We start from the raw sequence: 57,671 nt of genomic DNA, 5'->3' as shown, positions 1-57,671 counted from the left end.
ACACTTCGTGTCTGTTTGCATTGCGCATGCCACGTCTTGCGCTTGTGTGACTATCAGAATCAATAGCTTTTAGATCCGTTAACACTGCCAACCTGGTCGTTGTTTCGCCTGGTCGTACTTGGAACCGTCTGTGGTCTGGAGGCTTGTTTCAGCCGTAAACCTTGGTTTTGCCAGATGGTGTTAGCGACTTGTACTGTGACTGTGTGCTGAATCAGCGTTAACGCACGAATTGACCCATGAAAATTGTTTTAGCCTCCAATAACCGCGGCAAGCTGGCCGAGTTGCAATCCATGTTCGCACCGCTGGGCGTGGAGTTGATTTGTCAAGGTGATTTGTTTGAAGGTGAAGCCCCGGAGCCGTTTGGGACTTTTGTTGAAAACGCCTTGAGTAAGGCGCGCTTTGCCGCAGAGAAAACGGGTTTGCCTGCCATTGCTGATGATGCAGGTCTGTGCGTGGACGCTTTTGGTGGACAGCCTGGTGTAGATACAGCGTACTACTGTACCCACCATGGTTACGAGAAAAGCGATGCCAACAATGTGACTTGTCTGCTGGAGAATCTGGCACCGCACGCCAATCGCAAGGCTGCCATGGTCAGCACTCTGGTCGGGGTGCGTCATCCCAAGGATCCTGAGCCTTTGATTGCCGTGGGTCGCGTGAACGTGGAGATTGCCAAGGAGCGCAGAGGCAGCAACGGTTTTGGCTTCGACCCGGTGCTCATCATTCCTGAAGTTGGCAAGACATTTGCCGAGATGGCCCCTGAATTCAAAAATGACCACAGCCACCGAGGCCGCAGCACACGCGCCATGATGGAGTTGTTGCGCACTTCCTGGATGGCTTGACCCTGGTATGAGCATTGCCATTGTTTCTGCGGGCAAGGAGCCACAAGTCGGACAGGCGCCTAAAGATGTGCAGCACTATATGCGTGCGGGCACCCTGGGGCTGCCAGCGCTTCCCCCGTTGTCGTTGTACATCCATCTGCCCTGGTGTTTGAAGAAGTGCCCGTATTGCGACTTCAATTCCCACGAACATCGGAGCAGTGCTGAAGGAGGCGTGCCGGAACAGCGTTACATCGATGCATTGATGGCTGATCTGGAGGCCAGCCTGCCCTTAATCTGGGGCCGTACGGTGCACAGTGTCTTTATTGGCGGCGGCACCCCCAGTCTGTTCAGCCCGCAAAGCATTGACCGCCTGATCTCGGGGCTGCGCGCGCGGCTGCGCATGGAGCCAGACTGCGAGATCACCATGGAGGCCAACCCTGGCACGTTCGAGAAAGACCGTTTCAAGGCTTTTCGTCAAGCAGGAATCACGCGCCTGTCGATTGGTGTGCAAAGTTTTGACGATCATTTCCTGAAGGCCCTGGGCCGGGTGCATGATGGTGCTCAGGCGCGCGCTGCGGTGCAAGAGGCGGCTGCGTCTTTCGAGACCTTCAACCTCGACATCATGTACGCTTTGCCGGGGCAAACCCAAGCGGATCTGGTGAAGGATTTGGAGACTGCTCTGAGTTTTCAGCCACCGCACATATCGATCTACCATCTGACGATTGAGCCCAATACCTACTTTGCCAAGTTTCCGCCCGTGGTGCCGGAAGAAGATGCGGCCTATGACATGCTGGACTGCATTACGGCCATGACGGGTGCAGCAGGCATGCAGCGCTATGAAATTTCTGCCTATGCGCGGGAAGGTCACCAGTGTTTTCACAATACCAACTACTGGCAATTTGGTGACTATCTGGGCATTGGCGCGGGCGCGCACGGCAAGCTCAGCTTTGCGCACCGGATTGTGCGCCAGGTGAAGCTGCGTGATCCACTGCGCTATATGGAAGCTGCTTTGGCAGGACGCGCCTTGGCCAGCGATGAAGATGTGCGCCGCAAGGACTTGCCGTTTGAGTACATGCTCAATGCATTGCGCTTGCGTGGTGGCTTTGCGATTCAGGACTATCTGGACCGTACAGGCTTGCCCATTAGCACCATTCGCTCGGCGTTGGATGAGGCACAGCGCAGAGGGCTGATTGAAAACAAGGCAGGCCTTGTAAAGCCTACCGAGCGAGGCTTTGACTTCCTGAGCGACTTGCAGGAACTATTCCTGGATGACGCTTAAAGTCGAGCATCCAGAGGGTTATAGCTGAACCAGCTGGCTCGTTAAAAAGCACCCATGCGGGTGCTTTTTTTATAGGCATGGCACGCTTTGTTATCAGCCTAGATGGCTGCAAGCAAAAGCGCTGGCATGTCAGCCACAGCGTGCAGCAATGATGCGGCCTGTGGCATCGACTTCCAGATTCAAGCGTTCGGCATTGAATTCGCGCGTTGTGGGCTGACCGGGCCGCAACACGCGCGCCATATAGGCACCAGCACGCTTGCGTGCTTCGTTGATGTTATGTTCTGTATTGGTCTTACCAACTGCCCATTGCGCGGCGGTGGCGTCACAGCGCTGCACAGGCCGTGGGGGCTGGTTGTGACCAGTGCTGGACTTGGGCGAACCTGCGGGAGGAGACATGGCACAGCCGGCCAGAACGACCGATGTTGCTACCAGGGTCAGTATTTGCAGGGAAGAGCGCATGCACATAACTCCATATTTGTAACCAACGCGTACCTTAACAGCACACCCGCAATTCGGCATGCCCGGTGTGTGTCGGATTGTTACGCTGTGCAGCGTGGGCTTATGAATTTGTGTGCAAAAACACCGAAGTCTCGATGCCCAGTTTCTGAGCCTTGGTGGCCGCTTGTTGGGCTTGCTGCGGGCTGTTGAATGGCCCGATGCGCAGACGTGTGAGTGTTCCCTGCTTGCTGGAGACGGTCTGGCGCAAGACCTGAAACTGAGCGGCTTGAAGTTTTTGGGTGGCACGCTCCACATTCGAAGCTTGTGCATACACACCTGCATTGAGGTAATACTTGCCAGGGATCAACGAAGTGGATGGCGTTTTTTTGCCACTCGTTGATTCAATCTTCGTTTTGGCGGCCGTTGTTTGTGCCGATGCACGCGGAGTTTGCACTTCTTGTGAAGCGGTGGATGCAGCTGCAAGAGCTGGCTTGTTGTGCTCTGAGAATGGTTCCGGAGTCACCCTCTGCTGGATGGGTGTTGTGGACAGGGGCGGGGCCGATGGGAGGACATCTGCATTGACGGGGTTCTGCATCCCGGTGGCTTCCGACAACTCTTCCTCGATGGAAGCGGATGGCTGTGTGGCTTGGGGCAGCCTGGCAGGCGCAGGAATCACCAATGAAGCAGGTGTGGATCCAGCGTTGTCGTGCTCGCTGTCAGAGGGGCGTTGCTGGTAGAGCCAAGCAGCAAGGATCACACCAAGCAAAGCCTGCATCAGCGCAATCACCTGGAGGCGCCTTTTGTCAGGGCTGTGCTGAGCAAGCAATGTTCGAGCATGGCTCAAGGATGTGGCGCGGCTGAGGGTGTCCAATGTTTGTTTGCGCACATGGTTGTAGTACCAACCATTGGCAAACAAACCGGGAATGGCGCAAAGCAGCAATCCGGACAGCAAACATGCTGCGGCTTCGACCTGAATGGGTACGCGCGCATGCAGTACGAATGCCCAGACAGCGATCGCAGTCAGCAGGAACGCTGCATAAATGAGTGCAGGACGCCACAATTTTCGCAGCACCAACCACGCCAGGGTGAAAAAGGCAGCGCCATGGTTCCAGCTGGGCATGGTACGGCCCAGAGCTTCAAATCGATGGAACTGCTCCTGGTAGTACGCAGCATGCATTGGGCCAACGCTCAGGCGATACAGCTCCGGCATGATGCCGATTTCCTCTGTGCTGGAAGCGGGCATATAGGTGTCAGAGCGCGGGTTGATCACTGGCATACAGGCCATTGTGGCATGTTGGGAACTTTGTCAATCAATGTCTGTAACACCTTGCGTGTCGTGTGATGGATCGGCTTTAGCGGGTTTACCCCATGTGGCGCTTTTAAACTTGAGGGTTGACGTGAGGCGCAGCCATTGCAAAGCGTGCTCACGGGGTATCACAACAGAGTCGAGCGTCATGCAACAAAAACAACATGAGTGGCAGTTTTTTCGTGCCGGTGGGGTGGATCAGGTTTCGATCCGCACTGGGGAAGATATCGCAAACATTGGTCAATTGGATCAGAAGCTGTGGGTGGCCTTAGCCTGTCCCACCCGTGGCATCGAGTTCGACAGCGCTACGCTGGACTTGATTGATAAAGATGCTGATGGGCGTATCCGTGCCCCTGAATTGATTGAAGCCTGCAAGTGGGCTGTCTCCTTGGTCAAAGACCCGGACACGTTGACGAAAGGCACAGAGGTGCTGGCGCTGGACAGCATCAACACAGATACCGAAGAGGGCCAGGCACTGCTGGATGAGGCGCAACGCATCCTGAAACTGCAGGGGCAGGAAGGCGCTCCAAGCGTGACCTTGACCGATGTACAGGCGCGTCTGGCATCACTCAATGCCATGCCGTTCAATGGTGATGGCATCTTGAACCCCGTAACGCTGGGCGAACACCCTGCATTGGCGGAGTTGGTGGCACGCATCATGGAAGCCTATGGTGCAGCCATCGGCAGTGATGGCGAGCCGGGGCTGGGACGCGCCGAGCTAGACCATTTCTTTACCGATGTCCAAGCCATTGCCGACTGGCATGCTGCCGCTCAAAGCAATACGTGTGCGCTGCCATCTCAAGCGCAGGCCATGGCTGCTGCCAAAGCGTTGAATGCCGTGCGGGCCAAGGTGGAAGACTTTTTTGCACGTACACGCTTGGTGGCTTTTGATGCCACTGCCTTGGAGCCATTGAGCCCAAGCAAAGAAGGCTACGCAGCTTTGGCTGTGCAGGAGTTGAGTCAGCAAGACGCTGCCATTGCAGCCCTGCCATTGGCAGCAGTCAGAGCAGGTGGTGACTTGCCTTTGCTGCATGGCATCAACCCAGCCTGGACCGATGCCATGCGTGCTTTGCGCCAGGATGCGGTGTTGCCATTGCTGGGCGATCAAGACAGCCTGAGCGTGGTGCAATGGACCATGCTCAAAGAGCAGTTGGCACCTTGCCAAGCCTGGCTGGAAGCCTACCCATTGACACCCTTGGGCGAGATGAGCAGTGAAGATGCGCAAGCCTTGCTGGCCAGTGGCATGCAGGCGCAACTGCAAGCTTTCATCCAGCACGATGAAGACGAAAAACAGCACAGCGAACACGCAATTGCGCTGGAAAAACTGATTCGGCTCCAGCGTGATCTGCTGGCGCTGCTGAACAATTTTGTCTCGTTCTCTCAGTTCTACAGCCGCGAAGGTGCGGCTTTCCAGGCAGGTACTTTGCTCCTGGATGGTCGTAGCTGTGACTTGACCGTGGACGTGGCGGATGCAGCAACCCACGCCACGCTGGCCGGCATGGCCAAGGTGTTTCTCGCTTACTGCGAATGTCGGCGCAACGGGGTCAAACGTCATATCGTGGCGGCGTTCACGGCTGGAGATGTGGACTTCCTCTTCGTTGGACGCAACGGTATCTTCTATGACCGCGAAGGCAATGACTGGGATGCCACCATCGTCAAGCTGATTGAAAACCCCACCAGCATTGGCCAGGCCTTTTTCTCTCCGTACAAGAAGTTCCTGCGCATGGTGGAGGAGCAGGTGGCCAAACGTGCGGCGGCCAAAGATGCCACAGTGACTGCGAACCTGGACAATCAGGCTGCCAAGCTGACCGAGGTGGGTACACCCGCCACAGCTGTAGCGCCTGCGCCTGCCAAAAAGACGGATGTAGGAACTGTGGCAGCCATTGGCGTGGCACTGGGTTCTTTGAGTGCCGTGGCCGTCGGCATCTTCGGTAAGTTCATCGATTTGGGCCCCTGGATTCCAGTGGCGCTGGTAGGCATCATTCTGGCCATTTCTGGCCCCAGCATGCTGATCGCCTGGCTCAAACTGCGCGAACGCAGTCTGGGCCCAATCCTGGATGCCAGCGGCTGGGCCATCAATGGCCGCATGAAGATCAATCTGCAATTGGGCAATTCACTGTCCCAAACCGCCAAAGTGCCAGCCAAGGCCAAGCGCATGTTGAAAGACCCCTATGAAGAAAAGCACGGCAAGCGCTGGCTGCTGGCAATCGTCTTGCTGGTGATCTTGGCTGCGCTGGCGTGGCGTCTGGGTTGGGTCAACAGCCTGCTGCCACAAGAGATGCATTACGGCTATGAAGCACCGGCAGCCTTGGAAGCACCAGATCCAGCCGAAGAACCTGTGACACCGGGGGCAGCGCCTCCTGCAGCGCAGTGAGGTAAGCAGGAAATCATGCATAAAAAGACCAGCCTTGTGCTGGTTTTTTTATGCATGGCCTGCGGGGTGAATTCCTAACAGATTGATGCGTAAAGGTATTTGCTGTCGCCTGCGGTACTTGAAGCATGCGGGTTTACAGCAGGAAGAAGGGCAAACCCTGAAAGCTCTGCCTCAGCAGTCTTCAACAATGGATTTCAGGTGAATGGATCGCAACCACTGTTCGCTTTTTCTTGATGTTGAGGAATGCAAATACCCGAAAGGAGTGTGCAATGACCGCAGACATGGAAGGTTTGGGGAGGATACGCCGCCGCAATTTTTTGGCATCGGCGGGTTTGCTGGGTTTGGTCGGGCCTCGTGTCTGGGCGAAGGAGCCGTATCCAGATCGGCCAATCACCATGGTGGTGCCATATACCGCTGGCGGCTCCACGGATTTGGTAGCACGACTGATCACCCAGAAGATGGGCGAGGGGTTGAAGCAGGCTTTTGTCGTGGACAACAAAGCAGGAGCCAACGGCATCATCGGCATGGAGGCTGCATTACGCGCCAAGGCCGACGGCTATACCCTTTTGATGAATACAGCTGGCGCGCAAACGCTTGCACCACTGATTTACAAAACGCGCGTGGATGGCATCAATGACTGGATGCCCATCAGCCTGATCAGCACCATTCCTTTTGCGCTGGTGGTCAAGAACGATCTGCCGGTGAAGAACTTTCAGGAGTTTGTCCAGCGTGCAAAACAAACCGATCAACCACTGACGGCTTCTTCCGGTAGCAGCATGATTGTGCTGATTACGGAAGCCTTGAAAAGCGCATTGGCTGCGCCACACATCATCAACGCCCAATACAAGGGAACCGCATTGCAGGCACAGGCAGTGATTAAAGGCGAGGTGGATTTCAGCGTGGATTCGATGGTGACACTGCCGCAAATCAAGGCAGGCAGGGTACGTGCATTGGCGGTGTTCGGGGATCACCGTGTCGCTTCATTGCCTGATGTGCCCACGCTCAAGGAACTGGGCATACCAGGTATGAATTTCAATTCGTGGTCAGCCATGCTGGCACCTAAAGGCACACCGCAGGAGATTGTGGATCTGCTGGAAGCAGAAGCCCGTCGCGTTGTCCAGTTGCCGGAGATGCAGGCTCGACTGACGAGCATGGACCATATGCCCATTGGCAGCACAGCCAAGGAGCTGGAAAAAATCATCCGCGATGACATTGAACGCTGGAAAGGCGTGGTCAAGGCGACCAATTTCAAAATTGATGGAAGCGGTTGACGCTCGGTTCCTGTGATAACGCCTTTGCTTAATGCTTGGCCGCCAGCGCCTTGGCAATCTTGTTGCGTGGCACGGTGGGTTTGGGCACTTTGAAGTCAAACCAGTTGCGTACATCTTCTTCCACGCCAACGCCATGCATGAAGTTGTAGATGGCTTTTTTCAGCGCCACCCCCAGCTTGTCATGGTCGACCCCGGTGGGGTCGATAAATGGAATGTCGTTGCGTGCAAATGTGGCCTTGGGCATCTCTGGCAGGGTCACGCCATACTCCGCAGGGTTCTGGCCCACGGGGGAGTGCACGGTGCAGGCGAAGCGATGGAAGAATCCGCTCTGGATGCAGCCGTTTTCAAACAACTGACGAACATATTCCAGCGCATCCACCGTGTCTTGCACGGTCTGCGTCGGGAAGCCGTACATCAGATAGGCATGCACCAGAATGCCGGCGTCAGTCAGGGCCTTGGTCACGCGGGCTACCTGCTCCACGGACACGCCTTTTTTCATCAGGTTCAGCAGGCGGTCGGAGGCCACTTCCAGGCCACCTGATACGGCGATGCAACCGCTTTCGGCCATGAGTTCGGCCAGCTCAGGTGAAAAGGTTTTTTCAAATCGGATGTTGCCCCACCAACTGATCTCGGTGCCGCGCTCGATCAACTCTTTGGACAGTGCTTTGAGCGCTTTGGGCGGTGCCGCTTCGTCCACAAAGTGAAAGCCGGTCTGCCCGGTCTCGGCCACGATGGCGTCAATTCGATTGGCCAGCTCTGTGGCACTGGCACCTTCGTAGCGGCCAATGTAGTCCAGGCTAACGTCACAAAAACTGCATTTCTTCCAGTAGCAACCGTGGGCAATGGTGAGCTTGTTCCAGCGTCCATCGCTCCACATGCGGTGCATGGGGTTGAGCATGTCCAGCAGCGAAAGGTAGTCGTGAATCGGCAGTCCATCCCAGGTGGGCGTGCCCACCTCTGCAAAAGCAATGTCGGACTCCATCATGTTGATGTACTGCACAGCGCCTTCATCGTTGCGTACAAAGGTGCGTACCAGGCGTGAGCGGCCTCGCTCGCCACGAAGGTGCTCCAGCAGTGCCAGCAAGGGACGCTCGCCCGCGTCTAGCGTGACGAAGTCAAAGTAGTCAAACACGCGCGGCTCGGCAAGATCGCGCAGCTCGGTGTTCACAAAGCCGCCACCCAGCACCAGCTTGATGTATGGGAACTCTGCCTTGATGGTCTGCGCAATGCGGAATGCGGCATACACAGAGCCAGGGAAAGGCGTGGACAGCAGTACCACTGTCGGGCGGTGGCGCCAGATGGCTTTGCGTGTCAGCTCGGCCAGTGCCTCATCCACCAGCGTGGGAGCTGCGGCCAATGCTTGTGCCAGCGGATCAAAGGTGGGCTGGTTGCCCGAGAGTGATTCCGCATAGCGCACAAACTCAAAGCGCGCATCGGCTGCATCGCGTATCACGTCGGCCAAGTCGTTGAGGTACAGCGTGGCGTAGTGTTTGGCGCGGTCTTGCTGCCCGAGTGCGCCAAAAGCCCAGCCCACAGGGTCGCCCGAGCCATCGTCCATATAGTGCTCCAGCGCATCAAAGCGAGGTCCCTCGGGCAGCCAGGTGCGGCTGACAATGCGGTGGCTCAACGTACTGTCTTTGCCTTGCAAAAAGGCGATCACACGGTTGACCGTCGCAAGATAGCGATCGCGCTGGCCCATGAAACTTTGTACTGCGGGGCTGAAGAGGCGGTCAGGGTCGGCATCAAACTGCGCCTGCACCAGCTCAATGATCTGCGCCAGACCTTCTCGAGACAGCAGCTTGAGCACCAGCGCCAACGCCAGATCTTCCTGCACCGCATCTATGCCGCGTGTGCGCAAAAAGCCCGTTAAGTAAGGCGCGGAAGGATAGGGCGTGTTGAGCTGTGTCATCGGAGGGATGAGCGACAGCACGCGTGGGGCAGGAGCAGTCATGGGCGAAGGGTTGGCGAGGGCGCAGCGTTGCAGCAAACCAAAACAAAAGCCCGGCTTGTGGAGCAGGGCAAGCCGCTATTGTCGCTGGCTTGGCCCAAAGCTGCAGAGCAAGGTTTTGCAGACAGAGCAAAAAACACGCTCTGTTCATGAAGTCCGGACGTCATGCTGTGCACGCAATATTGCCGTTGAGGGAGCTTGCTCAACCCCGGGCCAGTGCACCCCGCCTATTGCAAATGGCGCTATCAGAAGGAGTGGTTCGAGGCTTGCTGCAAATGGGGTTCCTGCCGTTCACGCTGTGGGCGCTGCGCCTTTGCGGCTGGGGCGCGACCATCGCGGTAACGCATGGCCCAGCGCTCAATCGTATAAAAAGACAGGGCGGAAAGCGCTGCTGATATTACAAGTGTTCCAGCCACGGCAACTGGCCAGGAATAATCCGCACGCAAATAGCGCACCACGGGGTAATGCCACAGGTAAATACCGTAGGACAGCTTGCCCAGTCGCAACAGTGTGGGTGCGGTGAGCATTTCATACACCAAGCCCTTGGGCGATTGCACCGCCAGCAACAGCACAATGGTTGCACACTCCACAACGGTGATTCCCCAAAGCAGGGCATGCATGTTGGACCACTCCAGCTCCATCAGCAGCGGCACGGCCAGTACCAACCACATGGTGTAGCTGCGCAGAGACTGCAGACGCTCTATCCATTGCGGTTTTTCTACCATCAGCGCCGCCAGCAGCGCACCAGCCAGCAGGCCCGAAGCGCGGGTGTCGAAACGGAAGAACACCTCATAGAACTCTTGCTCTTGAAACACCCACAATGCCCGCCACAGCGTGCTCAACACCCACAAACCCAGCAGCGGAGCCCATACCCTGCCGGGAGTGACTTTGCGCAGCAACCACACCAGCAGTGGTGGCCAGATCAGATAAAAGTGCTCTTCCACAGACAGCGACCACATGTGCAGCAGGGTGTCGGGGCTGTCAAAAAAGGCAATGCCGTAATCAGCCAGATACAGCAGGGATACCAGTGCATCGGAGTAGATATCGTCCAGTTCAGGCCAGATATGTGGCGCTACCAGGCAATAGGTGGCCAAAAACAGCGCCAGTGGCGGCATCAGTCGAAAGAAGCGCCGGCGGTAAAAACGCCAGTAGTCGAGCTGCCCATTGGTCTGGAACTCCTGTAGCAGCAGCGAAGTGATCAAAAAGCCGCTGAGAACAAAAAACAGGTCAACACCAAAAAATGCACCGTTGAATAGCGGCGCATGGGCATGAGACAAGATCACCAAAATGATGGCTACACCGCGCAAGCCATCAAGCGCAGGGTTGTAACGCAGTTTGAATACAGACGCTGCCAAAACTGAATACCTTTCCTTCGGTCCCCTGGGCGGGGCAATACCGGGTTTGCATTGTTATTTCCGTCGACCGGGCAAGATTTCTCCAAACAGTATGTGGATGCAGCTGTGACGCTGCTGTAACAAGGCGGAACGTACTGTAAAAAGGCGTAGACGCTTGAAACTACTAGCCCTGCGAGCCCGGAAAGCCAGTATTTAGTCACTCCTTCCTGGTCACCATTTCTTGAGCCTGCCTCCTGAAACCTCTTGCGGTAGCAACGCAGAAAGACGCAAAAAAAGCCACCCGAAGGTGGCTGTCAAGCGAAGGAAATGAGTGAAGGAAATGGGCGTGACGATGGAGGCTTAGTTGCCGCCTTGCAAGTTGCCTTCTTTCACGACTTTGCCCCATTGGTCATATTCCTTTTTGATGAAATCGGCCAGTTCCTGACGTGTGGTGGGCTGTGGCGTCAGACCATATTCGGTCAGCATTTTGTTGACGGATGGGTCTTTGAGTGCTTTGACAATCTCTGTATTCCAGCGATCCAAAATAGCAGTTGGCGTTTTGCCTGGAGCGACAAAGGCATACCAGTTGAGCGCCTCAAAGCCTGGGTAGCCTGCTTCGGCGACGGTCGGAATATTGGGCATATACGCTGGACGAGTCAGGCCAGTGGTGGCAATCGGAATCAGGCGGCCTGCTTCCACTTGCGGCATGGCGGTAGGTGGGGCCGCAAAGTAGCTGGTCACACGCTCACCCAGCAAGTCCTGCATGGCAGGGCCGCCGCCTTTATAAGGAACGTGCACGGTCTGAATCCCTGCGCGTTGATTGAGCAACTCACCGGCAAGGTGGGATGCAGAGCCCGCGCCTGTTGAAGCAAAGTCCAGCTTGTTGGGCTCTGCCTTGGCTTTGGCCACAAATTCTTTCAGGTTCTTGATGCCCGCGCCCTTGTGCACCACCAGCAGGTTGGGAAAGTTCACACCTCCCGACAGAGGCGCCAGACTTTTGAGAGGGTCGTAATTGAGCTTCATCAGGTGCGGCGCAATCGCCAGCGGCCCGATGGAGCCAAACAGAATCATGGAGCCATCCGCGGGGCCATTGGCCACCTGACCATGGGCGATGTTGCCACCCGCACCGCCTCGGTTTTCCACAATGACGGACTGACCAATGTTTTCCCCCAGCGTTTTGGCAATGGTGCGCGCAGCAGCATCAGCAGCGCCACCGGGAGCAAAACCAACCACCATGGTGATGGGCTTCTTCGGCGGAAATTCCTGAGCCAAGGCGTTGCCGCCCAAAGTCAGAGAGGTTACGGCCATGACGGCGGCTTGGATCAACGTACGCTTTTTCATCGAGGGTCTCCTGGTTATGTGATTTGCGCGCGCAAAGAGAAATGGGTCAATCGGCACCCAGGCCGATGGGGTTGGGTTCTCGCTTTTCGGTGTTGTGGCGCAGCAAGGCTGCCGTGCGGAACACGCCATGGGCAAACTTGCCGTAGGGCAAGGTGGCAAACAGGGCCATGACCGCGCCCAGGTGCAGGCACAGCAGCAAGGCCAGCGCCGCAGTACCGCGACCCCACCACAGCGCAAGGCCACTGGTAGCCACCAGGAACAGCAAGGCGATGAAGCCGAGGTCCATGGGCTTTTGCTTGGCATCGCCATGCATGGGGTGACGGCTGCGGTTGAGTTGCCACAGGCCCGCAGTGCCCAGCGCCAGCATCACGCCGCCCACAAGGCCCAAAATCTTGGGCAGGCTGGGCAGGTCATACGGTGCCTGCCAGCCGAATGCATAGTGGTACAGCGTGGCCACTGAAGTGGCGGCAAAACACAGCATGAAGCCGTAGAACGTGAGGTGGTGAAAGCGGCGGCGCTTCAAGGTATAGGCGTCGTCTTCGTTGTGGCAGCCATCGCCGTGGCCACCATCCAGATACTTCAGACGCAGCACGTCGCTGGTGGCCTCCGTGGCCGCGGCACTGCTCACGTCCGCACCGCTGGTGGCGGGTTTGATGTCTTTCCAGAAGCGGCGCACGCCCATGAACAGCGCGAACACCACAAACAAAAATACCGGGGCAAACATGCTGACCAGCAGGTTGTGGGGGAACAGGCTGTAGAAGTTGGCGCCCAGATCGGCACCCCACAGCGCGCTCAGACCACCGCCTTGGAGCATGGCAGCCAGCACCAGAAACAGTGTGAGCGCTGCCACCAGCGCCAGCGCCAGCGTCAGGCCGTTGCGCTGGTAGAGCCTGCCCAGCGCAGGCGGCCACGCGTAGTCCGCATAGGTCTGGCCACGCACTTCGGCCATGGCCTTGGGAATGTTGATGCCAAATTCATGCGGCGGAGCGTACTGGCAGGCGTGCAGGCAGGCACCGCAGTTGTGGCACAGGTTGGCGAGGTAATTCACATCGGCCTTGCCAAACTCCAAGCGGCGCGTCATGGCAGGGAATACCGCGCAGAAACCTTCGCAATAGCGGCAGGCATTGCAAATCTGCATGACACGGGCGACTTCGCTTTCAGCAGCCGACATGGCTGGCGCAGGAACAATCGGAATGACCTTGCCGGTCGCCAATGCTTGGGCTTGCTGGCCCAGTTCTTGTAGGGATTGCATGCTCACGGCTTACACCTCATCTTTCACAGCGCCGTGCTCGGCGTCCTTGCCTGCCGCAGCCAGGGCGGCATTGCGCCCTGCAATGCGGCCAAAGGCCGTGCCAATCGACATGCCCACACCCGCGGTGTAGCCCTTGCCCAGCACGTTGCCGGCCATCATTTCGCCCGCCACAAACAGGTTGCGGCTGGGTTGGTTGTCAAAGCGCACCGCAGCGGTGTCGTCCACCTTCAGGCCAAGGTAGGTGAACGTCACACCGGGGCGCAGCGCATAGCCGTAAAAGGGGCCTGTGTCGATGGGGCGCGCCCAGTGGGTTTTGGCTGGAAGCAGGTTTTCTGTGTGGCAGTCGTCCAGCGCCGTGTGATCAAACGTGCCCACCTTGCAGGCGCTGTTGTAGGCGTTGAGGGTGCGCATGAAGGTATCCACATCCAGGCCCAGCTTCTGGGCCAGTTCGGGCAGGCTGTCGGCCTTCACGCCGGGGAATACGGGGGGCATGAAGCGGCCAATGGCTTTGCTGTCGATGATCGAATACGCAATCTGGCCGGGCTGCTGGGCCACCAGTCGGCCCCAGATGGCGTAACGCTTGGGCCAGAAGTCTTCGCCCTCGTCATAAAAGCGCTCGGCATCGCGGTTGACCACCACACCCAGCGAGACACAGTCAATGCGTGTGCAGATACCTCCGTCGTACAGCGGCGCACGCGCATCAATGGCCACCATGTGGGCCTGGGTGGGGTCGCCCAGGCTGTCGGCTTTTTGTTCGTACAGCATGTGCTTGAGCAACACGCCCATATTGAAGGCGGTGCCCCGGATGAGAAAGTTGTCCGCAGGCCATTCGCCGCGCTCGTTCTGACCCCAGGCCTCGCGCAGCCATTCGCGGTTGGATTCAAAGCCACCCGCAGCCAGCACACAGCTCTTGGCCGTGATGCGCTGGCCCTTGACATAGGCGGCTTTGAACACGCCATCCTCAATTTCCAGCTTGTCCACGGGCGACTCGTAGCGAACCTCCACACCCAGCGCTTCTGCGCTGCGGTAGTAGGCATTGACCAGCGCTTTGCCACCCCCCATGAAAAACGCATTCGTGCGTGCCACATGCAAGGCCCCGGACAGCGGTGGCTGAAAGTGCACACCATGTTTGCGCATCCAGTTGCGGCAGGTGGATGACGCACGAATTACCATGCGCGCCAGCTGCTCGTTGGTGATCCCGCCAGTCACCTTCAGCAGGTCTTGCCAGTATTCTTCTTCGGGGTAAGCCTCAACCAGCACATCTTGCGGTGCATCGTGCATGCAGCGCAGGTTGCGGGTGTGGGCGGAGTTGCCGCCGCGCCAGGCGCGCTGTGCGGACTCCAGCAGCAGCACGCGGGCACCTGCTTCGCGCGCCATCAGGGCGGCGCACAGGGCGGCGTTGCCACCACCGATGACCAGAACATCGGTGTCCATGAATCTCTCTCCTTGCAGTCTCACTCGTGGGGAGTTTTGACTGTAGGGAAAGCATTCGCCGCTAGGCAGGGGGCAGAAGCGAAGGGGGTATCAGTTTTTGTGATGGCACAGCGTTGCACCCGCCCAGACACCGCTTTGCACCAGTTGCTGGGCACAGTCCATCAACACTACCCGCGCAGCCAGTGCGGCAGGAGAAAGCTCGTCTTCGGACAGGCCACAGAGCATGGCCGGGCGGCGCACCTGCCCGTCAATAATCTCTGACCACACAAACTCTTGCTGCGTGGCGTGGTGCAGTTTGACTGCCGACCACGGCTGCACCGTGGCACCCATGCCGGCCATCACAGCTTCCATCAGCAAGGGCAGGCCATCAATTTCCAGGGCCATGTTCAGCGGGATGCCCGCATGGGCAAATGCGGTGACGATGGAGTAGCGCAGGCCATGGCTGCCGGAAGGCAGGATCATGGGTACACCACGCAACTGGGCCAGGGTGGTGGTTTCGGTATGTGGGCAGACAGGCTGGTGCTTGGACTGGATGAGGTAGAGCTTTTCTTCCAGCAAGGGTTGCACACTCCAGCGCCTTGCTCCCTGGTCATCAAACAAAATGGCCAGATCCAGCTGGCGCGCATTGAGCAAGCTGGCCAGGTGGCCCGACAGCGCAGAGACCATGTGCAAGCGCACATCGGGGTAGCGCTCCCGCATGGCCTTCATCAGCGGCAGACCCAGCACCGAGGCAATCGTGGGTGACAGCCCGATGCTGACGGCTCCAGACAGCCGCGCCTGCTGCGCTGCGCGAATGGCCTGCTCCGAATGCCTGAGCGTCAGCTGTGCCTCATGGAAAAAAGCAATGCCTGCCTCGGTGGGCACCGTGCCTTTGCTGGTGCGTTGCAGCAAGCGGGTACTCAGCTCGCTTTCCAGGCGGCTGATCTGCTGGCTCAGTGCCGACTGCACCATGTTCAAATCCATGGCAGCGCGGCTCATGGAGCCAAGCTCCACCACGCGCACAAAGTAGCGCAACTGGCGCAATTCCATAGTTCTTGCCTTGCAATGTCACACACCCTGGGCAGGGCACGTATGTCTTGTGGGTACAGCTACAAACATAGTCTGGTCTTTCGCGCCTGCACATGTGAGTCCTACGTATTCACGCAAGAATGCATGCATGGCACCGCAAACGCAGGGGGGAGCAAGAGGGCAAGACCTATCAACCGGGATGGCAGGCAGTTATCCCGAGCATCTGCGCGCATCCCTGCCTGGGCTGCCAGCAGCGCCCGGGGTCTACACCTTCCATGCGCCCGATGGTCTTCTGCCCCTGTATATCGGTAAAAGCATCAACCTGCGCGCACGCATTCTCTCTCACCTGCGCAACGCCAATGAGGCGCGCATGCTGCAGCAAGCCTCGCACATCACTTTTATCCGCACAGCGGGTGACCTGGGGGCGCAGTTGCTGGAAGCGCAAATGATCAAACAGCAGCAACCGCTGTTCAATAAAAAACTACGGCGCAACAAACAGTTATGCAGCCTGCAACTGAAGCAGGGCATTCCAGAGGTGGTGTTCTCGCGTGACATGGACTTCGCACGCGCTGAAGGTCTTTTTGGTCTGTTTGCGAGCCGCCAAGCCGCTTTGGAAGCGGTGCGCACGCTAGCCGACCAGTTTCAGCTTTGCAGTGGGCGCTTGGGGCTGGAACGCATCGCACCGAGGCGTCCGTGTTTTCGCCATATGGTCAAGCGCTGTGCCGGAGCATGTTGCGGCAAAGAAAGTGAGCAATTGCACGATGAGCGTCTGCGCAGCGCACTCGAACAGTTGCGTGTAGCCGTGTGGCCGCACGCAGGCGCAGTGGCGCTGGAGGAGCGCTGCAGCGATCTGCGTCAGTTGCATGTGGTGCGCAACTGGTGCTATCTGGGCAGCGCGCCTGATCTGCGTGCTGCACGCAAACTGGCCACAGTGGCCGCCGGGTTTGATGCCGATGGCTACCGCATTCTGTGCGGGCCAATACTCAGTGGGCAGTACCCGCTGACTGCGCTGGCTTGACGCAGTGCAGTGCGCCAAACGCCAAGCATCAGGCATGTTCGGCAAGGAGGGGCTGTACGCACAGCCGCAATGCCTGGCGTGCTTATGAGTACGGCTTAATCTCGCGCTGAGCTTGGCATGCTGGAGATCAGCGAGGCTCCACAAGAGGTCTTGTGCCCGTCAAATGCCGCAGGCTTTCCATCCACCAGAAATGACGGATCGCCTTCCGCAATTACACAGGCTTTGTGGCCTTTCATGGGGCATACACACAAATCTCCCAGTCTTGCCACTGGCCGTTCCATAACTGTGCTGTGGGGTGCGCCTGCAATGACTTTGCCGCCATGGCTGGTGGCATCGCCCACCCGAATGATTCCTCGCATAGTTCGTCTTTCTTATTCAGAGTAGCCCTGCATGAACTTACCCACTTTCTCATGGCGCAGACCCCACCAGGGCAGGTAGGCGTTGTTTTCTCCGCGTGCGCGGAACCAGTCTTTGTCGGGGTCGATGGGGGTGAGCTCAGCGGGCGGCACCACGACCACGGCGGTGGGCTGGCTGGCATGGGTGGTGCCAGCCACCAGCACATTGACGCCCAGGTGATTGGCGCGGCCAATGGCCAGGGCCACATTGGTCAGGGCTGTGCCAGCGCCCATGTCACCCAGCAGGGCTGCGGTGTTGAAGGTGTGCTGGCTGAAATCAAACTCGGGCAGGACTTCGGTCAAGCTGCGGCTGAGCGGGGCCAGCCGCTGAGAAGCAGCGTCTGAGCCTTTGCCTGCATCGTGAATGGTGAAGCCAATGTCTGCGGTGTTCAGGCCCGCGTTGTGGGCGGCGGCATCAATGGCGGCCTTCCAGGCCTGCACGGCGCGGGTAGTGCCGGGCTGGGCCTCAAAGTCTTGGGTGTGGGCGGTGGCTGCCTTGCCAATCCAGGCCAGGGGGCGGCGGCCCGTTTGCAGCTCGGGGCCAGCCAGAATAAGCAAGGCCATGTTTTCGTTCATTTGCTCGTCTTCAGGCGGGAAACTGGGCGCATCCCAGTTCATGGCCCAGACGCTTTCTTGGGGGTGGGCCTGCAAATAATCCAGTGCGGCATTTAAGGAAGTAAAGCCTGCATTGGGTCCACCTTGGGTGATGTGGATATCGGGTGGTGTGCTTTTGGTCCAGAGTGTTTTGAAATGAGGGTTACCGATATCAAAGGTGCTGAGGAATTGCTTGCGTAAATAATCTCTGGATTCCTCCAGGTCTAATCTTTTTTCTGGAATGGCAAATTCAATATGGGTGCCAGCCAGTTCACGCCATTCTTTATTATTTTTAGGGGCAACGGTATAAAAATAGCCAGAATTCATGAAGTATCTGTTTCTAAAATAACTTAGAACCTCTGTAATATATTTTCTATAAAATCCTCTAAATGATTCTTCTCCATAATTTCCGAAAGCCACAATGGCCACAGGCTGAAGGGTTTTATATTTCTTCGGATTGGCCTTTACCATGTCATCATTTTGATTGGGCTGAACCAGGCCCTGTGTCCATAGCACTTGCCATTGCGTGGGGTAATCGCGCCGCTGCAAGGGGTTCATCCATTGCAGGCCAACCACTTGCGCCTTGAAGGGCAGATTGGGGTCAAAGGCCTGTGTGGGTTCGGGCGTGGGGCTGGTGGCAGCGCAGCCCATCAGCCATAGAGGCAGCAGCCCCGCCATCAGCACGGTGGCATATTTGCCCACGTTGCGCATGTTTCCCACTGTGCTTATGGCTTGAGTTTGGGGTTGGGTTGGGGGCTGCTTGGGCGCATGCATGTTGTACGCTTTCTTTGACGCTCTATTTATTCAGAGTAGCCCTGCATGAACTTACCCACTTTCTCATGGCGCAGGCCCCACCAGGGCAAGTAGGCGTTGTTTTCTCCGCGTGCGCGGAACCAGTCTTTGTTGGGGTTGATGGGGGTGAGTTCGGCGGGCGGCACCACGACCACGGCGGTGGGCTGGTTGGCATGGGTGGTGCCAGCCACCAGCACATTGACGCCCAGGTGGTTGGCGCGGCCAATGGCCAGGGCCACATTGGTCAGGGCTGTGCCAGCGCCCATGTCACCCAGCAGGCCTGCGGTGTTGAAGGTGTGCTGGCTGAAGTCAAACTCGGGCAGGACTTCGGTCAAGCTGCGGCTGAGCGGGGCCAGCCGCTGAGAAGCAGCGTCTGAGCCTTTGCCTGCATCGTGAATGGTGAAGCCAATGTCTGCGGTGCTCAGGCCCGCGTTGTGGGCGGCAGCATCAATGGCGGCCTTCCAGGCCTGCACAGCGCGGGTGGTGCCGGGCTGGGCCTCAAAGTCTTGGGTGTGGGCGGTGGCTGCCTTGCCAATCCAGGCCAGAGGGCGGCGGCCAGTTTGCAGCTCGGGGCCAGCCAGAATAAGCAAGGCCATGTTTTCGTTTATCTGCGCATCCTTAGGAGGAAAACTGGGCGCATCCCAGTTCATGGCCCAGACGCTTTCTTGGGGGTGGGCCTGCAAATATTCCAGCGCGGCATTTAAGGAAGAAAAGCCTGCGTTGGGGCCGCCTTGGGTGATGTGGATATCGGGTGGTGTGCTTTTGGTCCAGAGTGTTTTGAAACCAGGGTTGCCAATATCAAATGTATCAATAAACTCTTTGCGTAAATACTCTCTGGATTCCTCCAGGTCTAATCTTTTTTCTGGAATGGCAAACTCAATATGGGTGCCCGCCAGCTCGCGCCATTCTTTTTTATTCTTCGGGGCTACGGTATAAAAATAATTAGAGTTCATAAAGTATATGTCTCTAAAATAGCTTAGAAACTTTGTAACATACTTTTCGTAAAATCCTATAAATGATTCTTCTCCTTTGTTTCCAGAGGCAATGCCCGCCACAGACTGAACGGATGTGAAATTTTTCGGTTCAGCCTTTACCATGTCATCATTTTTATTGGGCTGAACCAGGCCCTGCGTCCATAGCAATTGCCACTGCGTGGGGTAGTCGCGCCGTTGCAAGGGATTCAGCCATTGCAGGCCAATCACTTGCGCTTTGAAGGGCAGATTGGGGTCAAAGGCCTCCGTGGGTTCGGGCTTGGGGCTGGGGGCAGCGCAGCCCATCAGCCATAGAGGCAGCAGCCCCGCCATCAGCAGGGTGGCATATTTGCCCACGCTGCGCATGTTTCCCACGTTGCTTATGGCTTGATTTTGGGGTTGGGTTGGGGGCTGCGGCGCATGCATGTTTTACGCTTTCTTTGACGCTCTATTTATTCAGAGTAGCCCTGCATGAACTTACCCACTTTCTCATGGCGCAGGCCCCACCAGGGCAAGTAGGCGTTGTTTTCTCCGCGTGCGCGGAACCAGTCTTTGTTGGGGTTGATGGGGGTGAGTTCGGCGGGCGGCACCACGACCACGGCGGTGGGCTGGTTGGCATGGGTGGTGCCAGCCACCAGCACATTGACGCCCAGGTGGTTGGCGCGGCCAATGGCCAGGGCCACATTGGTCAGGGCTGTGCCAGCGCCCATGTCACCCAGCAGGCCTGCGGTGTTGAAGGTGTGCTGGCTGAAGTCAAACTCGGGCAGGACTTCGGTCAAGCTGCGGCTGAGCGGGGCCAGCCGCTGAGAAGCAGCGTCTGAGCCTTTGCCTGCATCGTGAATGGTGAAGCCAATGTCTGCGGTGCTCAGGCCCGCGTTGTGGGCGGCGCCATCAATGGCGGCCTTCCAGGCCTGCACAGCGCGGGTGGTGCCGGGCTGGGCTTCAAAGTCTTGGGTTTGGGCGGTGGCAGCCTTGCCAATCCAGGCCAGGGGGCGGCGGCCCGTTTGCAGCTCGGGGCCAGCCAGAATGAGCAAGGCCATGTTTTCGTTCATTTGCTCGTCTTCAGGCGGGAAACTGGGCGCATCCCAGTTCATGGCCCAGACGCTTTCTTGGGGGTGGGCCTGCAAATATTCCAGCGCGGCATTTAAGGACGTAAAGCCTGCGTTGGGGCCGCCTTGGGTGATGTGGATATCGGGCGGTGTGCTTTTGGTCCAGAGTGTTTTGAAACCAGGGTTGCCTATATCAAAGGTGCTGAGAAATTGTTGGCGTAAGCGATCTTTTGATTCCTCCAGGTCTAATTTTTTTTCTGGAATAGCAAATTCAATGTGGGTGCCCGCCAGCTCACGCCATTCTTTGTTATTCTTCGGGGCAACGGTATAGAAATAATCAGAATTCATAAAATATCTATTACGGAAATATCCAAGCATTTTTCTAATATATTTATAATAAAAGCCTTTGAATGTTTCTTTCCCATAATTTCCGAAAGCCACAATGGCCACAGGCTGAAGGGTTTTAAACTTCTTCGGATTGGCCTTCACCATGTCATCATTTTTATTGGGCTGAACCAGGCCCTGTGTCCATAACAGTTGCCATTGCGTGGGGTAGTCGCGCCGCTGCAAGGGATTCATCCATTGCAGGCCAACCACCTGCGCCTTGAAGGGCTGGGCATTGCCTGCTGATTGTGCATTACTTGTGTTTGCTGCTTCTTGTGGAACACGTGCTGCGGCCTGGGCAGAATGCAGCATAAAAATACTGCTCAAGGTTAAAAAGGCTGCTCCCACAATGGTGGGTAAATGTATGAGTTTTTTCATCAGCTCTTCATCTCCATAACTGTCTAAAGAACCATGGCCTGCATAAAGCAGCCATGCCAGCATGAGGCCCATGCTTAAAAAAATAATGATTAAAGAGACTATGATCCGCCGTGGCCATGTGGCAATGAGCGCTTTCATACGACAGCTCCTGGTACGGTCAAATAAACGCCACCTTCGCGTTGATCCACAATCTGGCTGGGCATGGCTGCATCAGGGTCATCACTTTGAAGCCATATATTGAGAGCATCATCTTTATATTTTCCACTTAAGAAATATTCGGCATATTTTGAATTCTTATTTTCAACGTCCAAACCTTCCCCAAATCTCCAGTCCGCTTCCACTCGAAACTCATTCATTTTCTCGGGCGCAATCTGGCAGATGCCAATGGCCACGTCATAGGCCAGGGCGTGTTGGGCGTGGTCGGCATTGGTCATGATGGTGGAATGGTTGGTGGGGTTGTTTTCCATCCCGCTTTTGAGAATTTCAACAATTTGCTTGGTTTGCCAGGCCTTGTAGCCTTCGGGCATTTCGCCGGTGTTGCTCTCGCCCTTGGCGCGGCCTTTTTCATCCAACCATTCAGAGTTGCCGGTGCGCCGTGCCCGCATGCGCAAAATGGCGCGGTCTTCATAGCGCTGCGCGGCTTCGCTGCCCATGTCGCCTTGCGCGGGGGCAAGCTCGCTTTCTTTGCCGTTGTTGTCGTAGGCATCGTCGGCCTGGAGGTCTTGCTCGGTTTTTTGGGCGTTGCGCGCGGCGGAGGGCTGGTCGAGGTTTTCGTTGAAATCGCTCTGGGCCTGGCCGTCTATGGTGAGTGTGACCCGGCCATAGCGCTTGGCCTGGGGGGTGAAGGGGTTGTCCAGCGCGGGGGCGTCAATTTGCACGCTCCACTTCTTGGGAGGGTCTGCGTTGACCGGCATCTTCTTCACCAGCGTGATCAGATACATCACAGGGGCGGTCAGCACGGTCATGAGTGTGGCCGCTGCGTTTTCGTTGCCGCTTATGGCGCCCGAGAGCGAGAATTTTGCGGGGGGCGATGGCGGGAACCAAAAGCCTTTGACCTCGGTGTTCTGACCGTAGCGCCAATCGTCTTCCCAGGTGCGGTAAACGCCTTGCACGCCTACTGTGAACCCGGAGGCAAACACACGCTGGGTCAAGACGCCTGCGCCCTGGGTCAGGGCCACTTCTTGCGCGTTCATGCCGCGCCAGCCTATGCCTTGCACCACGAGGGCGGAGATGACCTGGTCGTGCGGGCAGCTGTAGAGCGTGGCACGGCCATAGGTGTTGCCGCCTACGCCAAAGTCCTGGCGGTCCTGGGCAGCGTTGTAGGGGCGGCCAGCTTCGGCGCTGCGGGTGTTGGCCATTTCTTCATCCAGCTTGGCGGCATCGGGCTCAAAGCTTTTGCGTTGCTGCAATATCTGGAAGAAGGCGGCCAGGGTGGCGGTGCGGGCTTCATAGGTCTGGCGGCCCTTGCGGCCTTGGCTGTCGCGCATGTCGCGCTGCATCCAGTTGTCCATGAAGGTGTCATCATTGAGCAGGCTGTAGGGGGCATTGGCCAGCACATAGGTGTCGGCCACGCAGCCTGCGGCCTGGCTTGCGCTGCGCAACTGGTCCCCAATGAAGGCTGCCGTCAGGCCCACAATGTTGCCCTGGCTGTGGCACACAACAGTGATGGGCACGTCGGGTTGCTCGGTGCGTATGGACTCAATCAGCCGGGCCAGGCGCAGCGCGGCCATCACGCCGTAGGAGCGTGGGGGGCAGCGGTACAGGGGCCGGGTGGTGGGGTTGAGGCCTTGCGCGGAGATCCAGGCAAAGGCCTGGTCGCTCATGCCTTCGCTCCACAAATCAGGCAGGGTGGTGCAGCCGTTGGCAAACGGCCCGCCGCCCCAGTAGTCCTGCTCGTTCAAAAAGATTTTGTCGCCAAATTCTTTGAGTTCTTCACCATTGGCTTTGTAGCCCCAGCGAAAGTGAATGACCGGCGAGAAAGCGGGCGTGGGATGGATATAGTTTTTTGCTGTCATGTCCGGGTTGATGAACCCGTCAGCGGTCAGGCTGTCAATGTATTCGAGGGGTGACATTTGTCCCCCAGGAATGCCGTGGTGCGCGAGCTGATCGTCCAGCCGTCCCAGCCGGCGGTTGAGGCCTTGGCACAGGCCTTCTTCGGCGGCTTTGTACCATTCGCCCTCAGAGTTGACGCCGTGCACAAAGATGACGACGCCGGGCAAGGGCAGTTGTTTGACGCATTCGAGAATGCTTTGCTTGTCACATAGTGTGATGCCTTGAGCGCGGGCAACTACGATGGGGCTGGTTACGGCACCGCTGGGCTGGGGGCCAGCGGCTTGCGTTGGCGATTGAAAATTGTCTGAGGTAGGCATTGTGGTTGGTGCTTGCAGCTGCTCAATCGGCTTTCTTGAAGAATTGAATGGACAGTGGCTCGAATTGCTCGCTCTCTAGCGGGGAGAGCTGACCTGCCGCATCGCTGGTGCCCGAGCCCAGCAACTTGCCAGCAGCGTTGCGTACTTCGCCTTCGTAGCCGCTGAGTTGTTGTCCGTCGCTGGCGCGCACGAGTTTGACGACGCGGCCCAGGCCATCCTTGCCAAAGCTTGGGAAGTCGGTGGACATGCTGGCCGGGCCTGCCCAGGTGTGGCTGGCGGCTTTGACCGTGAAGCTGCCGGGGCAGCCGATTTCGACGTTGCCGCCGTCGAGCTTGAGATAGGCTCCGCCAGAGGTGACCAGTACGACTTGCTCGCTGGCCATGCCCGAGATCTTGCCGCCCGCTGCCGTGAGGTTGATGTTTTTGGCGGAGTCAATCTGGGTGTTGTCTGCCTGGCTTTGCAGCTTGAGCAGGCCCTGGTTGGCGATGGCGGAGACGCCGTCCTGGTGGGCAAACATGGAAACGCCGCGCCCTGCGTGCATGTTCAGGCGTTGGCCGCTGGTGAACTGCAAGTGTTGCTGGGCCACGTGGTCGATGTTGCCGCCTGCGTGGGTGACCACCGCTTTAGGGGTTGCCAGGCTGATGCCTTCGGGCGCTGTCATGGCGATGGCGGCCTCGGCCTGCGAAGAGGCGCTATTGTCAGCAGGCGCTTCGGGCCAGCTTTTTATGGCCGCACTCAGGGCTTCCTGCTGCTGGGTTTGCATGGCCTCGCCTTGGTGCTGGGCTGCGTAGTCACCCAGGCTTTTGAAGAGTTGCACGCACTCTTGCATGAGGCTCAGGCATTCTTCACGCGCTAGCTGGCTTTGGCTGGCATTGAGTTTTTGCCAAGCGGAAATCAGCATGGCCCGACCGCTGCGTATGGCAACGTGGGCGTCGCTGCGCAGCTCCGCGCCTTCTCCGCGTGCTTGGCCGCTGCCATTTTCGCGTGGGTGGGTCAGATAGCCGAGGTTGAGCTGGCTGTGCGCGTGCTCGCTGGCTAACTGGCTGCTGATTTGGCTGGCCGTGTCGTCAAAACGCAGTTGGTTGTAGCGGCGGCCCTTGATTTCCTTGGTCTTGACGCCAGAGATATAGCGATTGCCCGGCAAACCGCCTTTGTGGCTGAAAGTGGCGGGCATGTTGGGGCCGTTGTGCAGCACGCCTGCGACGAACATTTTGTCGGGGTCGCCATGCAGGTGGTTGATGAGCACTTCCATGCCTGCGCGTGGCAGGGTGTCGTGGCCGTAGTTGGGGCCAGCCCAGCTGCTGCTGCAGCGTACCCAGGCACTGTCGCGCTCGGAGCGGCTGGTGCCTGCGCCCTGGGCGTGGGCATGGTCCTGGGCCTGCAGACCCAGTAACTGCACTTTGATGCGGCCCAGCTCATCGCAGTGCACTTCTTCACCCTCGGGGCCAACGACCAGCGCTGTTGTAGGGTGCACGCGCGGCAGGTCAATGCGCGGGTCGTAGGAGGGGGTTAGAGGCTGCTCTTTGCTGACGCAGGTGAAAGTGTTTTCGTAGCGTGTGGGCACATCACCTGAAGAGTGGCTGTGGTGGTCTCCGTGGCCCAGCTTCCAACCCATATCTGAGGGCCAATGACTGGCTTTGAACAAGGCCTGACCACGTTCGTGCAGGGTTTTTGGTAGGTTGTTTTCAGCCCGGTGGTGCAAGCTGGTGATGATGAATTGGCGCTGCTGCAGTTCAAGCTTGTCTACTTCGGGGTGTTCAAGCAGTTCAAACCAGGTAGCTACCTGGGCATTGCGCACGCCGCTAACGCCATGGATGCAGTGGGCTGCGTATTCATGCGCCTGTATGCGCATTTTGCTCAGACGTTCGTAGTCGGAGCGAGAGTCGCCAGCGTGGGGAACATCCATGAAGGAGTCAGCAAGCAGCCGGGCCAATTCGTTGCCCACTTCGCCGTGGTCTGTGAGTGTGGGCTGATGGATTTCGTCTACATGGCCGGTTTTGTAGTCCCAGCTGGTACGCCTGATGCTGCCGGGCATGAGCGTTTTTTCAACTGACCATAAGGTGATGGCATCGCGCTGCTCAGTGGCTGCGTTGCGGTGGTAGCGCAACTTGCCTGTGGGTGACGGATCAAGCCTCATGGGGTCGTCGCAAAACACCAGTGTATGCATGGGTGATGCGTTGGGTTTGCTGCGGTCTTCACCTCGCACGCCTGCTTTGCAAAACCAAAAAATGCCTTCACGGCGGCACAGACGCCGAATAAAGGCTGCATCGGACTCGTCAACTTGCCGGGTTTGCTCGCGCTCCGGGTATCCTTTGCTGTTCAGAAGAAAATCAAAATCAAATGCCTGCGCCAGTGCCGAGCTGCGCTGGCGCCACTCACGCAGCAGCGTCGCAATAATGTCTGGGACACGCATGCTGCGGAAAATTCGGCTATTGATGCGCTTATCCAAAACAGATAGCACATCGCCAATGCTTATTTGAATGCTCGACAGAGAGCCATCGGATTGGCCCGCTTGAGCCCTGGTCACGATGGCGTTGACAGGGTGCAGCGCACCTAGGTCGGTGACGAGCTGTAAAGAAACCGGCAAGCCAAGCAGACTTTGCAAAGGAAGGCCGGAGTCTGGGCTGAGGCAGGTGATTTGCCCATCAATGCCGGTGCACAGTCCTTCATGAATATCAATGCGCTGCGGAATCAGCATCTGCGTGAGCTGATTTTTATGACTTCCCCAATTCAGGCGGATTGCGCGTTGATTTTGATCAAGCCCCCCCGTTAAGGCCTGTTGTACTTCTTGTGATATCACTGGATAAAAGCACATGGCAAATAAATGCCATTCAATGCGTTAAGTTGATGATTTAAAAGAAGTCTAGCAGGCAGTTGGGTAATTTAATAAGGCAAAGATTTGAAAAATATCTCGGGACGGTTTTAAGCAACATCAATGACCAAAGGTAGTTGATTCTTTTATCTAGAAGTTTTTGGTGTGAAAAATAGACTTGTGCTTGATCTATTACGTATGGATGTACGCCATTGTTTGTTGATTTATTGATCTGGTTCAATTCATTTTTCGATGCGATGTGTTCTGACGTGGTGAAAGAGCAGGCTTCTCGTTAGACAAGTGAACTCTCAAAATGTGTATGTTGAAATAATTTGTAATATTTTTGTGTCTATAGGTGTTTTAGAAAAGCGAATACTACTTAAACAATTGAAAGCATTACTCAGGATGGTCTGTATAAGTTGTATTCGTAATCGATGCATTGAGACTGAAAAGTTTGCGCAGTATTACTGGTGAATAGCATCGGAAAACTAAAAACTGGCATTTAAGAAACAATAATTAATGATTTTCTATTTGCGGCTTATTTGCAGCTTATTTGCGCTGCGCCAGCGGCTTTTGGTGGGATGTTGCTAGGTACTTTCCCATTTGTTCAGGTTTTCCTCAGAAAACTATCACCACCTCTGTCTGTACGTATGCCCAGGACGATGGCGTTGGTCTTATAAAGTCTTTGGAAGTAAATCGATTAAGAATGGCCTGCGTGACCGCAGCAATGGTCTTAAGGCTGTGGTGGCTGCCATGTTTGCCACCAGCATATTGGTGCGCTGAAAGCGCTCTTCTTCTAGCGAGCTGTCAATGGAGGGCGCAACGGGCACGCCCGGCTGTGTCCAAATGGTGAAGCCTTCCAAAGAGGCGCCTGCTTGTGGTTGTAGCTTCGCGCGCTTACTTGCATAACTCACTGCACGTTTGCGTATGGGGCGCAGTGACAGACTCTCTACTGCGAATGCAGCAAAGCACAAGGGCGGAGCTTGGTCTGCAGCCTGCAGTTCACTGTAGAAGTATGCGGTTTTAGTGGAGGCGATCTAGCGAAGTCATGTGGCATGACAAGGGCCTGGTTCTTGTTCTTTGTATGGGATGGGCAGACAAGCTGGGGCAGTGATGGACCCATCGTGCACGGCGCATGTTAGCTCTGACGGAGGCTGTGCGATCACGCTTGGCGAGTGCAGCGGCTCAATTTCATGGAGCATGCGTAACCGGTCCATAAAAAAAGTCCTTGCAGGCAAGGACTTTGGAGCAGAGGGCGCTTGTGCTGAGTCGCTTGCGCAAGTGCGTAAGCTTTTAGCGGGCTGTTGCTGCTCTTTCTGCCGCGCCCGGCATTGTTCCGGCACGCATATCTGCGGCAATTTGCTGCAAGACTTGGGGCAACTGCGCCACGCTGGCAATCACATAGTGCGCGCCAGCGGCATACAGCTTGGCTTCAGCGGCAGCGATACGCGTCTGTACTTCTTCTGCGGGGGTATTTGCCAGTTCGCTGGGGCTGAGACCTACTTCGTTGCCCGACAGGCTTAAACCTACCGTCCACATGCCGGCGTTGCGGCCTTCTTCAATGCCGGGCACGGTGTCGTCCACCTTTACGCAGGCGCGCACATCGCTGATGCCCAAAGCCAGCACGTTGGCCAGTGCCATCCAGGGGCCGGGGCGCCCACCTGCGGCCAGTTCATCGCCCGCCACCACATGGTCGGGGGCAATCCCCGCCGCCGTTGCCTGGGGCAGCAGCTGGTTGAGCACTTCACGCGGATAGCCGGAGCACGAGCCCACTTTCAGTCCTTGTGCGCGTAGCCATTGCAGGCAGGCAACAGCGCCTTCGATGGGCGCGGAAAACTCTCCCACCTTGGCAATTTGCATGGGCATGAAGCGCGCATAAATGGCATCGACATCGCTGTGCTCTGGCGCCTTGCCAAAGCGTGCTTGCCATTGGCTGTGGATTTGCGGTGTTTGCAGCAACTGGTGGATATGGTCCCACTTGGACAAGCCCATGGGGCCTCGCGCCTGTTCCAGCGTGACTGCAATGCCAAAGGTGGCAAATGCTTCCACAAAGATCTGCGTGGGAGCGAGCGAGCCAAAGTCCACCAAAGTGCCTGCCCAGTCAAAGATAACGGCTTGCAAGGGTGATAAATCGCCGCCAGCTTCTGCGGCATTGGCGTTGAACGTGGCGTGCAGTTGTGCGTGTTCGGCGTGGTGTACAGCATTCATGGTCATGGTTTCTTTCAATGCAAGCTTGCTCGTTCTGCACTGCATGCATGGCGTGTAAGGGAAGCAGGCAGATGAGCAGCATGGAGTTCAATCGCGTCGGTTTATTGGAGGGGGCGAATGAAGTTGCGCCCGCGTGGGCCACTGGCGGCTTTGTGCACCATCTGTTGCCACGCCTGCGCAGACACGCCGTAGTGCGCGGGATCGGTGTGCACGCCGAGTTGCTCCAGGAAGCTGCGCATGCGCAGTACTGCGGCTGCCGGGGCGTTGGCGTCAAAGATTTGGCATAGCGCGGCATCGACGCTATCGTCCACACCCAGGGCCATCTCCATCACCAGAGGCAGGCTGAATGAGCAGGCAATGCCATGCGGCACACCGTGTTGCAAGGTGATGTCATAAGACAGCGAATGCGCCAGCGCAGTCTTGGTGTTGGAAAACGCCAGCCCTGCCAGCAAGGCTGCCTGTGCCATGTCGGCGCGCAGTTGCACATTGCCCAGGTCCTGCATGAGCCGTGGCAAGGTTGCCAGCGTCTGGCGTGCAGCCTGGACGGCCAAATGCATGGAGATCGGATTGCGGTTCACGTTCCAGATGGATTCCAGCGCGTGCGAGAACGCATCCAGCCCGGAGGCCAGGCTTGCGCCCGCTGGCAGGCTGCGCATCAAGACAGGATCAATCAGCGCGGCTTCCGGCCAGGTGCAGGCTTGGTGCAGCGAATGTTTGCGTCCGGCTGCCTGATCCCAGATGGTGGCCCAGGGCGTCACTTCGCTGCCAGTGCCTGCGGTGGTGGGGATGGCAATCAATGCCTTGTGCGGCCCAGCCGGCAGGGCAGTGCCGCGCTCCAAAACGTCCAGCAACTCGGTAAAGCTGCGACCAGGAGTGCTGCACAGCAAGGCTTTGGCCGTGTCGATGGCGCTGCCGCCACCCAGTGCCACCACGCATTGGACATCTGCGTGCTCGCTGTGGATGCGGTCATACAGCGGCGCCAGCCAGCTGACGTCGGGGTTGGGCAGGATGCTGTCCACGATCACTTGCAACTGCTCGCCCAGCAAATCTTGCAGGCGCTGTACCAAGCCCAGGCTGCGGGCCTCAGGGAAAGTCACCAGCATGCAGCTGCGGCCACGCAGCACAGCGGGCAACTGGTTCAGGCTATCGATGCCACTGCGGATGTTGACGGGGTTGTGATAATTCCACACAGAACAATCTCACTGTAAAAAACGGAACCAAAGGAAGTCTCTGGCGCGCATTTCAAGGCGTGCCAAAAATATGAAAGCAGAGCAGGAGAGGGGCTGCATTCCGGCGATGTGTAAGCCGAAGTGCAGACCGTTTTCAATGGCGGCTGCCTTGCTGAATACGGCTGCGCAGCCAGTTGCTGATCAAGTCGGCCAGCACCACCATGGCGGTAATCACGATGATGCAGGTGGCGGTTTCCTGGTACTGGAACAGCTTGAGGCTTGCCACCAGTTCAAAGCCCAGGCCGCCAGCACCCACCATGCCCAGCACGGTGGCAGAGCGCAGGTTTACTTCAAAGCGGTACAGCACCACTGCGATCCAGGCGGTAATGGCTTGTGGCACCACGCCAAAGGCAATCACCTGCAACTGCGAGGCACCTGCGCTGCGCAGGGCTTCGAGCGGTCCCTGGTCGATTTCCTCAATGCTTTCGGCAAAGAACTTGCCCAGCATGCCCATACCGTGCAAGGCCAGCGCCAGCACTCCGGGAAATGGGCCCAGGCCTACGGCGGACACAAACACCAGGGCCAGAATCAACTCGTTGATGCTGCGCACCACGTTCAGAAACTGGCGGGTGATACGGCGCAGCCAGTGCCAGCTGTGCAAATTGCTGGCGGCAATGAACGACAGCGGCAAAGCCAGCACCACGGACAGCAGCGTGCCCCAGATGGCAATTTGCACCGTCTCTATGGCGGGTGCCCACAAACGGGGCAGCACACTCCAGTCCGGGGGTACAGAGCGGGCCAGGAAGTCACCAATTTGCGGCATGCCATTGGCCAGTTCGCCCCAGCTCATCTGCGCGCCGCCAGCGCTCCAGTGCAGCACCCAGACCAGGGCCAATGCCACAGCGGCCATGCCCAGCCAGCCACTCTTGCCTTGCGGGCGCTCTACGGTCCAGCGCCAACGGTCAGCGCCTTGATGGCGTATGGAAGAAGTTTGATCCATTACATGCCTCCGGCAGGCGCAGCCTGCAACCAAGGGGTGAACGCGGCGGCGGTGTCGGCCGCTTCATACGCTGGTGATGTGTGGTAGATGGCCTGTAGCGCGGCTTCGTCCAGATCCTGCGGGGCTCCATCAAAAACCATGCGGCCCTGAGCCAGTCCCACCACGCGGTCGCCAAACTCCTTGGCGTAATCAACCTGGTGCAGATTGCACACCACTGCAATGCCCATTTCGCGCGTGGCATCGCGCAGGTATTGCAGCACCGAGCGTGCTGTTTTGGGGTCCAGGCTGGCGACGGGTTCGTCAGCCAAAATCACCTGTGGCTGCTGGGCCAGTGCGCGGGCAATGCCCACGCGCTGCATCTGTCCACCAGACAGGGCTTCGGTGCGCTCCAAAGCCTTGTGGGCCAGGCCCACACGTTCCAGGCAGGCATCGGCAATGCGAATGTCGCTGTCACGAAACCATTGCAGCAGCGAGGGCAGGGTGCCCAGCTGGCCCAAGCGGCCAGTCAACACGTTTTTGCGTACCGACAGGCGTTGCACCAGGTTGTGGTGCTGAAAAACCATGGCCACGTGGCGTGCCAACTCGCGGCGCGAATGTTGCTCGCACAGATTGATGCTGCCCACTTGCAAGCTGCCACTGTCCGGCTTGACCAAGCCGTTCATGCAGCGCAGCAGGGTGGATTTTCCAGCGCCTGACAACCCAAGCATGACTACGAACTCGCCGGGGCGCACATCCAGATCAATGCCGTGCAGCACATGGTTGCTGCCATAGCTTTTACGCAGATTGCGGATGGTGATCATTTCATTTTCCCGAGGTCCAGATTCAGTGCCTTGGCGGTCTGGCGTACCACGTCATAGGCTTGGTCGTTGGTTGGAGCGAAGCCGTCCAACAGGCCCTGGTCACCCCAGGGCAGGTCTTTGATTTCGGCCAGTGCTGCTGCCACTTTCTGCTTGGTGCCTGCATCCAGGTTCTGGCGCCACACCATGGGGGATTCGGGGATGGGCTTGGAGTGCCAGATCACCGTGAAGTCCTCGCGCTGGACCAGGCCCTTTTTTATGGCGGAGTCAAAAATACGGTCTGCCACAGCAGCAGCGTCCACCTTGTTGTTGGCCACGGCCATGATGCTGGCATCGTGAGAGCCGGAGAAAATCACGCGGCCAAAGCCTTTGTTGGCGTCAAAGCCAGCATCCATCAGTCCTGCCTTGGGAAACAGATGCCCCGATGCCGAGCTGGGGTCAACAAAGGCAAAGCTGCGGCCATTGAGGCTGTCGAGGTTGTTCAGCCCTTTGTCCTTGCGCGCAATGACCATGCTTTGGTAGGCGCTGCGACCGGTCTTTTTGGTTATGGCAACTGCAAACGCATCGACTCCGGCAATCTGGTGCGCCAGTACATAAGAGAAGGGGCCCAGGTAGGCAATGTCCAGCTTGCCTGAGCGCAGAGCCTCAATCACACCGTTGTAATCATTGGCCACAAAGGGCTTGACCTGCATGCCTGTCTTGGCAGCCAGTTGCTCCATGACCTGGGTGCTGGCACGGATCATGGCCTGCGCATCTTCAGACGGAATCAAGCCTACGCGCAACTCATTGGTTTGGGCTGTGGCCGCACTGAAAGCGGCCAGTGACAAGGCAGTGGCTGCAATGCTGCGCAGCCAGGTTTTGCGAGACATCATCATGAAACAAGCTCCTGGGTATGGAATGAACGCACGCGTTTGCGTGTCGATACCGTCATCCTAGGAACGACATATTTCTGCAATGTGAAAGTTTCAGAATTGGTTTGAACAGTTTCTATAAGTCAAACCTTGAGATTGATGGCATGAACACTTCGCGTTACCGCGCCTTTGTGGCGGTGGCACACCATGGCAGCCTGAGTGCAGCAGCTCGTGCATTGGGAGTGAGCCAGCCCAGCGTATCAGGTCAAATCAGCACCTTGGAGCGGCAAAGCAGGGTGGAGTTGTTTCACCGCCGCGGCTATCGCATGACCTTGAGCGATGCGGGGCAGAAGCTGCTGGCGATTGCGCAAAAGCTGCTGACCCTGGAGTCAGAGGCTGAGTTCCTGCTGCGCGATAGCGGACAGCTCAATCAAGGCATTCTCAAGCTGGGCGCTGTGGGGCCATTTCATGTCACAGAAATGGTGGCGGCTTACCGGGAGCGCTTTCCGGGCATGCATATCTCCATCCGCATGGGTAACTCGCAGCAGGTGCTGCACGATCTGGAGAACTACGCCACCGATATCGCCGTTTTGGCTGGGCAGTACAAGCACGCAGGTCTGCTGTCCATCCCATATGCCAGCCATCCCATCATCTTGTTTGCTCCGCGCTCGCACCCGCTGGCCAGGTTTGACAGCGTGCCCATCCATGCACTGCAAGGCGTGCAACTGATCCAGCGAGAGCAAGGGTCGACTACACGGGCGGCCCTGGAAAATGCCTTGCAGGCCGCCCAGGTGCAGGCGCGAACCGATATTGAAATTGGCAGCCGCGAAGCAATCCGCGAAGCCGTCGCACGCGGCCTGGGCGTTGGCGCGGTCTCAGAAGCGGAATTCATTGCCGATGCACGCTACAAACCGCTGCGCATCCAGGGCGATCCAGCGACCACCAGCACCTATGTGTATGTATTGAAAGAGCGCTGCTCCAGCGTGTTGCTGCGCTCATTCATGACCGCCACAGGGTTGCAATATGTAGGGGATGCTGCAGAAAGCAGCCATTTCTGAATGATCGCGCGTGAGCAACCCATTGAGGGCTGCCTGGTCACGATGAGCCACTTATGTTGGTGAACAGAGTTGCAGTTTTCACGGCTTGTAACGGCCGGGCCGTGGCATCATTCAGGGGCCAGGAAATGGTGAGGATGTAGAAAAGGATCCTTGCCCCTGGCTCGAATTCCCAGGCCCCGAATGCATGTGCATTCGGGGCTTTTTATTTGGGTTTGAGGCTTGCCTGTGCACAGTGTGCAGCACGAGCCGAAGTGATCGCTTGATGTGATGTGGCTCAGTAGTATTCCTGCTCAGCGTACTTCGGACAGGGCAACGAAAAAAGCCCATTGCAATCAGGCAATGGGCTTTTCGATGATGTGGCGGAGGCTGTGAGATTCGAACTCACGGAAGGATCACTCCTTCGGCAGTTTTCAAGACTGCTGGTTTAAACCACTCACCCAAACCTCCGGAAGCTGCATATTCTACACATGGATTGGATGTCTTTTTGCACTTTGTGGTTGAGCGCTGCGTTATGTTTGGATAGTGCTTGACGTAGCCGCGTTTGATAGATTTATTTAAATTTGTCTATCGAAATTTAAAACTCATAGCTTTGTTTTTGGTGGATACACTTCCCTTTCAGAAATATGCTTACTTGCGCAAGCAAGTGCCTCCAACAGGACTTCTTCAATGAGCAACACAACCCCATCTCTGGACGATGCAACCCTTGAATTTGCGGAGCGCGTGTTTGACGCAGCCCGCCAAGGCAATGCGACACAGTTGGCGCTGTGGTTGCAGAATGGGCTGCCTGCCACTTTGCGCAATGCCAAAGGAGATAGCCTGTTGATGCTGGCCAGCTACTATGGTCATGGCGAAGCAGCCAAGGTTCTGCTGCAGCACGGGGCAGATGCGCAGACACCAAATGGCCGGGGTCAAACACCGTTGGCTGGAGCTGCTTTCAAGGGCGACTTGGAGATGACCCGTTTGCTGCTGGACAACGGCGCAGAGGTGGATGGCCCTTCGCCTGATGGCCGCACACCGCTGATGTTTGCAGCGATGTTCAATCGTGTTGATATCGTGGAGTTGCTGCTGGAGCGTGGAGCACAGATTGACAGAGCAGACCATCAGGGCACAACGGCTTTGGCCTGTGCAATGGCAATGAACGCGAATGATGCAGTGGCATTGCTGCAGAAAAGGTTGCAGGCCTAAGTACCCATTCATTTAAGTTGCTGCGGTAGCAGCGGCATTTTTGCCGGAGCTGGGGCGCAGGCAACTGTAAGAAATCTCAAATAAAAAAGAGCAGCACACGCTGCTCTTTTTTATGCTGCTCCGACACGGACGGAGCAGCTTTTGAAAAACAGCCTTGATGAAAAAGGCTGTGCATACAATGCTTTCGTTGCGCCGAAAGCAGCCCGCTTAGTCAGCAGTTGCGCCGGAAACCTTGACCGCCTCGCCCCACTTCTTGATGTCTGCATCAATCAGGGATGTGAACTCGGCGGTGCTCAGGCCATAGGCTTCAGCACCGAGGTCAGAAATCTTCTTCTTGACGTTGTCTTGTGCCAGGATGTCCCGCACGTATTGGTTCATGCGCTCAGCCAGTTCTTTGGGCAGCCCCTTGGAGCCAATCATGCCGTACCATGGTTCCACCTCAAAGTCGGTGTAGCCCAGTTCGTGCAAGCTCTTGACGCCAGGAAACTTGGGGGATGCATGCTTGCTGGTGATAGCCAGTGCCTTGAGCTTGCCGCCATCAATCTGGGGCTTCAACGGCACCGGGTTGTCGATCCCGTATTGCACTTCGTTGGCCATCAGCGCAATGATCAGGGGGGCAGAGCCCTTGTAGGGGATGTGGGGCGACTTGGCCTTGACCTGCATGTGGAACATCTCGGCGATCATGTGCTGGGGGGATCCAGCACCGGCAGAGCCGAAGTTCAGCTTGTCAGCCTTGATTTGCTTGACCAGTTCATCCACGCTGTTGATGCCTGAGGTGGCACCTGTCACCAGCAGGAATGGAGCCTTGGCGATGGTGGTGATGGGGGTCAGGTCGGTCTTGGGGTTGTAAGGCACGCTCTTGTACAGCGAGGGCGAGATCACCACAGGGCTGCTCGAACCAACCAGGAAGGTGCCGCCATCGGGTTTGGCGCGGCTAACAAAAGCGGTGGCAATATTGCCGTTGGCACCCGGCTTGCTTTCCACGATCACGGACGCATCGATGCGTTTTTCCAACTCCAGCGCCACAATACGCGCCAGCATGTCGCTGGTGCCACCGGGTGCGTAGGGCTGCACCAAAGTGATCGTCTTGGTGGGCCAAGCATCTTTGGCTTGAGCCAACCCGGGCAAGCCTGCAGTGACAGCCAGTGTGGCTGTTGCAGCCAGTACAGTTCTACGTAACATGTCTACTCCTGGGAATCTGCACTGCTTCATGGGCTGTGCAATGTGATTGCAGTGAATGACCCAAAACAGTGCATTCGACTGCTTGTGAATCGGTTTGAACCCTTAAATACTAACCCCCGGTGTTTTGCAAAACAGAAGAAAAATTGGCGTCTAATCACAATTGGTAATGTGGATACTACGTACAAATCCTTGTTTTTTTCAGACCACGATTTTTTGTTTTGTAATGTGAAAAATGCTGCATTGCAACATGTTTAAAAAGACTTTTTAGGCATTCAAATTGAGCATGCTTGATGGGGGTTAAAGCATTAAGCAGAGGTGCGCGTGATGAAAAAGACCTTTTTCACGCATTCATCCACTTCCCAGTGTCCGGCGAAACCTTCGGGAAGCACAAAGCTATCCCCTTTATTGAAACTGTGGACGGTGCCGTCCGGGTCAACCACGCGGCAGCTGCCTTCAAGGATGTGGCAGAACTCCACATAGCCCATGCAATTGGAGCGGAAAGCACCAGCCGTAGCCTCCCAAACTCCGCTGGTGAGCGTGCCGTCAAAATTGCTGAAGCTTTCCAGCGTTTTGTAGGTCGTGTTGCCATGAATGGGGCGGCTGGGCTTTCCAGCTTGGGCTTTGCTCAGGTCTTGAGTTTCAATACGAACCAGATTGGGGAGTGCAGTCATGGAATGTGAAAAAGAGAGTGGCTCAACGATGGTTGTGCTTGGAGAGAGCTGCCACTCGACATGTGAATGAGATTGCACATGCGACTGCAGCACCAAGACCCGCTAACACAACCATTGATACGTCGTTGCTTCGCCTTGTCGTACGCCAGTACTGCCTGCGGCTTCGCGCCTCGTCTCAATCGCAAACCTTCGGTTTGCTGGGTAGTGTTAGCGGTTCTAAGCAGAGCACGTTTATATCGTGCATGAAAAAGGCCTGAGTTGCAGGCCTTGGAGCATGTCATCGTATGCCTCACTGCTTGGGCAGAACATCCAATTGAGCCTTGCTGGGCAAGAAGCTGCCATTCCATACTGCTGCGACAGGAATGGGGTTCTTGGTTTCGTAGGCTTTGGCGACTTGGACAGCCATCAATTGCAAGCGCTCAGGGTTGATTTGACCAAAGCCCTCTTTGCGCGCACCAACGCTGTCGACGGCGGTCTCCAGTGTCAGCTTGAGGCGCTTAACTTCCAGTGGCTCATTCACCAGACCATCTTTGGCTTTGAGTGAGGCCACAGCTGCTTCAGGCTGGCTGATGACTTCTTTGGCCCCTTTGGCAAAGGCCTTGAGGAAGGCCTTGACGACCTCCGGTTTTTCCGCAATCAGCTTGGGGCTGGCAATGATGACGTTGCCATACAGTTGCACGCCATGGGTTGCGTAAGGCAGCACCACAATGTCTTCACGCTTGATGCCGCGGGCTTCCAAGTTGAGCAAGCTGGTAAAGGTATAGCCAGTGACTGCATCCAGGTCACCGCGTGCCAGCATTGTTTCGCGCAGCGGCGGATCCATGGTGGTCCACTGCACATCCGTTACGCCGTTGGCTTGCGCAAAGATGGGGAATGTGCGCCGGCCAGCATCAAAAATGGGTGCGCCAAGCTTTTTTCCACTCAGATCGGCCGCTTGGGTGATGCCTGATTTCTTGAGCGCCATCACCGAGGCAGGTGTGGTGTTGTAGATCATCATGATGGCCACAGGCTTGATGGGCGCTTCAGGATTGTTGGCATGAAATTCCATCAGCGCAGCCATATCGGCAAAACCCAGGTCGTGCGTGCCTGATGCCACACGCTGGATGGCGCCCGCGCCGCTGGCCGCTTCGACGCGTACGTCCAGACCCAGCTCCTTGAAATAGCCTTTTTGTTCAGGATGTACAAAAAACGCTGCAGGGCCCTCAAAGCGCCAGTCAAGTTGAAACTTCAACGGTGTGGCCTGGGCGTGGGCGGCAGTCCAGGCGTTGAAAGCAAGCAAAGTGGCAGCAGCAGTCGGGAGAAATTGGCGTTTGAGCATAGTGGGAATGCCATCAAGGATTGAAGATACAAGGCTTGAGCAAGAACAATGCCCAGACTGCATACACACTTGGCATACAAGTTGCGGAACCGGCAGCATTCAAAAAATGACGGAACCTTTGAAATGACAGAAATCGATTTCTCCACCCTCGGTGCCTATGAGCGTTACAAGCTCATGGCCAGCCTGATTGTTCCCAGGCCGATCGCTCTGGTCACCACGCTGGGTGAGGACGGTACAGTCAATGCAGCCCCTTTCAGCATGTTCAACATGGTCGGCGAAGATCCGCCGGTGGTGATGCTGAGCGTGAATAAGCAGCAGGATGGTCAGCTCAAAGACACTGCGGCCCATATCTTGCGTACCAGGGAGTTCGTAGTGCATCTGGCGGATGAGCCTATTGCTGCAGCCATGCACCGTTGTGGTGACAAACTGCCGGTTACTGAAAGCGAGTTGCTCTATACCGGCCTGAGCACCGTGGATTCCCAAACATTGCAAGTGCCGCGCATAGCCGAAGCCCCTGTGGCCTTTGAATGCGTGTTGCATGAGCTGATGGAAACCGATAGCCGCTATGTCTTTATCGGGCGCGTGCAATGGTTGGCTGTACGGGATGGGCTGGTGGACACCGAGAAGTGGCGCGTCAAGCTGCAAGATTACTTTCCAGTAGGGAGGTTTGGGGCAAGCTTTTATGTCACCTGCAGGGAGCGCTTTGCCATAGAAGCGCACGAAGGCAAAGCCGCGTGGCAGGGCAGCAGTGTCAGCACCGCCATCGATGAAATTTGAGCGGCTGGCACTGGCTGCGCGCAGCTTGCATGTGATTTTTCTTGGAAATCGTAGCCGGCCAGAGCGAGCAGCTAGCTACGCACACTGAAGCAGCGATGCAAAAAGCCCTGGGCCGTGCGGCCAGTGGCTTTTTGAATTGGTAAGTGATGTCGGTGGTGATGAGGCATCCCCGCATGCAGCGTAGGCGGGGAGCAACCTACCACGGGCGGTGGCAGGCGCTGTACCAGCCTGGCGTGGGAGGACAGCCGAGTCCCGGCCTGGAGCGCCTTAGCCTTAGGCTAGCCAGGGCTGCAGCCAACCCAGTCCATCGCGGGTGGCGTGTGGTGCCGCGCCCAGGGCGGGCTTGTATTCGCAGCCTATCCATCCGTCATAGCCCAGTGTGTCCAGAAGCTGGAACAGGTAGGGGTAATTGATCTCGCCCACATCGGGTTCGTGGCGCTCGGGCACACCGGCGATCTGGAAGTGGCCGACATTGCCTGTGGGCAGATACTGGCGGATCTTCATGGCCAGGTCGCCTTCGACGATCTGGCAGTGGTACAGGTCCATCTGCACCTTGACGTTGGTGGCACCGATCTCGGCCACCAGTGCGTGGGCCTGGTCCTGTCGGCTGAGGAAGAAGCCCGGCATGTCGCGGCCATTGATGGGCTCCAGCAGGATCTGGATGCCATGGGCGGCGGCCTGCTCTGCGGCGTAGCGCACATTGGTCACATAGGTCGCGCGCACGGTGGCGGGATCGACATCCTGCGGCACCAGACCCGCCATCACGTGGATGCGGGGGCACTGCAGGGCCTGGGCGTAGGTGATGGCGCGGGCAATGCCTTCGCGGAACTCGGTCTGGCGGCCGGGCAGGCAGGCGATGCCGCGCTCGCCCGCGTCCCAGTCACCGGGCGGGGCGTTGAACAGCACCTGCTGCAGGCCGTGCTGGCGCAGCTGGGCGGCCAGTTGCTCGGGCATGTAGGCGTAGGGGAAGAGGTATTCCACGGCCTTGAAACCATCGCGGGAAGCAGCGGCAAAGCGCTCGAGGAAATCCACGTCGTTGTAGAGCATGGACAGGTTGGCAGCAAAACGGGGCATGGTTGCTCTCTTTGTTCGGCCTGCGGGCGCCAGGGCCTGCACGCCAGGGATGGATGGGGGTTACCACGACGCGCCAAAAGTCTGGCGCAGTTCGTTGATCTGCGCCTCGCTCAGGGGCGTGGCGGGCTGGTGGCGGCACAGCTGCCACAGCTGGGCGGTTTCCTCCAGCTCTTCCAGCGTGGCCATGGCGGTGGCCGGACTGTCGTGCCAGACATTGGGGCCCAGGCGCTCCAGCATCACTGCGCGGATGGGGCGTCCTGCGGCAGCATAGCGCGCAATCGCCTCGACCACGGCTTGGGCCGCCTCGGGGGCCCCGGGGCGGTGGTAGGGAATGTGCGGCACTCGCCCGACCTTCATTACGAAGTAGGGGGTGAGAGCGGGTAGCAGTTCATCCTGCGGTGTGGCGGTACCGGCCTGCAGCGAGCAGGCTACCAGTTGCGTGCTGTGCGTGTGGATCACACAGCCAGCGGGAGCGGCCGTGGTGGCGCTGGCCTCATAGATGCGGCGGTGCAGCACGATGGTCTTGCTGGCCCGGTCGCCGCTGAGCTGTTGGCCCTGCAGGTCCAGCTTGGCCAGCCGCTCAGGCTGCAGCGTGCCCAGGCAGGCATCGGTGGGCGTGATCAGGTAGCCATCTGCCAGGCGCACGCTGATGTTGCCGGCCGTGGCATGCACATAGCCACGCTCGAACAGTGAGCGCCCCACGCGGCAGATTTCCGCGCGGGCGTGGGCTTCGGTCAGAAAGTCGGTGGGCATGGGGTGCCTTCAGGGTCAGATCAGGGCCGTGAAGGCCTTGGAGAAGAAGTCCGGGGCTCCGAAGTTGCCCGACTTGAGCGTAATGTGCAAGCCCTCGGGGGCGGCGGGCGAGGCCGCGTGGCACCATGGTACGCCGGGGTCGATCTGGCCGCCGATGCGCATTTGCTCGATCTCCAGTGCCTGCACGCAGGCGCCCGAGGTCTCGCCGCCGGCCACCACCAGTTGGCGCACGCCCAGCTCCACCAGACCACGCGCGATGCCGGCAATGGTCTGCTCGACCATGGCGCCGGCCTGCTCCACGCCCAACTGGCCCTGGATGGCCTTGACGGCTGCAGGCTCGGCCGTGGAATAGATCAGCACCGGGCCGTGGGCGATCTTGTTCTGGGCCCAGGCCAGGACTTCTGTGCGCACGTCCTGGCCGGAGGCGATACGCAGCGGGTCGATGGCCAGGGCCGGGCGGCCGGACTGGATGAAGTGCAGCACCTGCTGGTTGGTGGCCACCGAGCAGCTGCCCGAGACCACTGCCTGCAGGCCGCTGGCGGCGGGCAGGGCTGCCGCCTGGCCGGTGGGCTGCAGGCCGAAATTGGCGGGCAGCGCGATCGCCACGCCCGAGCCGGCGGTGACCAGGGCCATGTCGGACAGGGCGGGCCCCATGCGCAGCAGGTCGGCGTTGGACACCGCATCCACGATGGCGATGCTCACGCCTTCGGCCTTCAGGGCCGCGATGCGGCCGCGGATGGCGGCTTCACCCTGGGCGACCACGCTGTGGTCGATCAGGCCCACCTTGCATTGGCACTGTGCCTGCAGCACGCGCATCAGGTTGGGGTCGGTCATGGGGGTCAGCGGGTGGTTTTGCATGCCGCTTTCATTGAGCAGCACATCGCCCGCGAACAGGTAGCCCTTGAACACCGTGCGCTTGTTGTCCGGGAAGGCAGGGGTGGCGATGGTGAAGTCGCAGCCCAGGGCGTCCATCAGTGCCTCGGTCACGGGGCCGATGTTGCCGGCGGGCGTGCTGTCGAAGGTCGAGCAGTACTTGAAGTAGATCTGCTGCGCACCCTGGGTCTGCAGCCAGCGCAGGGCGTCCAGCGACTGGGCGATGGCTTCATTGGCTGGGATGGTGCGCGACTTCAGGGCCACGACCACGGCGTCTGCCTCGGTGTCCAGCGGAGTCTGGGGCACGCCGATGGTCTGCACCACACGCATGCCGGAGCGCACCAGGTTGTTGGCCAGATCGGTGGCTCCGGTGAAATCGTCGGCAATGCAGCCGATCTTCAGGCGGGCGGTGCTGCTCATGGCTGGCTTTCGTCGTTGGCTGCCTTGGGCAGGGTGATGCCGGGGAAGATCTTGATCACGGCGCTGTCGTCTTCCTTGGCAAAGCCGGCGGTGGAGGCCTGCATGAACATCTGGTGCGCGGTCGCCGCCAGAGGCAGCGGGAATTTGCTGGCACGGGCCGTATCCAGCACCAGACCCAGGTCCTTGACGAAGATGTCCACGGCCGACAGGGGGGTGTAGTCACCGGCCAGCACGTGGGCCATGCGGTTTTCGAACATCCAGCTGTTGCCAGCGCTGTGGGTGATCACGTCGTAGATGGCGGCGGCGTCCACGCCTTCACGCAGGCCCAGGGCCATGGCTTCGGCGGCGGCGGCAATGTGCACACCGGCCAGCAGCTGGTTGATGATCTTGACCTTGCTGCCCGCACCGGCCTTGTCGCCCAGACGGTAGACCTTGCCGGCCATGGCTTCAAGCACGTCGCCTGCGGCCGCGTAGGCGGCGGGCGCGGCCGAGGTCATCATCGTCATCTGGCCCGAGGCGGCCTTGGCCGCGCCGCCGGAGATGGGGCCGTCCACATACAGGATGCCGCTCTGCGCCAGACGTGCTTCCAGGGCGATGGACCAGTTGGGGTCGACCGTGGAGCACATGATGAAGGTGCTGCCGGCTTGCATGGAGGCGGCAGCACCGTGTTCGCCGAACAGCACGGATTCGGTCTGGGCGGCGTTGACTACCACGGACACCACCACGTCCACCTGGGCGGCCAGCTCGGCTGGCGAGGCGCAGGCTACGCCGCCATTCTTGGCAAAGTCATCGGCTGCGCCGGGGCGTACGTCACAGACGTGCACGGTGTAGCCGTTGTTACGCAGGGTTTTGGCAATGCCCAGGCCCATGGCGCCCAGACCGATCACGCCGACTTTTTTCTGAGTCATTTGATAATTTCCAATCGAATGAGGATGTTGCAGAAGCAAACGCAAACGCCGGGCAGTCCCGGCGTGGAAGAAGACAAGGCCTGGATCAGGATGCCAGAACCCAGATCAAGCAGGTCAGCAGGAAGCCGGCAAGTCCCAGGATGGTGGTCAGCACCGTCCAGCTGCGCAGCCCGTCGGCCACGCTCAGGCCCAGGTAGCGGGTGACGATCCAGAAGCCCGAATCGTTCACGTGCGACAGGCCCAGACCGCCGAAGCCGATGGCCACGGTCAGGATGGCAACTTGCAGGGCGCTGTAGCCACCGCCGTTGATGCTCTCGGCCAGCAGGCCACAGGTAGTCAGGATGGCCACGGTGGCCGAACCCTGTGCGGCGCGCAGCGCCAGGGAGATCACAAAGCCCAGCAGGATCAGGGGCAGGCCGGTGTCGGCCAGGGTCTGGGACAGGGCGGTGCCGATGCCGCTGACGGTCAGCACCTTGGCAAACACGCCGCCTGCGCCGGTCACCAGGATCACGGTGGCGGCGGCGGGCAGGGCCGACTCCATCACCTCATTGGTGCGAGTACGGGTCCAGCCCAGGGGACGTACCAGCAAAACAAAGGCCAGACCGATAGCGACCATCAGGGCGAACACCGGAGCACCGGTGAACGACATCAGGTTGCGCAGGCTGTCGCCCTTGGGCAGGAGGGTGGCGCCGGTAGTGCCCAGCATGATCAGCGCCAGGGGGGCGAGAATCAGCGTCAACACGGCGGCCACGCTGGGCAGCTTGCTGGAGGGGGCGGGGCTTGACGCATCAGTACCGAACTTGCGGAACTGCGCTTCGGCATCGGGCTGCATTACGTAGTCGCGGCGGTTGAGCTTGCCACCCACGTACTGAGCCAGAAAGGCCAGGGGAATGCAGGTGGCCAAGCCGATCAATGTGATCCAGCCCACATCGGCCGACAGCACGGCCGCGCCGCCGACGATGCCTGGGTGCGGTGGCACCACCACGTGGGTGGCCAGCATGATGCCGGCCACCGGCAGGCCGTATTTGACAGGGTTGACGCCCGCTGCCTTGCAAAAGCCATAAATGATGGGGATCAGGATGATGAAGCCCACGTCGAAGAACACAGGGATAGAAAGTACCAGAGCTGCGGCTGTCAGGGCGGCTGGCACGCGACGTGAGCCCAGGATCTGGGTGAAGCGCTGAGCCAGGGTGTTGGCGCCGCCAGACACCTCGATCATGCGGCCCAGCATGGCGCCTAGCGCCACCAGAATGGCCACCGAGCCCAGGGTGCCGCCCATGCCAGCGATCAGGGTGGGAATGATCTCGGCCACCGGGATATTGGTGGCCAGGGCCACCAACAGGCTGACCAACATCAGTGCCACGAAGGCGTGGACTTGCAGGCGGATGATCAGGACGAGCAGCAGCGCGAGCTGCCCCCGGCAATGCTCAGGAGGGCAAGTGTGGACATGGAAATGTGTCTCGAAGTTTGTATTCAGGAAGGCGACAGCACTGCTGTTTTGCCTGCTTATATTGTCATCATACAAATTTTTCTTGCCAAGATACCCCGGGGAAACTGCGTACGCTTGAAGAACAATCGGAGGGTGTTGCGCGGGCGCGTCGTTTTACAGCGTGTCCGGCAGCAGGGCCTGGGCCAGGCGGCGGCCATCCTTTGCCCAGAAGGCAGGATCGGCCTGGCGGATGCGGACAATGGCGTTGTTCATGTGCGCGGTGGCGGCGGCGCGGGCCGCAGCGGGGTCACCGGCCTCGATGGCCTGCACGATGCCAGCATGCTCCTGCGTCACGGCGGTGGAGAAGTCGGTGCGCCGCGCTTCATTCGCCCGGGTCACGCGCGTGGCACCGGCAAGAATCTGGGACAAATAGTCCAGGGTGTTGAGCAGGAACGGGTTACGTGCGGCCTGGGCAATGGCGCGGTGGAAGGCCACGTCCTCACTCACCCCGTCGCGCCCCTGCTGCACCGCATCGGCCAGGGCCTGCACGGCCACATGGATGCGGTGGATGTCCTCGGGGGTGCGGCGCGCGGCGGCAAGCTCGGCCACCTCGGCCTCCAGTGCGCGGCGCACTTCGACGATCTGGATCACGGCCTCTTGTGAGGCGGCCTGGGTCTTGTCTAGATCCAGCGGCTCGACACGGGCCGCCTGCACATAGACGCCGCTGCCTTGCTTGGATTCCACCAGGCCGCTGGATTTCAGGCGCGAGATCGCCTCGCGCACCACGGTACGGCTGACTCCAAATTGCGTGACCATGGCCGCCTCGGTGGGCAGGCGGTCGCCAGGGCGCAACTGACCCTGGCGAATGCTGGATTCGAGGGATTGGGCCACTTGATCGGCAAGCGACGTACCAGCCTTGACGGGTTCAAAGGACACTGACATTCGGTGGGGTTTATAGCAGGATGGGCAGGGCCGCCTGCGGGCAGAAGTTGCGGTTACTTTACCCCAATGAGCGCGGGCTTTCGCAGGAGCGGTGCTGATGGCGCAGTGGCGCACTTCGGTTCAGCGCGGGCACGAAAACGTATGTACAGGAGCGGATTGGCGGCGCTGCAGTAAAAAGGGTATGTCGTGCCGAATGAAAATGGTTGGATGCTGAGGCTGCAATCAATCCATTGATGCACAAGCGTAGACTGCTTTGAAAAGTGAAGCGGCCATGAAAAAGCCCCTGGCGTAATGCCAAGGGCCTTGTGCTGAAGCGTTGAGTCGCTTAAGCCTTGCGTGTGATTGCTTGGGCAGCAGCCAGTGCTGTCATGTTCACCACGCGGCGCACGGTGGACGATGGGGTCAGCACATGTGCTGGTGCATTGGCACCCATCAGGATGGGACCGATGGTGGTGCCGTGCGAAGCTGTGGTCTTGAGCACGTTGAACAGGATGTTCGCAGCATCCAGATTGGGGCAGATCAGCACATTGGCTTCGCCTGTCAGGGTGGAGTCCAGCAGGGTGCGTTCGCGCACCTTTTCGTCCAGGGCCGCATCACCATGCATTTCTCCGTCGCATTCGATGCCAGGGTTGGCTGCGGCAAACAGGTTGCGTGCCTGGCGCATTTTCAGTGCAGACTTGTTGCTGGAGGAGCCGTAGTTGGAGTGCGACAGGAAGGCCACCTTGGGTGGCAGTCCAAAGCGAGCCACTTCGTCAGCGGCCATTTTTGCAATCTGTGCCAGCTCTTCCGCGGTGGGGTCTTCGTTGATGTAGGTATCAGCGATGAACAGAGTGCGGCCTTCCATCATCAGCGCGTTCACAGTGGCGAGACGGTCCGCCTCAGCCTTGTGACCAAATACGGTCTCGATGTGATCCAGGTGGCGGTCAAAGCGACCCACCAGGCCGGCCAGCATGGCGTCCGCATCGCCCAGCTTTACCATCAGCGCGGCGATCAAGGTGTTGGAGCGGCGCACTGCCGACTTGGCGGTCTCGGGTGTCACGCCATCGCGGCCCATCAGCTGGTGGTATGCCTCCCAGTACTGGCGGAAGCGTGGATCGTCTTCAGGGTTGCAGATCTCCACATCCACGCCCGGCTGCAGGCGAAGGCCTGCCTTGGCAATGCGTGCCTCGATGACAGCGGGGCGGCCAATCAGGATGGGCTTGGCCAAACCTTCTTCCACAGCTACCTGCACGGCGCGCAGCACACGCTCGTCTTCACCCTCGGCGTACGCAACACGTTGCAGATCTTGCTTTGCAGCGGCAAACACGGGGCGCATGAACATGCTGGTCTGGTAGACAAAACGTGTCAGGCTCTCGCGGTAGGCATCGATGTCAGCGATAGGGCGAGTCGCTACGCCGGACTCGGCAGCGGCCTTGGCCACGGCGGGAGCAATACGAAGAATCAGTCGGGTGTCGAACGGGGTGGGGATCAGATAGTCTGGGCCGAACTTCAGTTCCTTGCCTTGATAGGCTGCGGCCACCTCATCGGACACGTCCTGCTTGGCCAGTGCGGCAATTTCACGCACACAAGCGAGCTTCATGCTTTCGGTGATCTTGGTGGCGCCACAATCCAGGGCGCCACGGAAGATGTAGGGGAAGCACAGAACGTTGTTGACCTGGTTGGGGTAGTCCGAGCGGCCGGTAGCGATGATGCAGTCAGGACGTACGGCCTTGGCCAGCTCAGGGCGGATTTCAGGCTCAGGGTTAGCCAATGCCAGGATGATGGGCTGGTTGGCCATGGTCTTGACCATGTCGGCAGTCAATGTACCAGCCGCCGAGCAACCCAGGAATACGTCTGCGCCATTGACGGCATCGGCCAGCGTGCGCAGATCAGTGTCCTGGGCATATTGAGCCTTGGAGGCATCGAAACCACCGGGGCGGCCGTTGTAGATCACACCCTTGGAGTCGCACATGAAGACATTCTTGCGCTGCACGCCCAGGCCCACCATCACATTCACGCAGGCAATCGCGGCGGCGCCGGCGCCAGACACGGCAACCTTCACTTCTTCGATCTTCTTGCCCACCAGTTCCAGACCATTCAACAAGGCTGCGCTGGAAATGATGGCGGTGCCGTGTTGGTCATCATGGAAGACCGGGATGTTCATGCGCTTGGACAGCTCTTGCTCGATGTAGAAGCACTCAGGTGCCTTGATATCTTCGAGGTTGATGCCGCCCAGGGTGGGTTCGAGCGAAGCAATGATTTCGATCAGTTTGTCAGGATCACGCTCGGCCAGTTCGATGTCGAACACGTCTACGCCAGCAAACTTCTTGAACAGGCAACCTTTGCCTTCCATCACGGGCTTGGATGCCAGTGGGCCGATGTCACCCAGGCCCAGCACAGCGGTGCCATTGGTAATCACACCCACCAGATTGCCACGCGAGGTGTACTCAGCCGCCATGGCTGGGTCGGCTTCAATGTCCAGGCAGGGGTAGGCCACACCAGGCGAATAAGCCAGAGAAAGATCACGCTGGTTGGACAGCGGCTTGGTAGGGGTTACAGAAATCTTGCCCTTGTTGGGGCTGGCGTGGTATTCACGCGCTGCATCACGCAGGGCTTGTTCAGCGATCGACAGAGTCTGGGTCATACAAAAGTCTTCTAATACTGGCAAATTTTCAAGCCTGAGGCTTGTTGACCTAGAGCTTACCCTAGGTCGCGTGTTTCAAACAGATGCACAGCTTGTGCGCTGGAGTCAGTGCGTGGCCTTAAGACACAAAACCCCTGCGGATGTGGCAGGGGCCTTGGGGCGCTCACGGTAATGGGCGTCGGGCAAAGGCGGACGAGCTTAGTGAGCGTCGGCCTGGCGTGCGGCTTGAATAACAGCTTCTGTATCGCCGCGCGCGCCGTTGAAGAACACATTCAAAAGCACAGCGGCAAGCGATGCCAAGAGGATACCGGATTCAATCAGTGGATGGATAGCGTGAGGCATCCACTGGCGGAAATTTGGTGCCACCAGGGGAATCATGCCCACGCCGATGGAGACAGCCACAATCATGGCGTTGTTGCGGTTGGTTTGAAAATCCACATTGGACAGAATGCGAATGCCGGTGGCAGCCACCATGCCGAACATCACCAGTCCTGCACCTCCCAGCACGACGGTAGGCAGTGACTCAATCAGCATGGCCATTTTGGGCAGCAGACCCAGCAAGATCAGGATGCCTCCACCTGCCACGCACACCCAGCGGCTTTTGACGCCTGTAACGGCTACCAAGCCCACGTTTTGCGAGAAGCTGGTGTAGGGAAAAGTGTTGAAAATACCCCCCACCAAGGTGCCCAGGCCATCGGTGCGCAAGCCACGGGTCAAATCGTCCTGGTTGATTTTTTTGCCAGTCATGTCGGACAAGGCCAGGAACATGCCGGTGGACTCAATCATCACCACGATCATGACGAGGGTCATGGTCAAAATCAGGATGGGGTCAAAAACGGGCATGGCAATCTCGAAGGGCAGCACAAGGTTGAACCATTGCGCTTCACCGACTTTGTGAAAGTCCATCAAACCCATGGCAGCGGTAATCACGCCGCCCACCACAATGCCCAAAAGCACGGAGATATTGGCCAAGAAGCCTTTGCCAAAACGCGCGATCAGCAAGATGGTCAGCAGCACGGCAGCGGAGATGCCAACACCTGTGAGATCTGCATATTTCGGGTTGGGAATGGTTGGAACCACAGCAAACCCTTTAGGCACGGGCGGCAGGGAAGTGCCTGGAGCGCCTGCCATGGCTTGTGCCTCAGACAGCCACTTCAGGTGTTCAGGATTGGGTACGGAGGGGGCGGTGGGCCCCACGGGGTTGCCGAAGATCCAGTTGATACCCACGCGCATCAGGCTGATGCCAATCACGGTGATGATGGTGCCTGTCACGACAGGTGGGAAGAAGCGTAACAAACGGCTGACGGCAGGTGCGATCAATATGGAGATGATGCCGGCGCCAATCACAGAACCAAAAATCAACCCTGCTCCGGCATGTCCACCGGTAGATTGCGCCATGGACACCATGGGGCCGACCGCCGCAAAAGTGACTCCCATCATCACGGGTAGCTTGATGCCAAACCACTGCGTGCAGCCCATGGCTTGTACCAGGGTGATCAGTCCGCAAACAAACAAGTCGGCAGAAATCAGCATGGCGACTTGCTCAGGCGGGAGGTTCAGGGCTCGCCCCACAATCAAAGGCACAGCAACTGCGCCGGCATACATCACCAGTACGTGTTGCAGGCCGAGTGCTGTGACGCGCCCCAAAGGCAGTTTTTCATCAACGGGATGCTCGGTGGTTTGCATGGGTCTTCCTTGAATCCTTAGTTTTTTGAAGGCTTGTCATACGCTGTTTTGCGCACAACTATCCATACAAAAAGTGTATACAAAGCAGTGAAGAGAAAATTTATCCAAAACCCTCGTTTGAGCCGCATTTCACTAGGGTTTGCCCGTTGTTAGCCGCACATGAAGGGTTATCTCAGCATTACGCTTTTAAAACACAAAAAGCTTTTTTGTAATGTGAAAAGAAAGTTGCTCAGTCGCGCAATGAATGAGCAAAAAGAATGCCAGTAAGGGGCGTGGATGCAGTGCTTATATCGAGGGCAGATCGATTGGCTGCAGGCGCTCACGCAGAGGGTCGTGCGGCTGGGCCTTGCTTGGACTGAGTGACTGCTCGACTTCGCCCAGATGCTCTCGCAACAACTGGGCAGCCAATGCCGTATCGCCAGCTTCCAGTGCCTGGACAATACCTTCATGCTGGCGGCATGACAGATTCGCATCCTGCTGGGACTGGTAGAGCGTCGCTGCCAGCGTGGTGCGCGCAGTCAGGTCGCGCAGGATCAGGCTCAGTGCTTCATGCCCCATGCTTTGTGCAAGACACACATGGAAGTCAGCCAGCAAAAACGCCCGCGTGGCCGGGTCTGCTCCTTCCAGGGCGGCTTGTTCTTGTGCCAGGTGCTGTCGCAATTGGCGAGTGACTTGCTGCAGAGGGCGGCCTTGTTCTTGCAGCAAGCCGGTTTCGATCACGCGGCGTGCAGCAAAAGCATCGCGCGCCTCGGTGACTGAGGGTTCCACGACAAACCATCCGCGACGTGGATGCACTTGCACAAAGCCGCGTGCTTGAAGTTGCATCAGGGCTTCGCGTACCAAAGTTCGGCTGACACCGAAAAGATCGGACAAGGCTTGCTCACCCAAACGTTCTCCGGGCTGCAGTTTGCGCGCCAAAATGGATTGGACGACTTGCTGGGCGATGGATTGCGTGGGGTGCTGCATGCGTTCTATCTTAGATTAGCGTTGCCAAGCGCGTTCTTCGGGTTGTTCCAGAGCGGGGACATCTTCGCCATTGAGCACTTTGTGGGCGCGGTCTTTGTCGATGTCGCCTTCCCAGGCTGCGATCGCCACTGTGGCTACGCAGTTGCCAATCAGGTTACCCAGCGCACGGGCAATGCCCATGAACCAATCCACCGACAGTACCAGTACCAAGCCGATGGCTGGAATGGCGGGAACCGCCTGCAACGTGGCGGCCAGAACCACGATGGCTGACCCGGGGACGCCGTGTGCACCTTTGGACGTGAGCAGTGAAATGGCCAGAATGGTCAAAAGATCCACCATGGAAATCGGGGTGTTGGTGGCTTGAGCAATAAACACTGCCGCCATGGTGATGTAGATGGAGAATGCATCCAGGTTGAAGGAATAGCCCGTGGGGATGACCAGACCCACTGTGGAATCACGCACGCCCATGTGTTTGAGCTTGGCCATGATTTGCGGCAGAACGCTGTCCGACGAAGTGGTGGCGAACACCACGGCCAGCTCTTCGCGCAGATAGCGCAGAAGCTTGAACAGGCTGAAGCCGGAAAAGCGCAGGATCAACCCCAGCACAACCACCACAAACACCACGACGGCTGCATAAAACAGCACCACCAGCATGCCCAACTGCTTGAGTGAGCCAACACCGTATTTGCCTACGGTAAAGGCGATAGCACCCAGCACACCCAGGGGAGCCAGCTTGATGATGATGCCCATGGTTTTGAACAGCACCAGTGACAGGTCTTCGATCAAACCCGTCACTTTGCGTCCACGCTCTCCCAGCATTGCCAGAGCGCAGCCAAAGACAATCGAAAACAGCAGTACCTGCAGCACGTCCCCTGTGGCAAACGCGCTGACAGCGGTGGTGGGGATGAGTTTGAGCAAGAACTCGGCAGTGCCACCGCCAGCGAGCTTTTCAGCAGTGCTGGTGTAGGCACTCATTGCAGAAGCATCCAGCGCCTTCGGATCCACATTCATGCCGACTCCTGGCTGGAACCAGACCGCCAATACGAGTCCCAATGCGAGCGCAATGGTGGTGACCACCTCGAAATACACCAGGGCTTTGACACCCACACGTCCCACACGTTTGAGGTCACCAGTGCCGGCAATGCCATGTACAACAACGCAGAACACGATCAGTGGAATCAGCATCTTGATGAGCTTGATAAACCCATCGCCCAGTGGTTTGAGGGCAATGCCGGTCTCTGGCCAGAGCAGTCCGATCACCACACCCGCCACCAGAGCCAGCAGCACTTGTCCAAAAAGTGATTTCAAAAAACGCATGGAAGCCTCGCAGTTAGATATTCAAATCTTGTATGCAAGAACTGTCTGCAAGATTGGTGCCATCGTCACGGGGGATTACGTGGGCCATGTGGCGTAAGGTGAACAGGGGTTAACCAGAGGATTGCACCAAAACGGCGGTAAGTCGCACTGCTTAGGTGCGTTATCAAGCGGTAGGTGGTGGTTTGCTGACTGTCGCTCGCAACCCGATTGGGCAAGGGCCGGAAGCGCGTTGCCAGGAACAGGCTCAAACCGTAGGTATTCGCTTCAAATTTCAATATCCATAGCGACCAATCAAGACTGCATGGTGTATATCAAATGGAAGACCATGTCAGGTGCTGGATCCACAAGGCGAAAAAAAGCCCTTGTCGGGTGAGCAACAAGGGCAACAAAAAGAAACTGAAGCGAATTGACTTTAGCCTAAGCCATCCAATCCGCCAAGCTCCGTGCAACCACCTTTGTGGCACGGCGCAGGTCTTCAAGTTCAAGTCGTTCGTCGGAACGCTTGGCATGGCTTTCCAGCACCGAGCGTGGACCAGCGCCATAGATCACGCCGGGAATGCCGCGCTCCACATAGAGGCGCACGTCGGTGTACAGCGGAGTGCCCACGGCGGCAGGTTTTTCACCAAAGATAAGTTCGCCATGGGTCTGAATGGCATCAACCAGCGGCTGATTACCCGCCAGCGGAGTCATGGCATTCGCCAGCAGCAAGCGCTTGATGTCCACGCGTACGGCGTCATCGCCCTTGTAGCCACGCTCGGCGTTGAAACTTTCCACGGCAGTAGCAATCACGGCTCGAATCGACGCTTCGACTTCGGCAGGGTTCTCCTCCGGGATCATGCGTCGGTCGAGCTTGAGCACCACCTTGCCGGGGATCACATTGGTGTTGGTTCCGCCTTCGATGCGGCCAATGTTGACATAGGGGTGCTTGATGCCAGGCACCTTGGACAACACTTTCTGGTACTTCACGTTTTCGGCATACAAACCGCTCATGATGGCAACTGCTGCCTGCAGCGCATCCACGCCAGTATGCGGCACGGCAGCGTGAGCCATCTTGCCGTGCACGGTGACTTCCATTTGCAGGCAGCCGTTATGTGCGGTCACGACTTCATAGCTAAAGCCTGCGGCCACCATCAAATCGGGCTTGGTCAGACCTTGCTTGAGCAACCATCCCGGGCCCAGCTCGCCGCCAAATTCTTCATCGTAGGTGAAGTGCAGTTCGATACTGCCTTTAGTGGGCTTGGCCACAGCCTCCAGTGCGCGCACAGCGTAGGTGAAGGTGGAAAAGTCGCTCTTGCTCACGGCGGTGGCACGGCCATACATTTTTCCATCTTCGATTTCCGCGCCGTAAGGATCTTTGCTCCAACCTTCGCCTGGGGGCACCACATCTCCGTGGGCATTCAATGCAATGGTTTTGCCGCCATCGCCTTGGGCTCCGTATTGGCGACGCACGATGAGGTTGGTGATGGACTGCATGCCGTAGTCCTTGACCTCTTGCTCGGGCACCACGTGTTTTTCAGCAGCAAAGCCGAAAGCTTGTATCAAATCGGCAGTGCGCTCCGCATGGGGCGCGTTGTTGCCAGGAGGGGTATCAGTAGGCACTTGTACCAGTGCCTGTAAAAACTGCACCTGCTCGTCGAAATGCTGGTCAATCCAGGCGTCCAGTGCAGCGTAGGTAGCTTGACGGTCTTGGTTCATGGTGGTTGTCTCTTCTTGTCGCTTGTTATTCGGTGGCCAGTTGTTGCAGCACATGGCTGAACGCATCAACGGCCAGTTGCATGTCGTCGCTGGTGGTGGATTCCAGAGGGTTGTGGCTGATGCCACCGTTCAGACCTCGCGTGAACAGCATGGCCTGGGGCATGATTTCGTGCAGTTTCATGGCGTCGTGGCCTGCGCCGCTAGGCATGCGGTAAACAGGAACGCCCAAGGCTTGCACGGCTTTCTCCCAGAGTGCCTGCAGGGCCGGTGCGCTGGGTGCAGCTGCGGCCTTCATGGCCAGTTCCAGCTTGGTCTGCAGGCAGCGGCGCCGGGCAATTTCTTCCAGCTTGGCCAGTACGTCGGCCACCATCGCGTCGCGCTGGGGATCGGTGGGCGCGCGCATGTCCATGCTGAATGCACACCTGCCAGGGACAACGTTGATGGAGCCATTGGGCACTTGCAGCATGCCGATAGTCGCTACGCTGTCGCCATCTTGTGCTGCGCGCTGCTCCATATACAGGGCTAGCTCTGCAACGCCCAGCGCGGCATCGCGGCGGCGATTCATGGGCGTGGTGCCTGCGTGGCTGGCTGTGCCGATCATTTCGCAGACATAACGCACTCCGCCATTGATGGAGGTGACCACACCCAGTGGAATATCCAGTTCATTGAGCACAGGGCCTTGCTCGATGTGCACTTCGATAAAGCCCAGGTACTGGGCAGCATCGCGGCGGAGCTTGGGGATGTCGTCAATGCACAGACCGGCATGCTGCATGGCCTCGCGCATGGTGATGCCGTCGGCATCCTTCTGGTCCAGCCATTCGGGCCTGAAGTCGCCAATCAAGGCACCGGATCCGAGGAATGTGGCCTTGTAGCGCTGGCCTTCTTCTTCGGCAAAACCTACGACTTCGATGCCAAAAGGCAGGCGCTTGCCCTGGCGGTGCAGCTCTCGCACGCAGGCCATGGGCACAAAGATGCCCAGGCGACCATCGTATTTGCCACCGTTGCGCACGGTATCGTAGTGGCTGCCGGTCAGCAGGTATTTGGCGCCTTCGATGGCGGGGTGGTAGCGACCCACGACGTTGCCCACCGCATCCACTTCCACCTCGTCAAAACCGCAGTCACGCATCCAGTGGCTGATGCGCTGTGCGCAGGCACGGTGCGCATCGGTCAGGTAGGTGACGGTGAGCTGGCCTTTTTCTGCATAGCCCGGTTCACTGTGCTGGGCCAGTTTTTCCTGCCAGTCCCAGACGTCGTTGCCCAGAGTTGGCTCGTAGCCGAACTTGTCGTTGAGACGAATCTCCGCAATGCGGTGGATGTTACGGATTGCCTCGGCGCGCTCGAAATCGGGGTGGTTGTTCAGGCGGCGTGCAAATGTGGCGATGATTTCCTGCTTGAGCAAGCCGGTGCCACGAGGGCCGCGCACCGCAAGAATGAATGGGAAGCCAAAGCGTGCGTTGTAGTCTGCATTGAGTTGCTGAATCTGCGCGAACTCTTCGGGCGTGCAGTTGGTCAGGCCGGCCTTGTTCTGCTCATTGGTGGATTCTGCGGTTAGTATTTTGGCCACCATGGCCTTGCCTGCAAGCTCAGGGTGGGCGCGGATCAGATCCAGCTGGGGCTGCACGCCGGCTTTTTCCAGCACCTGGACCATGGCGTATTTGAGGTGGGCCAGTGATTTGAATGGGCGCTGTGTCAGCGCTTGCTCGGCAATCCATGGCGAATGCTCATACAAGCCATCGAGCAGTTGCACGGCTGTGGCAGTGTCTGCCGCGTTGAGTTGTTCCAGGGTCAGGGCCATGGTGTCTCCAATTCAATTAGGAAGGCTGCCGGCGTTGTTGCAAGAGGGGCGGCAGCTGATTGCGCAGAAAGTTTCAATTCACAGAGCAGGGGCAGGAAAGCGTTGGACCCAGTGGCGTGCAATATCAATGCGGCGTGCCACCCACACCTGGTCGTGCTGCTGAATGTGGTCCAGAAAACGCTGCAGTGCGGTGATGCGGCCAGGGCGGCCCAGCAGACGGCAGTGCATGCCAATGCTCATCATCTTGGGGGCGTTGTCGCCATCGGCAGCACCTTCGGCATACAGGGCGTCAAACGTGTCTTTGAGGTACTGGAAGAATGGATCAGCGTGCGAGTATCCCTGGGGCAGCGCAAAGCGCATGTCGTTGCAATCCAGGGTGTAGGGCACGATCAGTTGCTGGTGCTGGCTGCCATCGGACTTGCCAACTGTCATCCAGAACGGCAGATCATCTCCGTAGTAGTCGCTGTCGTAGGTGAAGCGGCCATCATCGGCCACGAGGCGGTGGGTATTGGGGCTGTCGCGTCCGGTGTACCAACCCAGGCCATGATCACCGTCATGTCCATACAGCTCTCCAAAGATCTCCATGCACTGAGCCATGTGCGCACGCTCAACCTCTTCGGGCACGCCTTGATAGTGAATCCATTTCAGGCCATGGCAAGCCACTTCGTGGCCCAGCTCGTGGAAAGCTTGCGCGACTTCGCGGTGCCTTTGCAAGGCCGTGGCCACGCCAAACACGGTCAGCGGCAGGCCGCGCTTTTCAAATTCGCGCAGGATGCGCCACACGCCAGAGCGCGAACCGTATTCATAGATGCCTTCCATGCTCATATGGCGCTCAGGATAGGCAGCAGGGTTGAACATTTCAGACAAAAACTGTTCACTGCCAGGGTCACCATGCAGTACGCAGTTTTCTCCGCCTTCTTCGTAGTTCAACACAAACTGCACAGCAACACGCGCTTGGCCTGGCCACTCTGGGTGGGGCGTTTGGCGGCCATAGCCAATTAGGTCACGGGGGTAGGGAGCGCAAGCGTTGTAGGTCATGGGGCGTTGAACAATCGAGCAAAGGCAAATTTAGAAACTGACGCTGGACAGCGCCATGGACAAATCATTGGTCGGTAGATCTCGGTCAAAGGTCAGGCCTTCTTCCACATGCTGTAGATGGTCTTGCATCAGGCGTACGGCGGTTGCTTCGTCCTTGTTGGCCAAGGCGGCCACGATGGCTTCGTGCTCTTCGTGTGAGTGTTCGGCAGCGCTGGTGCTCTGGTACATCAGCGTAATGAGGGCGCAGCGCGATATCAGATCGCCCAGCAGCTGTGCCAGCACCTGATTGCCCATCAACTCGGCCATGACCACGTGGAAGTCACCCAGCAATTCGGTGCGCTGGCCCACATCGTTGCGGTCCATGGCCTTTTTTTCAGCGGCGATGTGGTTTCTCAGGCTCTTGATCTGCTTGGCCGTGACTTGACGCACAAAGGCGCGGGTCATTTCGGTTTCCAGCATGCGGCGCACAGCGAAGACCTGTTTGGCTTCCTCTACGGAAGGCGTGGCAACAAAAGCACCACGGGCAGGTGCGAGAGTGACCAGCCGATTTTGCGAAAGCTGGAACAAAGCTTGCCTGACCAGCGTGCGAGAAACGCCAAAATGATCGGCGAGCTTTTGCTCTGCCAGCTTGGTTCCGGGCAGCAGCTTGTGCTCGACGATGGCGCGAGTCAGAGCGTCGGCAATGGCACTGGTGGAGGATGTTTCCATAGGGATCATCATAGATGCGTTTAAGCAAAAATTGTATACACTTTTGGTGAACAAGCGGTTGCGAGGCAGCTGCAGCAAATTAAGGAGTTACCCCATGGGCTTGAGTACCCACGTTCTAGACACCATGAATGGCTGCCCGGCAGCTGGCATGGCGGTGAAATTGTTTGCTGTCGACGGCGACAAGACCACCCTGGTCAAAGATCTGACCCTAAACCACGATGGCCGCACGGACGCCCCTCTTTTCGACAACAACAGTCTTAAAGTGGGGTCATACCGCTTGTCCTTTGATGTTGCAGCCTACTTCAAAGCAAAAGGCGTGCAACTTCCCGAACCCAATTTTCTGAATGTGGTGAGTCTGGACTTTGGTGTAGCTCATGCAGACCAGCATTACCATGTGCCGTTGCTGGTCAGCCCTTGGAGTTATTCCACCTATAGAGGTTCCTGAGTTCAATGGCTTCGCTCTGCCCTGCGAAGCTCGGCAGTGAGTGCTTCCGATGCTGGCGCTGGTGGGCTTTTGCGAAGTGCGCCTCTTCTCGTATGTGTGGGGCGCCTAGTCTCAGCTGAATGGCCGTGAGCCTAGAGGGTGAGCTGCATCCAGTCTTCGTCGTAATAAGTGCCGTCAATCAGCAGACAATGCGGCTCTACCCCATAGCGTACAAAACC

General features: G+C 58.1%; 46 protein-coding genes and 1 tRNA gene (1 of these 47 cut by a window edge). 9 read left to right on the top strand and 38 right to left on the bottom strand.

Annotated elements, in window-relative coordinates:
* The first annotated feature begins 236 nt into the window (after positions 1 to 236).
* Together rdgB and hemW are read left to right on the top strand one after the other, a co-directional pair.
* Positions 237 to 839 carry an RdgB/HAM1 family non-canonical purine NTP pyrophosphatase gene (rdgB, locus tag QEP11_RS11580; RefSeq protein ID WP_284336804.1) on the top strand — a complete coding sequence of 201 codons (603 nt, stop codon included), beginning with the start codon at positions 237 to 239 and terminating at the stop codon, positions 837 to 839.
* A gap of 7 nt (positions 840 to 846) precedes the next feature.
* A complete protein-coding gene (gene hemW / locus QEP11_RS11575) occupies positions 847 to 2,097 on the top strand; it encodes a radical SAM family heme chaperone HemW (protein WP_284336803.1) in 1,251 nt (416 codons plus the stop codon).
* 129 nt (positions 2,098 to 2,226) lie between these two features.
* Here the strand turns inward: hemW and QEP11_RS11570 are convergent, their stop codons facing one another.
* Together QEP11_RS11570 and QEP11_RS11565 are read right to left on the bottom strand one after the other, a co-directional pair.
* Positions 2,227 to 2,556, bottom strand: coding sequence for an I78 family peptidase inhibitor (locus tag QEP11_RS11570; protein ID WP_284336802.1), 330 nt, complete (start codon positions 2,554 to 2,556; stop codon positions 2,227 to 2,229).
* A 100-nt stretch (positions 2,557 to 2,656) separates the two neighbouring features.
* Positions 2,657 to 3,811 (bottom strand): SPOR domain-containing protein, encoded by a 1,155-nt coding sequence (locus QEP11_RS11565; RefSeq protein WP_284336801.1) that lies wholly within the window; start codon positions 3,809 to 3,811, stop codon positions 2,657 to 2,659.
* Positions 3,812 to 3,989: 178 nt separating this feature from the next.
* Here QEP11_RS11565 and QEP11_RS11560 point away from each other — a divergent pair, with 178 nt between their 5' ends.
* The gene (locus QEP11_RS11560; protein WP_284336800.1) at positions 3,990 to 6,215 is read left to right on the top strand and encodes a hypothetical protein; all 2,226 of its coding nucleotides are present in this window, start codon (positions 3,990 to 3,992) and stop codon (positions 6,213 to 6,215) included.
* A gap of 269 nt (positions 6,216 to 6,484) precedes the next feature.
* A complete protein-coding gene (locus tag QEP11_RS11555; protein ID WP_284336799.1) occupies positions 6,485 to 7,486 on the top strand; it encodes a Bug family tripartite tricarboxylate transporter substrate binding protein in 1,002 nt (333 codons plus the stop codon).
* 28 nt (positions 7,487 to 7,514) lie between these two features.
* On the opposite strand, the gene QEP11_RS11550 is transcribed toward QEP11_RS11555, so the two are convergent.
* The 6 genes from QEP11_RS11550 to QEP11_RS11525 form a co-directional block, all read right to left on the bottom strand.
* Positions 7,515 to 9,437, bottom strand: coding sequence for a B12-binding domain-containing radical SAM protein (locus tag QEP11_RS11550; RefSeq protein WP_284336798.1), 1,923 nt, complete (start codon positions 9,435 to 9,437; stop codon positions 7,515 to 7,517).
* Positions 9,438 to 9,679: 242 nt separating this feature from the next.
* A complete protein-coding gene (locus QEP11_RS11545; RefSeq protein ID WP_284336797.1) occupies positions 9,680 to 10,789 on the bottom strand; it encodes an acyltransferase family protein in 1,110 nt (369 codons plus the stop codon).
* Positions 10,790 to 11,128: 339 nt separating this feature from the next.
* Entirely contained in the window at positions 11,129 to 12,109 is a 981-nt protein-coding gene (locus tag QEP11_RS11540) for a Bug family tripartite tricarboxylate transporter substrate binding protein (protein ID WP_284336796.1), read from the bottom strand.
* A gap of 46 nt (positions 12,110 to 12,155) precedes the next feature.
* On the bottom strand, positions 12,156 to 13,361 hold the full coding sequence (tcuB, locus tag QEP11_RS11535; protein ID WP_284337023.1) for a tricarballylate utilization 4Fe-4S protein TcuB: 1,206 nt from the start codon (positions 13,359 to 13,361) through the stop codon (positions 12,156 to 12,158).
* Between the two features lie 9 nt (positions 13,362 to 13,370).
* Complete coding sequence (gene tcuA, locus QEP11_RS11530) at positions 13,371 to 14,795, bottom strand: FAD-dependent tricarballylate dehydrogenase TcuA (protein WP_284336795.1); 1,425 nt, start codon at positions 14,793 to 14,795, stop codon at positions 13,371 to 13,373.
* A 90-nt stretch (positions 14,796 to 14,885) separates the two neighbouring features.
* Entirely contained in the window at positions 14,886 to 15,824 is a 939-nt protein-coding gene (locus tag QEP11_RS11525; protein ID WP_284336794.1) for a LysR family transcriptional regulator, read from the bottom strand.
* A gap of 127 nt (positions 15,825 to 15,951) precedes the next feature.
* Between QEP11_RS11525 and cho the strand changes: the two genes are divergently transcribed.
* Complete coding sequence (gene cho, locus QEP11_RS11520) at positions 15,952 to 16,821, top strand: excinuclease Cho (RefSeq protein ID WP_284336793.1); 870 nt, start codon at positions 15,952 to 15,954, stop codon at positions 16,819 to 16,821.
* A 95-nt stretch (positions 16,822 to 16,916) separates the two neighbouring features.
* Here cho and QEP11_RS11515 read toward each other — a convergent pair whose 3' ends face one another.
* From QEP11_RS11515 to phnD, 11 genes are all read right to left on the bottom strand, one after another.
* On the bottom strand, positions 16,917 to 17,180 hold the full coding sequence (locus QEP11_RS11515) for a PAAR domain-containing protein (protein ID WP_284336792.1): 264 nt from the start codon (positions 17,178 to 17,180) through the stop codon (positions 16,917 to 16,919).
* A 12-nt stretch (positions 17,181 to 17,192) separates the two neighbouring features.
* Positions 17,193 to 18,521, bottom strand: coding sequence for a virulence factor (locus QEP11_RS11510; RefSeq protein WP_413788719.1), 1,329 nt, complete (start codon positions 18,519 to 18,521; stop codon positions 17,193 to 17,195).
* Between the two features lie 89 nt (positions 18,522 to 18,610).
* Positions 18,611 to 19,906, bottom strand: coding sequence for a virulence factor (locus QEP11_RS11505; protein ID WP_413788727.1), 1,296 nt, complete (start codon positions 19,904 to 19,906; stop codon positions 18,611 to 18,613).
* A gap of 119 nt (positions 19,907 to 20,025) precedes the next feature.
* Positions 20,026 to 21,522, bottom strand: coding sequence for a virulence factor (locus QEP11_RS11500; protein ID WP_284336790.1), 1,497 nt, complete (start codon positions 21,520 to 21,522; stop codon positions 20,026 to 20,028).
* The gene (locus tag QEP11_RS11495; RefSeq protein WP_284336789.1) at positions 21,519 to 23,753 is read right to left on the bottom strand and encodes a T6SS effector phospholipase Tle3 domain-containing protein; all 2,235 of its coding nucleotides are present in this window, start codon (positions 23,751 to 23,753) and stop codon (positions 21,519 to 21,521) included. The genes QEP11_RS11500 and QEP11_RS11495 overlap by 4 nt, the downstream gene beginning before the upstream one ends.
* A 22-nt stretch (positions 23,754 to 23,775) precedes the next feature.
* Positions 23,776 to 26,451, bottom strand: coding sequence for a type VI secretion system Vgr family protein (locus tag QEP11_RS11490; protein WP_284336788.1), 2,676 nt, complete (start codon positions 26,449 to 26,451; stop codon positions 23,776 to 23,778).
* A 1,407-nt stretch (positions 26,452 to 27,858) separates the two neighbouring features.
* On the bottom strand, positions 27,859 to 28,773 hold the full coding sequence (phnX, locus tag QEP11_RS11485; protein ID WP_284336787.1) for a phosphonoacetaldehyde hydrolase: 915 nt from the start codon (positions 28,771 to 28,773) through the stop codon (positions 27,859 to 27,861).
* Between the two features lie 101 nt (positions 28,774 to 28,874).
* Positions 28,875 to 29,963: an iron-containing alcohol dehydrogenase PsrA gene (gene psrA / locus QEP11_RS11480; RefSeq protein WP_284336786.1), complete on the bottom strand. Its 1,089-nt coding sequence runs from the start codon at positions 29,961 to 29,963 to the stop codon at positions 28,875 to 28,877.
* A 133-nt stretch (positions 29,964 to 30,096) separates the two neighbouring features.
* Positions 30,097 to 30,942 (bottom strand): phosphonate ABC transporter, permease protein PhnE, encoded by an 846-nt coding sequence (gene phnE, locus QEP11_RS11475; protein ID WP_284336785.1) that lies wholly within the window; start codon positions 30,940 to 30,942, stop codon positions 30,097 to 30,099.
* Positions 30,942 to 31,742 carry a phosphonate ABC transporter ATP-binding protein gene (gene phnC, locus QEP11_RS11470; protein ID WP_284336784.1) on the bottom strand — a complete coding sequence of 267 codons (801 nt, stop codon included), beginning with the start codon at positions 31,740 to 31,742 and terminating at the stop codon, positions 30,942 to 30,944. The genes phnE and phnC overlap by 1 nt, the downstream gene beginning before the upstream one ends.
* Positions 31,739 to 32,614 carry a phosphonate ABC transporter substrate-binding protein gene (gene phnD, locus QEP11_RS11465; protein ID WP_284336783.1) on the bottom strand — a complete coding sequence of 292 codons (876 nt, stop codon included), beginning with the start codon at positions 32,612 to 32,614 and terminating at the stop codon, positions 31,739 to 31,741. The genes phnC and phnD overlap by 4 nt, the downstream gene beginning before the upstream one ends.
* Positions 32,615 to 32,754: 140 nt before the next feature.
* Between phnD and QEP11_RS11460 the strand changes: the two genes are divergently transcribed.
* Positions 32,755 to 33,648, top strand: coding sequence for a LysR substrate-binding domain-containing protein (locus tag QEP11_RS11460; protein ID WP_284336782.1), 894 nt, complete (start codon positions 32,755 to 32,757; stop codon positions 33,646 to 33,648).
* Positions 33,649 to 34,005: 357 nt separating this feature from the next.
* On the opposite strand, the gene QEP11_RS11455 is transcribed toward QEP11_RS11460, so the two are convergent.
* Positions 34,006 to 34,095, bottom strand: a tRNA-Ser gene (locus tag QEP11_RS11455).
* Between the two features lie 219 nt (positions 34,096 to 34,314).
* Between QEP11_RS11455 and QEP11_RS11450 the strand changes: the two genes are divergently transcribed.
* Entirely contained in the window at positions 34,315 to 34,833 is a 519-nt protein-coding gene (locus QEP11_RS11450) for an ankyrin repeat domain-containing protein (protein WP_284336781.1), read from the top strand.
* 207 nt (positions 34,834 to 35,040) lie between these two features.
* Here the strand turns inward: QEP11_RS11450 and QEP11_RS11445 are convergent, their stop codons facing one another.
* The 3 genes from QEP11_RS11445 to QEP11_RS11435 all read right to left on the bottom strand — a co-directional run bounded on the left by QEP11_RS11445 (position 35,041) and on the right by QEP11_RS11435 (position 38,004).
* Positions 35,041 to 36,015, bottom strand: a complete 975-nt coding sequence (locus tag QEP11_RS11445) for a Bug family tripartite tricarboxylate transporter substrate binding protein (protein ID WP_284336780.1) — start codon at positions 36,013 to 36,015, stop codon at positions 35,041 to 35,043.
* A 305-nt stretch (positions 36,016 to 36,320) separates the two neighbouring features.
* Positions 36,321 to 36,686, bottom strand: a complete 366-nt coding sequence (locus QEP11_RS11440; protein WP_284336779.1) for a cupin domain-containing protein — start codon at positions 36,684 to 36,686, stop codon at positions 36,321 to 36,323.
* 289 nt (positions 36,687 to 36,975) lie between these two features.
* Positions 36,976 to 38,004: an ABC transporter substrate-binding protein gene (locus QEP11_RS11435; RefSeq protein ID WP_284336778.1), complete on the bottom strand. Its 1,029-nt coding sequence runs from the start codon at positions 38,002 to 38,004 to the stop codon at positions 36,976 to 36,978.
* Positions 38,005 to 38,127: 123 nt separating this feature from the next.
* On the opposite strand from QEP11_RS11435, the gene QEP11_RS11430 reads away from it, so the two are divergent.
* The gene (locus QEP11_RS11430; protein WP_284336777.1) at positions 38,128 to 38,781 is read left to right on the top strand and encodes a flavin reductase family protein; all 654 of its coding nucleotides are present in this window, start codon (positions 38,128 to 38,130) and stop codon (positions 38,779 to 38,781) included.
* 273 nt (positions 38,782 to 39,054) lie between these two features.
* Here QEP11_RS11430 and otnI read toward each other — a convergent pair whose 3' ends face one another.
* The 14 genes from otnI to QEP11_RS11360 form a co-directional block, all read right to left on the bottom strand.
* Positions 39,055 to 39,855: a 2-oxo-tetronate isomerase gene (gene otnI / locus QEP11_RS11425; RefSeq protein WP_284336776.1), complete on the bottom strand. Its 801-nt coding sequence runs from the start codon at positions 39,853 to 39,855 to the stop codon at positions 39,055 to 39,057.
* Positions 39,856 to 39,915: 60 nt separating this feature from the next.
* Positions 39,916 to 40,593, bottom strand: a complete 678-nt coding sequence (locus QEP11_RS11420) for a class II aldolase/adducin family protein (RefSeq protein ID WP_284337021.1) — start codon at positions 40,591 to 40,593, stop codon at positions 39,916 to 39,918.
* A 30-nt stretch (positions 40,594 to 40,623) separates the two neighbouring features.
* Entirely contained in the window at positions 40,624 to 41,901 is a 1,278-nt protein-coding gene (gene otnK / locus QEP11_RS11415; protein ID WP_284336775.1) for a 3-oxo-tetronate kinase, read from the bottom strand.
* The gene (gene ltnD, locus QEP11_RS11410; protein ID WP_284337020.1) at positions 41,898 to 42,824 is read right to left on the bottom strand and encodes an L-threonate dehydrogenase; all 927 of its coding nucleotides are present in this window, start codon (positions 42,822 to 42,824) and stop codon (positions 41,898 to 41,900) included. The genes otnK and ltnD overlap by 4 nt, the downstream gene beginning before the upstream one ends.
* 70 nt (positions 42,825 to 42,894) lie before the next feature.
* Positions 42,895 to 44,334, bottom strand: coding sequence for a GntP family transporter (locus tag QEP11_RS11405; RefSeq protein WP_284336774.1), 1,440 nt, complete (start codon positions 44,332 to 44,334; stop codon positions 42,895 to 42,897).
* Between the two features lie 78 nt (positions 44,335 to 44,412).
* The gene (locus QEP11_RS11400; protein ID WP_284336773.1) at positions 44,413 to 45,180 is read right to left on the bottom strand and encodes a FadR/GntR family transcriptional regulator; all 768 of its coding nucleotides are present in this window, start codon (positions 45,178 to 45,180) and stop codon (positions 44,413 to 44,415) included.
* 325 nt (positions 45,181 to 45,505) lie between these two features.
* Entirely contained in the window at positions 45,506 to 47,803 is a 2,298-nt protein-coding gene (locus QEP11_RS11395; RefSeq protein ID WP_284336772.1) for an NADP-dependent malic enzyme, read from the bottom strand.
* Between the two features lie 198 nt (positions 47,804 to 48,001).
* Positions 48,002 to 49,489: a nucleobase:cation symporter-2 family protein gene (locus tag QEP11_RS11390; protein ID WP_284336771.1), complete on the bottom strand. Its 1,488-nt coding sequence runs from the start codon at positions 49,487 to 49,489 to the stop codon at positions 48,002 to 48,004.
* A gap of 285 nt (positions 49,490 to 49,774) precedes the next feature.
* Entirely contained in the window at positions 49,775 to 50,455 is a 681-nt protein-coding gene (locus QEP11_RS11385; RefSeq protein ID WP_284336770.1) for a GntR family transcriptional regulator, read from the bottom strand.
* Positions 50,456 to 50,470: 15 nt separating this feature from the next.
* Positions 50,471 to 51,772: a C4-dicarboxylate transporter DctA gene (locus tag QEP11_RS11380; RefSeq protein WP_284336769.1), complete on the bottom strand. Its 1,302-nt coding sequence runs from the start codon at positions 51,770 to 51,772 to the stop codon at positions 50,471 to 50,473.
* 417 nt (positions 51,773 to 52,189) lie between these two features.
* Positions 52,190 to 53,467: a M20 family metallopeptidase gene (locus QEP11_RS11375; protein ID WP_284336768.1), complete on the bottom strand. Its 1,278-nt coding sequence runs from the start codon at positions 53,465 to 53,467 to the stop codon at positions 52,190 to 52,192.
* A gap of 25 nt (positions 53,468 to 53,492) precedes the next feature.
* Positions 53,493 to 55,262, bottom strand: a complete 1,770-nt coding sequence (gene uraD, locus QEP11_RS11370; RefSeq protein WP_284336767.1) for a 2-oxo-4-hydroxy-4-carboxy-5-ureidoimidazoline decarboxylase — start codon at positions 55,260 to 55,262, stop codon at positions 53,493 to 53,495.
* A gap of 78 nt (positions 55,263 to 55,340) precedes the next feature.
* On the bottom strand, positions 55,341 to 56,300 hold the full coding sequence (gene puuE, locus QEP11_RS11365) for an allantoinase PuuE (RefSeq protein WP_284336766.1): 960 nt from the start codon (positions 56,298 to 56,300) through the stop codon (positions 55,341 to 55,343).
* Between the two features lie 30 nt (positions 56,301 to 56,330).
* Positions 56,331 to 57,008, bottom strand: coding sequence for a GntR family transcriptional regulator (locus tag QEP11_RS11360; protein WP_284336765.1), 678 nt, complete (start codon positions 57,006 to 57,008; stop codon positions 56,331 to 56,333).
* 94 nt (positions 57,009 to 57,102) lie between these two features.
* Between QEP11_RS11360 and uraH the strand changes: the two genes are divergently transcribed.
* On the top strand, positions 57,103 to 57,453 hold the full coding sequence (gene uraH, locus QEP11_RS11355; RefSeq protein WP_284336764.1) for a hydroxyisourate hydrolase: 351 nt from the start codon (positions 57,103 to 57,105) through the stop codon (positions 57,451 to 57,453).
* A 131-nt stretch (positions 57,454 to 57,584) separates the two neighbouring features.
* On the opposite strand, the gene QEP11_RS11350 is transcribed toward uraH, so the two are convergent.
* A protein-coding gene (locus QEP11_RS11350) for a GNAT family N-acetyltransferase (RefSeq protein WP_284336763.1) crosses the window boundary here: on the bottom strand, positions 57,585 to 57,671 show its 3' portion. The gene runs 447 nt beyond the window's last position; only the last 87 of its 534 coding nucleotides appear in the window; its start codon lies beyond the right edge, outside the window — the gene reads right to left on this strand; it ends in the stop codon at positions 57,585 to 57,587.

Source organism: Comamonas halotolerans (assembly GCF_030162935.1).
Taxonomy (GTDB): domain Bacteria; phylum Pseudomonadota; class Gammaproteobacteria; order Burkholderiales; family Burkholderiaceae_C; genus Comamonas; species Comamonas halotolerans.
This window is presented reverse-complemented; position numbering and strand designations above follow the sequence as displayed.

Bases quoted from the DNA above. Each gene is read 5' to 3' on its own strand.
- rdgB (WP_284336804.1), top strand. From the start codon at position 237: ATGAAAATTGTTTTAGCCTCCAATAACCGCGGCAAGCTGGCCGAGTTG.
- hemW (WP_284336803.1), top strand. From the start codon at position 847: ATGAGCATTGCCATTGTTTCTGCGGGCAAGGAGCCACAAGTCGGACAG.
- QEP11_RS11570 (WP_284336802.1), bottom strand. From the start codon at position 2,556: ATGCGCTCTTCCCTGCAAATACTGACCCTGGTAGCAACATCGGTCGTT.
- QEP11_RS11565 (WP_284336801.1), bottom strand. From the start codon at position 3,811: ATGCCAGTGATCAACCCGCGCTCTGACACCTATATGCCCGCTTCCAGC.
- QEP11_RS11560 (WP_284336800.1), top strand. From the start codon at position 3,990: ATGCAACAAAAACAACATGAGTGGCAGTTTTTTCGTGCCGGTGGGGTG.
- QEP11_RS11555 (WP_284336799.1), top strand. From the start codon at position 6,485: ATGACCGCAGACATGGAAGGTTTGGGGAGGATACGCCGCCGCAATTTT.
- QEP11_RS11550 (WP_284336798.1), bottom strand. From the start codon at position 9,437: ATGACTGCTCCTGCCCCACGCGTGCTGTCGCTCATCCCTCCGATGACA.
- QEP11_RS11540 (WP_284336796.1), bottom strand. From the start codon at position 12,109: ATGAAAAAGCGTACGTTGATCCAAGCCGCCGTCATGGCCGTAACCTCT.
- tcuB (WP_284337023.1), bottom strand. From the start codon at position 13,361: ATGCAATCCCTACAAGAACTGGGCCAGCAAGCCCAAGCATTGGCGACC.
- tcuA (WP_284336795.1), bottom strand. From the start codon at position 14,795: ATGGACACCGATGTTCTGGTCATCGGTGGTGGCAACGCCGCCCTGTGC.
- QEP11_RS11525 (WP_284336794.1), bottom strand. From the start codon at position 15,824: ATGGAATTGCGCCAGTTGCGCTACTTTGTGCGCGTGGTGGAGCTTGGC.
- cho (WP_284336793.1), top strand. From the start codon at position 15,952: ATGGCACCGCAAACGCAGGGGGGAGCAAGAGGGCAAGACCTATCAACC.
- QEP11_RS11515 (WP_284336792.1), bottom strand. From the start codon at position 17,180: ATGCGAGGAATCATTCGGGTGGGCGATGCCACCAGCCATGGCGGCAAA.
- QEP11_RS11510 (WP_413788719.1), bottom strand. From the start codon at position 18,521: ATGCGCAACGTGGGCAAATATGCCACCGTGCTGATGGCGGGGCTGCTG.
- QEP11_RS11505 (WP_413788727.1), bottom strand. From the start codon at position 19,906: ATGGCGGGGCTGCTGCCTCTATGGCTGATGGGCTGCGCTGCCCCCAGC.
- QEP11_RS11500 (WP_284336790.1), bottom strand. From the start codon at position 21,522: ATGAAAGCGCTCATTGCCACATGGCCACGGCGGATCATAGTCTCTTTA.
- QEP11_RS11495 (WP_284336789.1), bottom strand. From the start codon at position 23,753: ATGCCTACCTCAGACAATTTTCAATCGCCAACGCAAGCCGCTGGCCCC.
- QEP11_RS11490 (WP_284336788.1), bottom strand. From the start codon at position 26,451: ATGCTGATTCCGCAGCGCATTGATATTCATGAAGGACTGTGCACCGGC.
- phnX (WP_284336787.1), bottom strand. From the start codon at position 28,773: ATGAATGCTGTACACCACGCCGAACACGCACAACTGCACGCCACGTTC.
- phnE (WP_284336785.1), bottom strand. From the start codon at position 30,942: ATGGATCAAACTTCTTCCATACGCCATCAAGGCGCTGACCGTTGGCGC.
- phnC (WP_284336784.1), bottom strand. From the start codon at position 31,742: ATGATCACCATCCGCAATCTGCGTAAAAGCTATGGCAGCAACCATGTG.
- phnD (WP_284336783.1), bottom strand. From the start codon at position 32,614: ATGATGATGTCTCGCAAAACCTGGCTGCGCAGCATTGCAGCCACTGCC.
- QEP11_RS11460 (WP_284336782.1), top strand. From the start codon at position 32,755: ATGAACACTTCGCGTTACCGCGCCTTTGTGGCGGTGGCACACCATGGC.
- QEP11_RS11450 (WP_284336781.1), top strand. From the start codon at position 34,315: ATGAGCAACACAACCCCATCTCTGGACGATGCAACCCTTGAATTTGCG.
- QEP11_RS11445 (WP_284336780.1), bottom strand. From the start codon at position 36,015: ATGTTACGTAGAACTGTACTGGCTGCAACAGCCACACTGGCTGTCACT.
- QEP11_RS11440 (WP_284336779.1), bottom strand. From the start codon at position 36,686: ATGACTGCACTCCCCAATCTGGTTCGTATTGAAACTCAAGACCTGAGC.
- QEP11_RS11435 (WP_284336778.1), bottom strand. From the start codon at position 38,004: ATGCTCAAACGCCAATTTCTCCCGACTGCTGCTGCCACTTTGCTTGCT.
- QEP11_RS11430 (WP_284336777.1), top strand. From the start codon at position 38,128: ATGACAGAAATCGATTTCTCCACCCTCGGTGCCTATGAGCGTTACAAG.
- otnI (WP_284336776.1), bottom strand. From the start codon at position 39,855: ATGCCCCGTTTTGCTGCCAACCTGTCCATGCTCTACAACGACGTGGAT.
- otnK (WP_284336775.1), bottom strand. From the start codon at position 41,901: ATGAGCAGCACCGCCCGCCTGAAGATCGGCTGCATTGCCGACGATTTC.
- QEP11_RS11400 (WP_284336773.1), bottom strand. From the start codon at position 45,180: ATGTCAGTGTCCTTTGAACCCGTCAAGGCTGGTACGTCGCTTGCCGAT.
- QEP11_RS11395 (WP_284336772.1), bottom strand. From the start codon at position 47,803: ATGACCCAGACTCTGTCGATCGCTGAACAAGCCCTGCGTGATGCAGCG.
- QEP11_RS11390 (WP_284336771.1), bottom strand. From the start codon at position 49,489: ATGCAAACCACCGAGCATCCCGTTGATGAAAAACTGCCTTTGGGGCGC.
- QEP11_RS11385 (WP_284336770.1), bottom strand. From the start codon at position 50,455: ATGCAGCACCCCACGCAATCCATCGCCCAGCAAGTCGTCCAATCCATT.
- QEP11_RS11380 (WP_284336769.1), bottom strand. From the start codon at position 51,772: ATGCGTTTTTTGAAATCACTTTTTGGACAAGTGCTGCTGGCTCTGGTG.
- QEP11_RS11375 (WP_284336768.1), bottom strand. From the start codon at position 53,467: ATGAACCAAGACCGTCAAGCTACCTACGCTGCACTGGACGCCTGGATT.
- uraD (WP_284336767.1), bottom strand. From the start codon at position 55,262: ATGGCCCTGACCCTGGAACAACTCAACGCGGCAGACACTGCCACAGCC.
- puuE (WP_284336766.1), bottom strand. From the start codon at position 56,300: ATGACCTACAACGCTTGCGCTCCCTACCCCCGTGACCTAATTGGCTAT.
- QEP11_RS11360 (WP_284336765.1), bottom strand. From the start codon at position 57,008: ATGGAAACATCCTCCACCAGTGCCATTGCCGACGCTCTGACTCGCGCC.
- uraH (WP_284336764.1), top strand. From the start codon at position 57,103: ATGGGCTTGAGTACCCACGTTCTAGACACCATGAATGGCTGCCCGGCA.